50 protein-coding genes (2 of these 50 only partly in view) are annotated in these 56,593 nt (G+C 67.0%); 28 read left to right on the top strand and 22 right to left on the bottom strand.

Features of this window, described 5'->3' with window-relative positions; genetic code table 11:
- Together HWX31_RS19465 and HWX31_RS19460 are read right to left on the bottom strand one after the other, a co-directional pair.
- Window positions 1-432: the 5' portion of a DUF1326 domain-containing protein gene (locus tag HWX31_RS19465; protein ID WP_174963241.1), read on the bottom strand. The gene continues 213 nt to the left of window position 1, outside the view; 432 of the gene's 645 nt are visible here — the first part of the coding sequence; it begins with the start codon at window positions 430-432; its stop codon lies beyond the left edge, outside the window.
- Window positions 433-583: 151 nt separating this feature from the next.
- Window positions 584-1,075: a 2,4'-dihydroxyacetophenone dioxygenase family protein gene (locus HWX31_RS19460; RefSeq protein WP_059613880.1), complete on the bottom strand. Its 492-nt coding sequence runs from the start codon at window positions 1,073-1,075 to the stop codon at window positions 584-586.
- A 221-nt stretch (window positions 1,076-1,296) separates the two neighbouring features.
- Between HWX31_RS19460 and HWX31_RS19455 the strand changes: the two genes are divergently transcribed.
- The 5 genes from HWX31_RS19455 (at window position 1,297) to HWX31_RS19435 (ending at window position 10,670) form a co-directional block, all read left to right on the top strand.
- Window positions 1,297-4,092, top strand: a complete 2,796-nt coding sequence (locus HWX31_RS19455; protein ID WP_174963232.1) for a type VI secretion system Vgr family protein — start codon at window positions 1,297-1,299, stop codon at window positions 4,090-4,092.
- A gap of 48 nt (window positions 4,093-4,140) precedes the next feature.
- Window positions 4,141-9,036: an RHS repeat-associated core domain-containing protein gene (locus HWX31_RS19450; protein ID WP_175933949.1), complete on the top strand. Its 4,896-nt coding sequence runs from the start codon at window positions 4,141-4,143 to the stop codon at window positions 9,034-9,036.
- Complete coding sequence (locus HWX31_RS19445) at window positions 9,033-9,338, top strand: hypothetical protein (protein WP_174960435.1); 306 nt, start codon at window positions 9,033-9,035, stop codon at window positions 9,336-9,338. Before HWX31_RS19450 ends, HWX31_RS19445 begins: the two co-directional genes overlap by 4 nt.
- 303 nt (window positions 9,339-9,641) lie before the next feature.
- Window positions 9,642-10,325 (top strand): hypothetical protein, encoded by a 684-nt coding sequence (locus HWX31_RS19440; RefSeq protein ID WP_174960433.1) that lies wholly within the window; start codon window positions 9,642-9,644, stop codon window positions 10,323-10,325.
- Between the two features lie 81 nt (window positions 10,326-10,406).
- Window positions 10,407-10,670, top strand: a complete 264-nt coding sequence (locus tag HWX31_RS19435; RefSeq protein WP_174960431.1) for a PAAR domain-containing protein — start codon at window positions 10,407-10,409, stop codon at window positions 10,668-10,670.
- 62 nt (window positions 10,671-10,732) lie between these two features.
- On the opposite strand, the gene HWX31_RS19430 is transcribed toward HWX31_RS19435, so the two are convergent.
- Entirely contained in the window at window positions 10,733-11,674 is a 942-nt protein-coding gene (locus HWX31_RS19430) for a LysR family transcriptional regulator (protein WP_244143783.1), read from the bottom strand.
- A 104-nt stretch (window positions 11,675-11,778) separates the two neighbouring features.
- On the opposite strand from HWX31_RS19430, the gene aptA reads away from it, so the two are divergent.
- Both aptA and HWX31_RS19420 read left to right on the top strand, forming a co-directional pair.
- Entirely contained in the window at window positions 11,779-13,137 is a 1,359-nt protein-coding gene (aptA, locus tag HWX31_RS19425) for an omega-aminotransferase AptA (protein WP_059658769.1), read from the top strand.
- 53 nt (window positions 13,138-13,190) lie between these two features.
- A complete protein-coding gene (locus tag HWX31_RS19420; protein ID WP_059614083.1) occupies window positions 13,191-14,708 on the top strand; it encodes a CoA-acylating methylmalonate-semialdehyde dehydrogenase in 1,518 nt (505 codons plus the stop codon).
- A 95-nt stretch (window positions 14,709-14,803) separates the two neighbouring features.
- Here the strand turns inward: HWX31_RS19420 and HWX31_RS19415 are convergent, their stop codons facing one another.
- Entirely contained in the window at window positions 14,804-15,178 is a 375-nt protein-coding gene (locus HWX31_RS19415) for a COG4315 family predicted lipoprotein (RefSeq protein ID WP_174960427.1), read from the bottom strand.
- A gap of 270 nt (window positions 15,179-15,448) precedes the next feature.
- Between HWX31_RS19415 and HWX31_RS19410 the strand changes: the two genes are divergently transcribed.
- Both HWX31_RS19410 and HWX31_RS19405 read left to right on the top strand, forming a co-directional pair.
- Window positions 15,449-15,862: a helix-turn-helix domain-containing protein gene (locus tag HWX31_RS19410; protein WP_174960425.1), complete on the top strand. Its 414-nt coding sequence runs from the start codon at window positions 15,449-15,451 to the stop codon at window positions 15,860-15,862.
- A 68-nt stretch (window positions 15,863-15,930) separates the two neighbouring features.
- Entirely contained in the window at window positions 15,931-16,302 is a 372-nt protein-coding gene (locus tag HWX31_RS19405) for a DUF4180 domain-containing protein (RefSeq protein WP_174960423.1), read from the top strand.
- Window positions 16,303-16,339: 37 nt separating this feature from the next.
- On the opposite strand, the gene HWX31_RS19400 is transcribed toward HWX31_RS19405, so the two are convergent.
- The 3 genes from HWX31_RS19400 to HWX31_RS19390 all read right to left on the bottom strand — a co-directional run bounded on the left by HWX31_RS19400 (window position 16,340) and on the right by HWX31_RS19390 (window position 19,309).
- Window positions 16,340-17,272: a DMT family transporter gene (locus HWX31_RS19400; RefSeq protein WP_174960421.1), complete on the bottom strand. Its 933-nt coding sequence runs from the start codon at window positions 17,270-17,272 to the stop codon at window positions 16,340-16,342.
- Window positions 17,273-17,327: 55 nt separating this feature from the next.
- Window positions 17,328-18,260, bottom strand: coding sequence for an AEC family transporter (locus HWX31_RS19395; RefSeq protein WP_174960419.1), 933 nt, complete (start codon window positions 18,258-18,260; stop codon window positions 17,328-17,330).
- Window positions 18,261-18,409: 149 nt separating this feature from the next.
- Entirely contained in the window at window positions 18,410-19,309 is a 900-nt protein-coding gene (locus HWX31_RS19390; protein ID WP_059613578.1) for a LysR family transcriptional regulator, read from the bottom strand.
- 267 nt (window positions 19,310-19,576) lie between these two features.
- Between HWX31_RS19390 and HWX31_RS19385 the strand changes: the two genes are divergently transcribed.
- The 3 genes from HWX31_RS19385 (at window position 19,577) to HWX31_RS19375 (ending at window position 22,933) form a co-directional block, all read left to right on the top strand.
- Window positions 19,577-20,206, top strand: coding sequence for a DUF2239 family protein (locus HWX31_RS19385; protein ID WP_174960417.1), 630 nt, complete (start codon window positions 19,577-19,579; stop codon window positions 20,204-20,206).
- A 4-nt stretch (window positions 20,207-20,210) separates the two neighbouring features.
- Window positions 20,211-21,542: a carotenoid oxygenase family protein gene (locus HWX31_RS19380; RefSeq protein WP_174960415.1), complete on the top strand. Its 1,332-nt coding sequence runs from the start codon at window positions 20,211-20,213 to the stop codon at window positions 21,540-21,542.
- A 146-nt stretch (window positions 21,543-21,688) separates the two neighbouring features.
- Entirely contained in the window at window positions 21,689-22,933 is a 1,245-nt protein-coding gene (locus HWX31_RS19375; RefSeq protein WP_174960413.1) for a serine hydrolase domain-containing protein, read from the top strand.
- Window positions 22,934-22,940: 7 nt separating this feature from the next.
- Here the strand turns inward: HWX31_RS19375 and HWX31_RS19370 are convergent, their stop codons facing one another.
- Together HWX31_RS19370 and HWX31_RS19365 are read right to left on the bottom strand one after the other, a co-directional pair.
- Window positions 22,941-23,798: a GntR family transcriptional regulator gene (locus tag HWX31_RS19370; protein ID WP_174960411.1), complete on the bottom strand. Its 858-nt coding sequence runs from the start codon at window positions 23,796-23,798 to the stop codon at window positions 22,941-22,943.
- Window positions 23,799-23,936: 138 nt separating this feature from the next.
- The gene (locus HWX31_RS19365) at window positions 23,937-24,875 is read right to left on the bottom strand and encodes an AraC family transcriptional regulator (protein WP_174960409.1); all 939 of its coding nucleotides are present in this window, start codon (window positions 24,873-24,875) and stop codon (window positions 23,937-23,939) included.
- Window positions 24,876-24,962: 87 nt separating this feature from the next.
- On the opposite strand from HWX31_RS19365, the gene HWX31_RS19360 reads away from it, so the two are divergent.
- Window positions 24,963-26,444 carry a cytochrome P450 gene (locus HWX31_RS19360; protein ID WP_174960407.1) on the top strand — a complete coding sequence of 494 codons (1,482 nt, stop codon included), beginning with the start codon at window positions 24,963-24,965 and terminating at the stop codon, window positions 26,442-26,444.
- On the opposite strand, the gene HWX31_RS19355 is transcribed toward HWX31_RS19360, so the two are convergent.
- The gene (locus tag HWX31_RS19355; protein ID WP_059728795.1) at window positions 26,410-27,210 is read right to left on the bottom strand and encodes a helix-turn-helix transcriptional regulator; all 801 of its coding nucleotides are present in this window, start codon (window positions 27,208-27,210) and stop codon (window positions 26,410-26,412) included. The genes HWX31_RS19360 and HWX31_RS19355 overlap by 35 nt on opposite strands.
- A gap of 123 nt (window positions 27,211-27,333) precedes the next feature.
- Here HWX31_RS19355 and HWX31_RS19350 point away from each other — a divergent pair, with 123 nt between their 5' ends.
- Both HWX31_RS19350 and HWX31_RS19345 read left to right on the top strand, forming a co-directional pair.
- The gene (locus HWX31_RS19350; RefSeq protein ID WP_174960405.1) at window positions 27,334-28,740 is read left to right on the top strand and encodes an APC family permease; all 1,407 of its coding nucleotides are present in this window, start codon (window positions 27,334-27,336) and stop codon (window positions 28,738-28,740) included.
- A 35-nt stretch (window positions 28,741-28,775) separates the two neighbouring features.
- Window positions 28,776-29,885: a DmpA family aminopeptidase gene (locus HWX31_RS19345; protein WP_174960403.1), complete on the top strand. Its 1,110-nt coding sequence runs from the start codon at window positions 28,776-28,778 to the stop codon at window positions 29,883-29,885.
- A gap of 148 nt (window positions 29,886-30,033) precedes the next feature.
- Here HWX31_RS19345 and HWX31_RS19340 read toward each other — a convergent pair whose 3' ends face one another.
- Together HWX31_RS19340 and HWX31_RS19335 are read right to left on the bottom strand one after the other, a co-directional pair.
- Window positions 30,034-30,246 carry a hypothetical protein gene (locus tag HWX31_RS19340; protein WP_059638049.1) on the bottom strand — a complete coding sequence of 71 codons (213 nt, stop codon included), beginning with the start codon at window positions 30,244-30,246 and terminating at the stop codon, window positions 30,034-30,036.
- Window positions 30,247-30,376: 130 nt separating this feature from the next.
- On the bottom strand, window positions 30,377-32,560 hold the full coding sequence (locus tag HWX31_RS19335; RefSeq protein ID WP_174960401.1) for an FUSC family protein: 2,184 nt from the start codon (window positions 32,558-32,560) through the stop codon (window positions 30,377-30,379).
- A 200-nt stretch (window positions 32,561-32,760) separates the two neighbouring features.
- Between HWX31_RS19335 and HWX31_RS19330 the strand changes: the two genes are divergently transcribed.
- On the top strand, window positions 32,761-33,708 hold the full coding sequence (locus tag HWX31_RS19330; protein ID WP_174960399.1) for a LysR family transcriptional regulator: 948 nt from the start codon (window positions 32,761-32,763) through the stop codon (window positions 33,706-33,708).
- Between the two features lie 127 nt (window positions 33,709-33,835).
- Here the strand turns inward: HWX31_RS19330 and HWX31_RS19325 are convergent, their stop codons facing one another.
- Together HWX31_RS19325 and HWX31_RS19320 are read right to left on the bottom strand one after the other, a co-directional pair.
- Window positions 33,836-34,141, bottom strand: a complete 306-nt coding sequence (locus HWX31_RS19325; protein WP_059613462.1) for a DUF4148 domain-containing protein — start codon at window positions 34,139-34,141, stop codon at window positions 33,836-33,838.
- 227 nt (window positions 34,142-34,368) lie between these two features.
- Complete coding sequence (locus tag HWX31_RS19320; protein WP_174960396.1) at window positions 34,369-35,511, bottom strand: porin; 1,143 nt, start codon at window positions 35,509-35,511, stop codon at window positions 34,369-34,371.
- A gap of 313 nt (window positions 35,512-35,824) precedes the next feature.
- On the opposite strand from HWX31_RS19320, the gene HWX31_RS19315 reads away from it, so the two are divergent.
- From HWX31_RS19315 to HWX31_RS19300, 4 genes are all read left to right on the top strand, one after another.
- The gene (locus HWX31_RS19315) at window positions 35,825-36,286 is read left to right on the top strand and encodes a VOC family protein (RefSeq protein WP_174960394.1); all 462 of its coding nucleotides are present in this window, start codon (window positions 35,825-35,827) and stop codon (window positions 36,284-36,286) included.
- A gap of 91 nt (window positions 36,287-36,377) precedes the next feature.
- Complete coding sequence (codA, locus tag HWX31_RS19310) at window positions 36,378-37,619, top strand: cytosine deaminase (protein ID WP_174960392.1); 1,242 nt, start codon at window positions 36,378-36,380, stop codon at window positions 37,617-37,619.
- Window positions 37,620-37,781: 162 nt separating this feature from the next.
- Window positions 37,782-39,146: a chloride channel protein gene (locus HWX31_RS19305; protein WP_174960449.1), complete on the top strand. Its 1,365-nt coding sequence runs from the start codon at window positions 37,782-37,784 to the stop codon at window positions 39,144-39,146.
- Window positions 39,147-39,337: 191 nt separating this feature from the next.
- Window positions 39,338-40,660, top strand: coding sequence for a TIGR00366 family protein (locus tag HWX31_RS19300; RefSeq protein ID WP_174960390.1), 1,323 nt, complete (start codon window positions 39,338-39,340; stop codon window positions 40,658-40,660).
- An 8-nt stretch (window positions 40,661-40,668) separates the two neighbouring features.
- On the opposite strand, the gene HWX31_RS19295 is transcribed toward HWX31_RS19300, so the two are convergent.
- The 4 genes from HWX31_RS19295 to HWX31_RS19280 form a co-directional block, all read right to left on the bottom strand.
- On the bottom strand, window positions 40,669-42,087 hold the full coding sequence (locus HWX31_RS19295) for a cytochrome-c peroxidase (RefSeq protein ID WP_174960388.1): 1,419 nt from the start codon (window positions 42,085-42,087) through the stop codon (window positions 40,669-40,671).
- Between the two features lie 103 nt (window positions 42,088-42,190).
- Window positions 42,191-43,870 (bottom strand): phospholipase C, encoded by a 1,680-nt coding sequence (locus HWX31_RS19290; RefSeq protein WP_174960386.1) that lies wholly within the window; start codon window positions 43,868-43,870, stop codon window positions 42,191-42,193.
- A 237-nt stretch (window positions 43,871-44,107) separates the two neighbouring features.
- Complete coding sequence (locus tag HWX31_RS19285) at window positions 44,108-44,782, bottom strand: lytic polysaccharide monooxygenase (protein WP_059771142.1); 675 nt, start codon at window positions 44,780-44,782, stop codon at window positions 44,108-44,110.
- 383 nt (window positions 44,783-45,165) lie between these two features.
- Window positions 45,166-45,639, bottom strand: a complete 474-nt coding sequence (locus HWX31_RS19280; RefSeq protein WP_010096283.1) for an Lrp/AsnC family transcriptional regulator — start codon at window positions 45,637-45,639, stop codon at window positions 45,166-45,168.
- A gap of 314 nt (window positions 45,640-45,953) precedes the next feature.
- Here HWX31_RS19280 and HWX31_RS19275 point away from each other — a divergent pair, with 314 nt between their 5' ends.
- Both HWX31_RS19275 and HWX31_RS19270 read left to right on the top strand, forming a co-directional pair.
- Entirely contained in the window at window positions 45,954-47,339 is a 1,386-nt protein-coding gene (locus HWX31_RS19275; protein WP_174960384.1) for an amino acid permease, read from the top strand.
- Window positions 47,340-47,432: 93 nt separating this feature from the next.
- Window positions 47,433-48,635: an amino acid aminotransferase gene (locus tag HWX31_RS19270; protein WP_059613491.1), complete on the top strand. Its 1,203-nt coding sequence runs from the start codon at window positions 47,433-47,435 to the stop codon at window positions 48,633-48,635.
- Window positions 48,636-48,764: 129 nt separating this feature from the next.
- Here the strand turns inward: HWX31_RS19270 and HWX31_RS19265 are convergent, their stop codons facing one another.
- On the bottom strand, window positions 48,765-50,027 hold the full coding sequence (locus HWX31_RS19265) for a serine hydrolase domain-containing protein (RefSeq protein ID WP_174960382.1): 1,263 nt from the start codon (window positions 50,025-50,027) through the stop codon (window positions 48,765-48,767).
- Window positions 50,028-50,268: 241 nt separating this feature from the next.
- Here HWX31_RS19265 and HWX31_RS19260 point away from each other — a divergent pair, with 241 nt between their 5' ends.
- The 4 genes from HWX31_RS19260 to HWX31_RS19245 all read left to right on the top strand — a co-directional run bounded on the left by HWX31_RS19260 (window position 50,269) and on the right by HWX31_RS19245 (window position 51,992).
- A complete protein-coding gene (locus HWX31_RS19260) occupies window positions 50,269-50,667 on the top strand; it encodes a DUF488 domain-containing protein (RefSeq protein ID WP_059649928.1) in 399 nt (132 codons plus the stop codon).
- A gap of 239 nt (window positions 50,668-50,906) precedes the next feature.
- Window positions 50,907-51,182: a DUF1488 family protein gene (locus tag HWX31_RS19255; RefSeq protein WP_088507737.1), complete on the top strand. Its 276-nt coding sequence runs from the start codon at window positions 50,907-50,909 to the stop codon at window positions 51,180-51,182.
- A gap of 27 nt (window positions 51,183-51,209) precedes the next feature.
- Window positions 51,210-51,449, top strand: coding sequence for a UDP-glucose 4-epimerase (locus HWX31_RS19250; protein WP_174960380.1), 240 nt, complete (start codon window positions 51,210-51,212; stop codon window positions 51,447-51,449).
- A 192-nt stretch (window positions 51,450-51,641) separates the two neighbouring features.
- Window positions 51,642-51,992, top strand: a complete 351-nt coding sequence (locus tag HWX31_RS19245) for a metal ABC transporter ATPase (RefSeq protein WP_174960378.1) — start codon at window positions 51,642-51,644, stop codon at window positions 51,990-51,992.
- Between the two features lie 88 nt (window positions 51,993-52,080).
- Here the strand turns inward: HWX31_RS19245 and HWX31_RS19240 are convergent, their stop codons facing one another.
- The 3 genes from HWX31_RS19240 to lhpI form a co-directional block, all read right to left on the bottom strand.
- A complete protein-coding gene (locus tag HWX31_RS19240; protein ID WP_059535706.1) occupies window positions 52,081-52,860 on the bottom strand; it encodes a helix-turn-helix domain-containing protein in 780 nt (259 codons plus the stop codon).
- Window positions 52,861-52,877: 17 nt separating this feature from the next.
- Complete coding sequence (locus HWX31_RS19235; RefSeq protein ID WP_059933162.1) at window positions 52,878-53,285, bottom strand: response regulator; 408 nt, start codon at window positions 53,283-53,285, stop codon at window positions 52,878-52,880.
- Between the two features lie 154 nt (window positions 53,286-53,439).
- Window positions 53,440-54,375 carry a bifunctional Delta(1)-pyrroline-2-carboxylate/Delta(1)-piperideine-2-carboxylate reductase gene (gene lhpI / locus HWX31_RS19230; RefSeq protein ID WP_174960376.1) on the bottom strand — a complete coding sequence of 312 codons (936 nt, stop codon included), beginning with the start codon at window positions 54,373-54,375 and terminating at the stop codon, window positions 53,440-53,442.
- A 242-nt stretch (window positions 54,376-54,617) separates the two neighbouring features.
- On the opposite strand from lhpI, the gene HWX31_RS19225 reads away from it, so the two are divergent.
- Complete coding sequence (locus tag HWX31_RS19225; protein ID WP_174960374.1) at window positions 54,618-55,355, top strand: FadR/GntR family transcriptional regulator; 738 nt, start codon at window positions 54,618-54,620, stop codon at window positions 55,353-55,355.
- Window positions 55,356-55,484: 129 nt separating this feature from the next.
- Window positions 55,485-56,593, top strand: the 5' portion of a protein-coding gene (locus tag HWX31_RS19220) for a branched-chain amino acid ABC transporter substrate-binding protein (protein ID WP_174960372.1). It continues 13 nt past the right edge of the window; the window shows 1,109 of its 1,122 coding nt (coding positions 1-1,109); its start codon is at window positions 55,485-55,487; the stop codon falls past the right edge of the window.

The raw sequence follows: 56,593 nt of genomic DNA, 5'->3' as shown, positions 1-56,593 counted from the left end.
GACGTCGAAAACGCCTTCGACATGAATCCGGCCGCGTCGGGCGTCAACGTCCACGTCGACGTCGATCTTCGCGAAGATCGGTTCGAACGCGTGCTCGAGCGTCGACGCGAATACCGAGAACATCGTGGCGAACGGTTCGGTATCCTGCCCAGTCATGATTTTCAGAACGGCGTCGCGCTGCGCCGGGCTGGCCCGTTCGTCGACGATCGGCTGGCACTTGCCCTTGCCTTCGTGGATCGGGCCCGGCCACTGGAACACCACTGCGAGGTTGATGCCGTCGAGCCGCACGTCGCCGTAATGACCGCTGCCGATCGAAATCGCGCCCATCGCTTCGCAAAAGCCGTTGGTCGGCGGCGCGCTGAACTGGCAAGGGCAACCGTATGAGCAATTGCAGTTCATCAGTTCGGTGCCTTGAATTTCCCAGGGCGTCATGGCAGTGCTCCTTGCGCGCCGCGTCGAGTCGCGTGGTTCGAATCTAGTGCACGCGTTGGGGGAAGTCAAAGCAAGCGCTTGCCGCCGTTCGTAGCCGCGCGAACGGCGGTGGCGGTGGTTGTGCGGGCAAGGTTCCGATGCTGCGTCGGACTCAGCGCGTGACGAACGGCGCGGCGGCGTCCGGCGCCGTGCGCGCATGCTTGCGCTGGCGCAACAGCGCGACGCGGCAATTCTCCCGCGCGGTTTCGCGGCCGTCGTCGTCGAGCAGCACGAGATCGCCGCGCATCACGTTGAACGTGATCACGTCTTCGCCGTCGCTGCCAAGCGTTTCCGGCGTATGGACCGAGCCGGCCGGTTCGAGCACCGTCGAGCCGGCCTGCGCGACCCAGTCGTATTCGACGTAGCGCCACGCGCCGTGCAATGTATAGACGAATACCTGCCCGTCGTGACGATGGCGCGGCAGCGTCCGGCCGGCAGGCATCTTCAGCAGCGCGGTCAGCGTGTCCTCGGCCGCGTTGATGTGCAGGTACTTGATCGCGAGGCCCGGCAGGTCCGGACTCATCGGCAGCCACGGCAGCGCGTCGCCGGGCAGGCACGAGATCGGCGGCAGGTCGGTCGGGAGCGGAATGGACGACGGTGTCATGGCGGGAGCGGGGCGGGTGAGGTCAGGGAAGGGGGCATTATCGCAGAGGGAGGATTCGCCTTTACGGCTTTGGGTGATCGAACGCTGCGATCGAGTCGTCGCGTCGTGACGGCCGCTCCGTGACGAACATTGTTGCAAATCATTTCCATTCGCTGGACGTATGCGTGGCTAACCGTTATTCCTTCAGCTTCCGAGAAAAAGCGTGATTCTGAGAGAACACGATGGCCCGAGAACGAGGTGCACAAGGCGCGCTGGCGCGGTGGATAACCGGTCGTCAGTCGTATTTCCTGGAAGTGCCGGGCGCCCCGCGGGCGCAAGATCTGTCGATCATGTCGTTCGCACTCGACGAACGGCTTGGCGAGCCCTACCGGATCGAAGTGACGCTGACGAGCCCGATTGCGCTCGCGCGCACCGACTACCTCAATCGCCCCGGCACCTTCACGATCGAACCGCCGGGAACGGGCGGGGCCGCTGAAGCGGCGCGCAAATTCGCCGGCTGCATCACCGTGTTCGGGCAGGTACGCAAGACGCGTGATTTCGTGTCGTACCGGATCGTCGTCGAGCCGTTCGTCGCGCGTCTGCGCCTTGCTCAGGCAACGCGAATCTATCAGCAGCAATCCGTGCCGGAGATCATCGAATCAATCCTGAGACGACACGAATTCCGTTCCCATCAGTTTTCGTTCAAGCTGCGGCGCGCCTATCCACGTCTCGCATTCCGGATGCAATACCGGATGTCCGACTGGGATTACCTTCACCTGCTGATGGAGCAGGCGGGCTTGTACTGCTTCTTCCGCGCCGGACAGCATGGCGACGAACTGCATTTCGGCGACGACGTCGATGCCTATACGTACCGGCCGAACGTCACCATTCCATACCGCGAAGCAAGCGGCCTCGAAACCGGCCATGAAGCCGTGCTGGCGCTCGAATCGCATAGCGAAACGATCCCGCAGACGATCAAGGTTGCCGACTACAACCCGGAGAAGGCCTACGATCGGTTCAAGGCTGAAGCCAATGTCGCGCGCGACGATCCGACGACATGGGGCCAGTGCTACATATACGGCTCGCACCATCTGGACGGTGACGAAGCCAGGCGCGAAGCGCAGTTGCGCCATGAGGCCGCCGTCGCGTGGCAGGTCGTGTATTCCGGCAAGAGCTCCGTAGTGGACTTTGCGCCCGGACTCGTCGTGAAACTCGACGAGAAGCAGGCCGACGCGCCGCACGGGATCGTGATCGTATCGGTCCGGCATGAGGGCGGCCGTGATACGTCGTATGTCAACACTTTCGACGCAATTCCGTCAGGACGGCCATTCCGTCTAAAACTCGACGAGCGTCGCTACCCGACGATCGCCGGCACGTTGTCGGCGCGAATCACGACTTCGGGCGCTTCGCCGTACGCAAATCTGACAAGCGCCGGCCTGTACACGGTGCGCTTCGATTTCGACTTTGACGACTGGCCGGCAGGCGGCGAATGCGTGCCGCTGCGGCTCGCCAAGCCGTTCTCGGGTGGGAATCAGACTGGGTTTCATTTTCCGTTGCTGGCCGATACGGAGGTGGCTGTTGCGTTCGTCGGAGGGAATCCGAATCGGCCATATATCGCACATGCGCATCACCACAGCCAGGCCGTCGACCTTGTGACGAGTCGGGATGGCTTCAATTCGCGCAACGTGATACGCACGCAGGCGAACAACAAGCTTCGTTTCGAAGATTTCAAGGGGCGCGAGGGGATCAAGCTGTCGACTGACTACGGCGGGAAGACGCAGGTCAATCTCGGTCATCTGGTCGACAGCCGTAAAGCGACGCGCGGCGAGGGATTCGAAGTCCGCACCGACGAGCGTGGCGTGCTGCGCGCAGGCAAGGGGCTGCTCCTGTCAGCCGACGCTCAGTCGAGCGCGGGTGGTCATGCGTTCGACATGACGGTTGCGCGGGAGCAACTCGATGCTGCCCGATCGCGAATGAAGAACCTGGCCGACGCGGTCGCGACAGCCAAAGCGACCGTTGCCGCATGTGAAGCTCAACAGGCCTTGCTGGAAGCAAGGATCAAGGATCTGCAGGCGGCAGTGCTGCTCGTCTCCGCGCCGCACGGGGTGGCGATTACGAGCGGCGAGCACATGCAACTGGCAACCGGCGGACATCTGTTCACGACGACCGGCGGCAATGCGGATGCGGCAGTCGGCGGAAATTACACGGTCGCGGCCGGCAATGCGGTGTCAATGTACGCGAATGCGCAAGGCATGAAGCTATACGCGGGGGCGGGCAAGGTGGACGTTCAGGCGCAAGGGGATGCGCTGGAACTGACGGCCTTGAAGGGCGTGACGATTGCGAGCACGTCGGACGCGGTGACGCTGAATGCGAACAAATCGCTGACGCTGATGTGCGGGGGCGCGTACATCAAGCTGTCGGGCGGTCAGGTCGAGATCGGCAGCGCGGGTCACATCCGGCTGAAGGGGCCGTTGCGCATCGAGCCGTCCGGTACCCAGCGGCAGGCGTTGCCGCTGATGCCGAAGCAGGAGCAGACGGGCATGCAACTCTGGCACGCGTACCCGAACGGCGAGCCGGTGAGGCACGCGCCATACCGCGTGACGTTCCCGGACGGCTCGTGGCGCGAAGGCCGGCTGGACGCCAGCGGGCGCGGCACGCTGACGACCGTGCCGCGCGGCGGCGGTGCGGTCGAGTATCTCGAGGAAGACCACGATCTGCAGGACAGGGCGCGCAAGTGGAGCGATCCGAATGGCGCGGCGCAACTGGACACGGTTGCAGGCAACGCCGGGGATGCCGTTCCCAGTCTCGTCGGGCCGGCGATGGCCGCGCCGATTGCGCGGGTTGTGGAGTCGGCAACCGCGATCAAGGCGACGGCGTCGAGCGTTGCAGCAAGTGTTGCCAAGGGCGATGTCGCGGCACTCGGTCAGGCTGGACTCAACGTGCTCGAACAGCGGGCCGTCGGCTCAATGGCCGGCCATGCGACGACTTCTACGCCCGTGCTCGCCCAGAGCCTGACCAAGACCCTCGCGTCGAACTGACCCGGGCGTCGCACCCGCATCCGATTCCTCCAGACAAAGAACAAACCCATGGCCAGCCCCGAAGCCCTTCGCACCCCGCAGCGCCAGATTCCGAAGGCTATTCAGCAGAACGCCGAAGCCCGGCGCGTGATCGTCAGCCCGGTTCCCGCGCCCGCGACCTCGCCGAAGGTGGCCGCCGCCCGCGCCGAATCGGTCAAGCACCATAGCCTCGAGATCTTCATCCAGTGCCTGTATATGCTGCCGGTCGTCGGCAACGCGATGTCGCTCTACGACGTAGGCGTCGACATCTATCGGATCTGCAGCGAGCCGGGCGGCGCGAAGAAGGTCCTCAGCTGGAGCATCCTCGCGATCGACGCGATCGGCGTCGTGCCCGCGGCGGGCAATGCGACCCGCCCCGCCCGCGCGGTCGTCAAGGAGGTGTTGCTCGCGTTCGCGAAGGGCGCGGGCACGGCGGCGCTGGTCGAGCTGTTCTGGGCCACGGCCGGCGGCGACGTGATCGCGTTCATGGCCGATCTGGATGCGCACCTGAAGCGATGGAAGAACGACATCGTCAAGGGCGTGCGCGACGCGTCGCAGACGGTGCGGCGCTTCGTGATCAATCCGGTCTCGGCTGCGGAGCAGATGGGCCGCATCCAAAAGAACAGCGGATTCCTGTCCTGGGTGCCGTCGACCGAGGAAGTCGCGCTGCACGGGATCGATCAGCTGCTCAAGCTGTCCGGTCAGCGCGACGCGATCGTCGCGTGGCTCGACGAGTTCGACCGCAACACGGGGCCGATGCTCGACGCGGCGTTCGGCGACGTGGCGCAGGCCGGCAGCCTGCTGTTCATGGCCGCGCAGATCACCGCGGAGATCAAGGCGCGGCGCGCGCGCAAGGTGCCGTCGCATGTCGCGCAGGCCACGCCGGGCACGATGCTGGCGCCGCACCAGAAACGCGGCGCGCATCGCGATTCGACGCAGAAGGGTGCGCAGCCGAGCTCGCTGCCGGCGAAGGACGGCTGCGGGTGCCCGCCCACCGCGAGCGCGAAGCCGGTCAACTACGCGATGGGCGACGAGAACCTCGAGCAGACGGACTTCGTGCTCGACGGGATCGTGCCGATCGTGTGGACACGGCGCTACCGGTCGAGCCTCGCGGCGTACGACGCGAGTCCGCTCGGCGCACGCTGGAGCAGCCCGTATCACTTGTCGCTCGAAGAACGGGACGGCCTCCTGACGTTCTTCGACCCCGACAATCGCGCAGTGCCGCTGCCGCCGGTCAGCATGGGCGAATCGGTCGAGGTGCCGACCGAGCAATTCACCGTCACGCGTCCGGATAATCGGCACATTCAACTGGCCTATCCCGACGGCAGTCGAGAGGATTACGAACGGCACGGCACGCGCTATCGCCTCGTCTCCCGCCAGGGCCGCGACGGTCTCGGCCTGACCTTCTCGTACAACGAAGCCGGCGAACTCGCCACGCTCAGCGACGGTGCGGAGAACGCAATCCGCCTCGAATACGTCGACGGACGCGTCGTGGCGATCTACCGCACGGGCGTGCCGGGCCTCGCCCGGGAAGCGCTCGCCCGCTACACCTACGACGCGGCGGGCGACCTGACCAGCCACGTCGACATGCTGGGATTCCGGCGCACGTATGCGTACCAGCAGCACCTGCTCACGCGCTACACGGACTTCAACGGCAACGCCGCGAATCTGGAATGGGACTGGCCGGGCCAGCGCGCAGGCGCGCCCGCGCCGGCCGACGCGCAGTGCGTGCGCACCTGGCTCGGCGACGACGGACCGCACATGCAGGACGAGACGCATTTCGAGTACCACCGCGAGCACTGGTACACGAAAGTCACCGATGCCGACGGCCACGCGACGATTCACCGCTACGACTATCACAACCGGATCGTGCTGGTCGAATACGCGGATGGTTCGACGGACGGATTCGAATGGGACGCACACCACCGTCTCGTCGGCACCCAAAACGCCCTGGGCCACACGCAGCGCTTCGACTACGACGCGCAGAGGCGCCTCACCGCCGAGACGGACGCGCTCGGCAACACGACGCGCACCGAATACAACGCGGACGGCTTGCCGATCCAGGTCACCGCGCCGGATGGCCGTGCCACGCAGACCGACTACGACTCGCTCGGCCGGCCGGTCACGGCGACGGACGCTACGGGCCGGACCACGCGCTACGCATGGGACGGCAACGGCCGCCTGCTGTCGCTGACCGACCCGAAAGGCGGCGTGAAGCGCTTCCGCCACGACAACGCGGGGCGGCTCGTCGAGTCGATCGACTGTTCCGGCCACGCGACGCGCTACGGCTATGACGAGCGCGGCCACCTGTCGCGCGTCACCGATGCCGAGGGCCACGCGACGCGCTACCGCTGCGACGCGCGGGGGCAAGTCATCGGCGTCACGCATCCGGACGGCGTCGAGGCGCACTTCACGTGGGACGGCGAAGGCAACCTGCGCACCTACCGGGACGGCGCGGGTCAGGTGACGGAATACGCGTTCAACGCCCGCCGGCAGCCGACCTGGCGCAAGGATGCGGCGGGCCGACAACTGACGTATGCGTACGACCGGCAGTGGCGGCTGACCGCGCTGACCAACGAGAACCAGGAGCAGACCCGGTTCCGCTACGACCCGCTGGGGCAGCTGATCGAACAGACGGATTTCGACGGCAGCACGACCCGCTACCGGTGGGACGAGGCGGGGCGGCTGGCCGGTTCGCAGGAAGGCGACGTCAACACGACCTACACGCGCGACCCGCTCGGGCGGCTCACGCGACGCGAGATCGAAGGACCGGATGGCCGAGGCGGGTTCTCCGAGCACTTCTATTACGACGCGCGAGGCCGGCTGACGACCGCGCAGGGCCATGGCAGCAAGGTCCGGCTCCATTACGACGATGCCGACAACCTGATCGCCGAGGAGCAGACCCACAGCCCGGACACGGGCGTCGCCTACACGGCGGTGACGCGGCACGAATACGATGCGCTCGGCAACCGGATCCGCACGCAGTTGCCGAATACGCGCACGATTGACTGGCTGCGCTACGGCTCGGGCCATGTACATGGGGTGCTGCTGGACGGCCAGCCGCTGGTCGATTTCGAGCGCGACAAGCTGCATCGCGAGATCACCCGCCGTCACCGCAGCTTCGAGCAGCGGCGCGAATACGACCCGTCCGGGCGGCTGCAGCGGATGATCGTGCGCCGCGATGCGCACGCGCTGCCGACGGACTGGATTGCCGCGCGGCAGTACCGGTACGACGCGGCGGGCCAGCTGACGCGCATCGAGGATCGCACGCGGGGGGCGACGGACTATACGTACGACCCGGTCGGACGGTTGCTGAAGGCGGTGACGCCGGACCTGAAGGAAGTCTTTGCGTTCGATCCGGCCGGTAATCCGATTGATCCGGAGCAGCTTCCGCCGCGCCCGACCGAGGAAACGCTGGACGAGATGACGGCGCGGCATGGCCGGGCTGCCGCGCGAGATGCGGAATGGCGGCACGCGCATCCGGGCCAGGAAGAACCGCGGGCCCACTTCGAGCGACGCCAACAGGAGGCGGCGGAATACTGGAGGCTGATTGAGTGGGAACGCGCGTTGCCGAAGTGCGTGGGCAACGTGCTGAAGGCGCTGAACCGCACGCGCTACGACCATGACGCGCACGGCAACCTGATCCGCAAAACCGAGCCGGGCGGCGTGACGTGGCTGTACGCATACGATGCGGCGAACCGGCTGAAGCGGGCCGATCGCTACGCGAAACCGCCGGCGGCGAACGAGATCGACCGGCTCGAGCGGACGCAGGACGGCACCGCGTTCATCCCGGGCACGGTGCGGCCGGTCTTGCAGGTGCGCTTCGAATACGACGCGTTCGGACGGCGCACGCTGAAGGAGGCGGGCCGGCCGGACGGCAGCATCGACCGGACGGTGTTCACGTGGGACGGCGACGTGCTGCTGATGGAGGAGCGCTTCCACCTGCCGCCGCGGCAGCCGGGCGAACGGGAGCCGTTGACCTTCCGCCCGGTGCAGATCGTGCGCGAGGATCCGGACGACCCGTACGCGCTGCCGGTGGCGCAGCGGATGCATATGCTAAGCGAGCGGCATCAGTGGCAAGGAGCGTCGCTCTATCTGCATGAACCCGGCACGTTCGTGCCGCTGGCGCGGCTGGACGAGACGCTGGTGGAAGCGGCGTTCATAGCGACGGGGACGGATGGCCGGTTCGTGCAGGTGCCGGCGAAGACGCGGCACGCGACGCTGTTTTATCAGAACGATCATCTGGGGACGCCGCAGGAACTGCTGGACGAGTCGGGAAAAGTCGTCTGGCTGGGTCGGTACCGGGCGTGGGGCGCGGAGAAAACGGTCTGGCAGCCTCAGCCGGAACGCCATGAAGCGGGGAACCCGATCCGGTTCCAGGGCCAGTACCATGATGACGAGACGGGGCTGCATTACAACCGGCATCGGTACTACGATCCGAGCTGTGGGCGGTTTATATCGAAAGACCCGATCGGGCTGGCTGGTGGGATCAACGTCTTCGAGTACGCACCTAACCCTATAACTTGGGTCGATGCGTTAGGGTTGACGGGCAAGCCTCTTCCTGGGCCCGCGAAGATCAATCGGATTGGCGGTAACTCGATCGATAACCTCCGCTTGAAAGAGCCAGAAAGGAAGCTCAATCCTCCTGGAATCTCTGTCTTGCATGGCTGTTGTCCCTGCGTTGCAGCTCAACAGATGAGGAATGCCTTTCCGAAGGCCACGGGCTTGCTGAAGGCAACTGAAACTGTCGCATCAGGTACGGCAGATGCCGTCCGAGGGATGGGGTTCGATGTTATTGACGATCCGACTAATAAATTTCCAAATCACGCTCGAATCATTCATCCTAGTGGTGCCGACGGCTTCAGCGATGAAAACCTCGAGCGATTGTCCAAAGCACTTGGGGACACCACGGGATGCCCACGATGATGAAGTTCCATTTAAATGATTACAGTGGAAATTTGGCTGGCGAGGTCACGGTGACTTCTTCAGAGGGGGGGCTCATGCTCGGCAACTTTGCCCCTGGCTCAAATTTTCGCTCGTATGAACAACTCTTCATGGAATTTGAGCAAGCCGCAAACAATCAGCTTCTTGTAGAGATAGATAGGCTAGAGCACGAAATCACTGAACTTGGCTTTTATTTAGTTGGCCCACTTCCGCAAGAGAGCCGACTTGAAATTGAAGACTTGCAGATCATGGGAGGCGATGTGAGTTTTCGAATGAGATGTTAAGCGTCAAGGGTCATAGTTGCGGCCTTTCCTGTTATCGGGGTAGGCATGAATCCGGTGTGATGGCGATCTGGCAAGAGATGTGATTGAAGGAGAGGTAGACATGGTCGCCGAGATTAAGGTCATAGGTTAGTTGGGTCGTATCCGAAAATCTTGGGGCGATGTGTAAATGAATGTGGCGAAAATGGAAAATTTGGTCGGCCCGTTTGGTCAAAATAAATCTTATTCTCCGCGCCAGACAATTTGTGAGTGTGGGTGTGAATGTTGTTGAGAAAATTTTGCGAATCGGGCAAGGATGGGGGGGGCTTGGATGCGGCATTTGTTGTGCTGAGTGCGGACGTGTCTTTGTTGGAAAGGATGCGGTTGAGTTGGCTGTTGATTGATTATTTTGTTTGCGGGATTTTTGTGAAACTAAGAAAGGCTTCGTTGATTGCTGGTCTGGCCGTGCTATTTGTATTTAATGTTGCGCAATCGGAAGAGCTGAGTTGGTTGGCTGATAAGGCACTGTGTACTGCGAGTATGCCGAATAAGTTCTATAAGCCTGATGGCAGCTCGGATCTTTCGAAGCTGCAACAGCTTCGCAAGGTGGTCGGGGCCGGGAAGGCTATCGCAGACGGCGCAGAGGTGATATTTGGTGTGAAGCCGGGGGTGACGCTGTGGGGCTTCTCGGTGGAGTCGGTCGTGTTGCTGAAAAACGCTTATCCAGCTGGATCCAGCTTGGCGATTGACGTCAAGGGAAATATTGAAGACGTCAAGGCAAAACTTGATCGGGCGCTGACGGGATACGAGCGTGCGGGGCCTTTCGTGAGTCGATTCAATGATGCGTCGCAAGGGGATTCGATTGCGTATGTGCGCTCGGTCAAGTACAACCCTGGCTATGTCGACCAAGGCTTGGACGAGAAAATCGGAACGTTCAGGGTATTCCTCAGCGCGTCAAAAAGCAGTTCTGATCTTCGTACGTCCGTGTATTGTGCTGTAGAGCAGGAATGAGAGCATTTGAAGTAGCCTCAGACGAATGCGTTGACAAATCTCGCTCGAATAAATACAGAAGTGAATTTTCCCGGAAAACCCATGACCTCAATTGCATGCCTCGGCGACCCAACCACCCACGGCGGCTCCATCATCACGGGCTCCGATACGATGGACGTGATGGGGCGCAAAGCTGCCCGTCGCGGCGATCTGGTGTCGTGTCCGATCGAAGGGCACGGCGTGAACCCGATCATTGAAGGATCGGACATGATTCTCGACAACGGCGTTCCTGTCGCCCTGCACGGTCATCGGTGCGCGTGCGGTTGCCAGTTGATCGCATGCGGAACCGACGCAACTATTGAATAAGCACGGGCGCCGCTTGGCGCCGATTTGCCTGCCGGTCGGAAACGCGTACCCGCCACCAGCCGTCAGACGCCCCGCGCATGCGCCGCCTCGAGACAATTCTGAAACAACAACGCCGCCCGAGAAGGCCGCGGCGAGCGCCTGAGCAGGCTCACGAACCGGCACGTGTAATAAAACCGATGCGGCGCGATCGCCTGCATCAGCCCCTTGTTCTCGAAGCTCTCCGCATAATGATCCGGCAAAAACCCGAGATATCGCCCTGACAGGATCAGCGTAGCAATCGACTCCTGGTCCGACGCGGTCGCGCTGCGCGTGAGCTTCGCGCGATGACTCAGCTCCATGTTCGGCGAATGGAACCCCAGCCCCGCGAACGCATGATGGCGGATCGTCGTCCACGTCAGCTTCCCGTGCGGCGCATCGAACAGCGGATGCTGGCGGCCGCAGTAGAGCAGCATCCGCTCGTCGAACAGCTCCGAATAGACGAGGCTGCCGGAACTGCGGTGCGCCGGAATGATCCCGACCTGGTAGCTGCCGTCGATGATCCCGCGCTCGACCTCGTTGATCGACGCGACGTGCAGGTTCAGCGCGACATCCGGCGCCTCGTCGGCGAACTGCCGGATCGCGTCGCCGAGGCGCGCGTTCGGGTTGGTCGCCGTCTTGTCGAACACCGCGATATGCAGCTCGCCGCCCATCCGGTCGTGAATCCCGTCGATCCGGCTGCGAAACGCCTCCATCGACGCCAGCAGGCGCAGCGTCTCCTCATACACGGTCTGCCCCTCCGGCGTCAGCGTGAAGCCGGCGCGGCCGCGCCGGCACAGCACGAGGCCGAGGCGGGTCTCGAGATCCTTCACGTGGCGGCTGATCGTCGAGATGCCGATGTTCAGCTCCAGCTCGGCGGCGGCCATCCCGCCGCACTGCACGACGCCCTTGAAGACCCGCAAGAGGCGCAGGTCCATGTCGCTGAGCTGCCCGAGCAACGCGCGGCTCTTCGGTTTCTTTGCTTGCATAGTTGCGCAAGTGAACATTGATATTGCGATATTCAAAAGACTAATTGGCGTCCCGACAATGCGCAACATCTACCAAGAAGGAGGGGCGCGCCGCGCCGACCGACATGACCGACGCCATTACCGCCACGCAACCGGAAGACACGTCGCTGCGCACCGATGCCGCGTGGCTCGACGCACACTGGATGCCGTTCACGGCCAATCGCCAGTTCAAGTCCGACCCGCGCATGATCGTGTCGGGCAAGGGCGCGTATTACACGGACGCCGAAGGCCGCAAGATTTTCGACGGCCTGTCGGGCCTCTGGTGCACGGGCCTGGGCCACGGCCGCACCGAGATCACCGAGGCGGTGAGCCGCCAGGTCGCGCAGCTCGATTACGCGCCGGCGTTCCAGTTCGGCCATCCGAAATCGTTCGAGCTGGCGAACCGGATCAAGGACCTGACGCCGGCGGGCCTCGACTACGTGTTCTTCACGGGCTCGGGCTCGGAAGCGGCCGACACGTCGCTGAAGCTGGCCCGCGCGTACTGGCGTGCGAAGGGCAAGGGCACGAAGACGCGCCTGATCGGCCGCGAGAAGGGCTATCACGGCGTGAACTTCGGGGGGATCTCGGTCGGCGGCATCGGGCCGAACCGCAAGCTGTTCGGCCAGGGCATCGACGCGGACTTCCTGCCGCACACGCAGCTGCCGGAAAACAAGTTCTCGCGCGGGATGCCGGAGCACGGCGCGGATCTCGCCGACCGCCTGCTCGACCTGATCGCGCTGCACGACGCGTCGAACATCGCGGCGGTGATCGTCGAGCCGTTCTCGGGCTCGGCGGGCGTGGTGGTGCCGCCGAAGGGCTACCTGCAGCGCCTGCGCGACATCTGCACCGCGCACGACATCCTGCTGATCTTCGACGAAGTCATCACGGGCTTCGGCCGCGCCGGCGCAATGACGGGTGCGGAAGCGTTCGGCGTGACGCCGGACATCATGAACATCGCGAAGCAGGTGACGAACGGCGCACAGCCGCTCGGCGCCGTGATCGCGAAGAAGGACATCTACGACACGTTCATGGCCGCGGGCGGCCCCGAGTACATGCTCGAGTTCCCGCACGGCTACACGTACTCGGCGCACCCGGTCGCGTGCGCGGCAGGCGTCGCGGCGCTCGACCTGCTCGTGAAGGAAGACGCGGTCGCCCGCGTGCGTGAGCTCGCGCCGCATTTCGAGGCGGCGGTGCACGGGCTGAAGGGCCAGCGCCATATCGCGGACATCCGCAACTACGGGCTCGCCGCGGGCCTGACGATCGCGGCGCTGCCCGGCGAGCCGGCGCGCCGTCCGTACGAGATCGCGATGCGCTGCTGGGCAAAGGGCTTCTACGTGCGCTACGGCGGCGACACGATCCAGCTCGCGCCGCCGTTCATCGCCGAGAAGCGCGAGATCGACAACCTGATCAACGCGCTGTCCGACGCACTGAACGAAGTGGCGTGAGCCGCGCCGCGGCACGCGCCACGACTGACCGAATTCACGAACGAGTCTGAACGATGAAACACGATAGCAACGTCACCTCCACCCTCGGCCACCTGATCGACGGCAAGCGCGTCGACGGCGGCAGCCGCGTCCAGCCGGTGTTCGATCCGGCGACGGGCGCATCGGACAAGAGCGTCGCGCTCGCCGACAAGCTGACCGTCGAGGCGGCGATCGCGTCCGCGCAAGCCGCGTTCCCGGCCTGGCGCAACACGCCGCCGCTGAAGCGCGCGCGCGTGATGAGCCGCTTCAAGACGCTGCTCGAGGAACACGCGGACGAGTTGTGCGCGTTGATCACGGCCGAGCACGGCAAGGTGCTCGCCGACGCGCTGGGCGAGCTGCAGCGCGGGATCGAGAACGTGGAATACGCGAGCTATGCGCCCGAGCTGCTGAAGGGCGAGCACAGCAAGAACGTCGGCCCGGCGATCGATTCGTGGAGCGAGTTCCAGGCGCTCGGCGTCGTCGCGGGCATCACGCCGTTCAACTTCCCGGTGATGGTGCCGCTGTGGATGTGGCCGATGGCGGTCGCGTGCGGCAACACGTTCGTGCTGAAGCCGTCGGAGCGCACGCCGTCGTCGACGCTGCGGATGGCCGAGCTGGCGCTCGAAGCCGGCCTGCCGCCGGGCGTGCTGAACGTCGTGAACGGCGACAAGGAAGCGGTCGACACGATCCTGACGGACGCGCGCGTGAAGGCCGTGAGCTTCGTCGGCTCGACACCGATCGCCGAAACCATCTACACGACCGGCTGCGCGCACGGCAAGCGCGTGCAGGCGCTTGGCGGCGCGAAGAACTTCGCGGTCGTGATGCCGGACGCGGACATCGGCAACGCGGTCAACGCGCTGATGGGCGCGGCGTACGGCTCGTGCGGCGAGCGCTGCATGGCGATTCCGCTGGTCGTCGCGATCGGCGATGAAACGGGCGACAAGGTGGTCGAGGGCCTGAAGGCCGAGATCGCGAAGATGAAGGTCGGCCCGGGCACCGGCGCAGGCATCGACATGGGCCCGCTCGTCACGCAGCAGCACTTCGAGAAGGTGACGGGCTTCGTCGAGGCCGGCGTCGCAGCCGGCGCGAAGCTGGTGGTCGACGGCCGCGGCGTGAAGGTCGACGGCCACGACGGCGGCTACTACCTCGGCCCGTGCCTGTTCGACGACGTGAAGCCCGGCATGCCGATCTACCAGCACGAGATCTTCGGGCCGGTGCTGGGCGTCGTGCGCGTGAAGTCGCTCGACGACGCGATGGCGCTGATCGACGCGCACGAATACGGCAACGGCACCTGCCTGTTCACGCGCGACGGCGAAGCGGCGCGCTTCTTCAGCGACAACATCCAGATCGGCATGGTCGGCATCAACGTGCCGCTGCCGGTGCCGGTCGCGTATCACTCGTTCGGCGGCTGGAAGCGCTCGCTGTTCGGCGACCTGCACGCGTACGGTCCGGACGCGGTGCGGTTCTACACGAAGCGCAAGACGATCACGCAGCGCTGGCCGTCGGCCGGCGTGCGCGAAGGGACGGTGTTCAGCTTCCCGTCGAGCCGCTGACGCACGTGACGCCTGCCGGTGCGGCGGGCGGTGCAGGGCAGCGGTGAAGGCCCGGCCGGAGTCGTTCCGGCCGGGCTTTTTTGCGTCGCGCGGGCCTACGGCGTGACGACGTGCCACATCTTGTTGTAGTTGTCGCCGTTGCGCTCGCCCTGTTTCATGTCCTTCGAGAAGAAATACAGCGGCTTGCCCTTGTAGGCCCACTGCGGGCTGCCGTCGTCGCGCTTGACGATCGTATACGGGCCGACGGGCACGTCGTTCGTGCTCGCCTTGTACGGCGGCCAGAGCGATTCGCACTGGCCCGTGCACGCACTGGCACTGGCGTTGGGCTTGTCCTTGTCGAAGCTGTAGAGGGTCATCCCGTTCGCGGCGACGAGCGCGCCGTTTTCGACGCTGGTGATGGCGCCCTGCGCCAATGCCGACGACGATACGGCGGCGAGCAGGACGGAACTGGCGAGAAGCGCGGCTTTCATGATTGCCTCCTTGTTGTCCGGTGGGCGGTCGCGATCGCTCGCGCGTGGCGGCTGGACGGTCCGGGATCGCGATGCGGCAAGCCTCGACGCAGCAGCCCGCGGCGGGCGGCGTGATCGGCAGCGGATCGGACGGCGGACCGCAGGGGCGCTTAATTCACGATAGGCGGTTTTTGGCAGGGACGTGAGCTTGTGCGTCGGCAAATATTCCCAATTGATCCATAAAAATACTAGAATGTGGATCAATAGGGAATATTTCGAGGGCCAACCGGCGTGCAAGACCTCTTTTATACGGTCGATGAAGCGGCGCAAAAACTCCGTCTTCATCCGAAGACCATTCTTCGCTTCATACGGGACGGGAAGCTGAACGCGAGCCGCGTCGGGAAGGCCTATCGGATCCGGCATGCGGACCTCGCGGCCGTCACCGGTGACGCAGCCGAGCCGGAGCCCGTTCGCGTCACCACGGTCGTCGACGTGCCCGACGCCCGCTCCGAGCTGCATCAGTACGTGGCAAGGAGCCTGCAGGCCGTGCTGAATACCCCGACGGCGCGCGACAGTGCCGTGCATCTCGAAACGATCTTCGATCCGGAGCGAAGCCGGATCAGGGTCGTCGTCATCGCGTCGCTCGGCGATACCGCCGCGCTGCTTCAGACGCTGGACACCTTGCTGCAGTCGTTTCGCGGTTGAGCGGCGGGTCGTCGGAAACCATGCGGGCGCGAGGCCCGATTCTGTCAACGGAACACGGAGTAACGGCGATGTCCTCGAACGTGCACAAGCTCGGCGATCAATGCGTGCTGGTATGCGCGGACCACGGCACGGTCCTCGCGAGCGAAGCGGATGCGATCACGCTGATCGGGGACGCATGGTCGCACGAAGCGGGTTGGGTCGCGGTGCCGGTCGCGACCATGCACGACGACCTGTTTCGGCTCGAAACCCGCCTGCTGGGCAACATCGCGCAGAAGTTCACGAACTACGGCATCGGCCTTGCGATCGTCGGCGACATCGACGCTTGGCTGGCGCGCAGCCAGGCGCTGCGCGCGTTCGTCCGCGAAAGCAATCGCGGGCGCACGGTCCTGTTCGTCCCGCATGTGTCCGCGCTGGAACAGAAGTTCGCGGTCGGGGCATGACGCGTTCGCCGCACGGGCAATGACCTCGCGCGGCGCATCAGCGGCCGACGCGGTTCGTCAGCATGACGCCCGCGATCACGAGCACGCCGCCGGCGAGCATCGAGCGGGTCAATGATTCGCCGAGCAGGACCACGGACAGCAGGACCCCGAACACCGGCACGAGATTGGTGAATACCGCGGTGCGGGCCGGCCCCAGTGCGCGGATGCCCTGCGAGTACCAGACGAATGCGACGACGGTGCCGACCGCGCCGAGATATGCGATCGCGCCGGCAGCCTGCCAGGTGAGCGGGGCGGTCGCGCCCGCGTGCGTGTCCAGCAGGCTCGCGCCGATCAGCAGCGCAAGCCCCCAGAGCGTCGCGTAGGTGGTCGACACGAGCGGCGACAGCCCGTCGAGCGCGTAGCGGCCGATGACGGTGTAGGCAGCCCAGCTGGCCACCGCGCACAGCATGTAGCGTTCCCCGGCGCCGAACGTGCTGTGCAGGTCGGTGAGGACCCGCACGAGCTGCCCCTGGCTGATCACGACCAGCGCGCCGAACAGCGCCAGCGCGATGCCAGCCCAGCGGGACGGCGCGAGCCGCTCGCGGAACACGGCCGACAGCAGGATCGCCGTCGCGATCGGATTCAGCGCGACGAACAGCGCGGTGCGGCCCGCCGGCATGCGCGCCAGCGCGGCAAAGAAGCACAGGTTGTAGAGAAAGATGCCCGTCACGCCGAGCGCGAAGGTCGCCAGCAGCTGCCGGCCGCTCAACCTCGGCAGGCGGCCTTCGACTTTCCAGGTCAGGCCGGCCAGCAACAGGGCTGCGATCGCGAATCGTCCGGTCGCGGCCGTCGTCGCGGGCAGCGACGCGGCGAGCACGCGGCCCGCGATGAAGGTGCCGCCCCAGAACAGCGCGACCAGGGTGAGCTTGACGTAGATCCCGGTAGGCGACAGCGCTTTGGCTGCGGCGACCGGCGTGGCGGAAGCGTTCATGTTGTCGGCAAGGTGGGACGGAAAGTTGTGCGGGCAACGAATCGCGCCGACGGAATCAGCGCAGCGCCGACGTCGCAACGAGCGTCGTCAGCACGGCCGGCATCGCGATCGTCGCGAACAGCGTCTGGAATGCGGTGATGCCGGCCATCAGCGGCGCGTCGCCGCCGAGCTGGCGCGCCATCAGGTACGACGCCGACGACGTCGGCAGCGCCTGGAACAGCAGCGCCACCGTGAGGGCCGCGTCGCCGAGCCCGAGCGCGCGCCCCGCGACGAGCGTGAGCAGCGGCATCGCGACGAACTTGAACGCCGACGCGACGCAGACCGGCTGCATCCACGCGCGCGCGGCGTCGAACGTCAATGCCGCACCCACGCACAGCAGCCCGAGCGGCATCGACGCGGCGCCGAGTGCGCGCACGGCCGGTTCGATCGCGGGCGGGAACGTCGCGCCGCTTGCCTGCATCGCGATGCCGATTGCGCAGGCAACCACCAGCGGATTCGACACGATCTGGCGCACGAGCGCGACGATTCCCGGTCGCGTCGATCCGTAGCGCGCGAACACCAGCACGCACATCAGGTTGACGGTCGGGACGATCGCGGCGACGCACACGGCGGCCAGCGCAATGCCCTGGGCGCCGAACAGGCCCGCGGCCAGCGATGCGCCCACATAGTTGTTGAAGCGCACCGCACCCTGGAATACCGACGTAAAGCCGGCGCCGTCCACCCGCACGAACGGGCGGATCAGCAGCAGCGCCGCCGCCACGGCCACCGTCGAGCCGACCAGCGCGAGCGCGAGCGGCATCACGGCGAGCGATTGCAGCCGGGCGCTCGCGAGCCCGTGCGCGAACAGCGCGGGCAACAGCACGTAATAGCAGAGGCGCTCGGCCGACGGCCAGAACGCGTCGCCCACGAAGCCGGTGCGCTTGAGCCAGTGGCCGAGCGCGACCAGCAGCGCGACCGGCGCGAGTGCGAGCAGGACGGCCCCGATCATCGCTGCGCTCGCGCACGAATCATGCGTGCCGGCGCGGCGGCCGGGCAATGGGGCAATACGGGTATCCGTCCGGCGTGCGGCATGGCGGCGAGCGTTCGAGCGAGTAGCGACGCCGCCAAGTTAACACGCGCAGGCAACAGGAATAATTGTTAATTATCGTGCGTCCAATGAGAAATTCTCATGGATGACGCAGTGACTTCCGCGGCCAGCGCGCGGGCGAAGCGCTCCGCCGGGCGCGACTGATGTTCGAGCAGCACGACGGCGCGCGCCATTTGCGGCTCGCCGAACGGCAACCGCGTCACCGCCGGCAGGCGCGCGAGCGTCGAATCGGAGAGCGCGACGATCGCGGCGCCCAGGCCTCGCGCGACCATGCGGACGATCGTCTCCGTGCTGTCCAGGACCATTTCCTCGCGCACCCGCACGCCGAGCCGGCGCAGCTCCGCGGCAATCATGCGGCCCGCCCAGGCCTGCGCATCGAAGCGGATGAACGGCAGCGATTCGAGGAGCGCGCCCGCGTCCCGTTCCGTGCAGTGCGGCGGGACGAGCAGCCAGAAGCGATCCTCGTAGAGCGGCGTCCAGGTCAGTTCGGCCGGATGAGGTTTGACGGGGTGCGTGGTGATCGCCGCATCGAGCTCGCCGGCGGCGACGCGCTGCGCGAGTTCCGCCGACATCCCGGCGGATACATGCACGCGCAGCGACGGATGCGCGTGACGCAGCGCGAGCAGCGCGTCGGGCAGCGGGCCGGCCAGCGCGGTCTGGATCGCGCCGATCCGCAGCCGGCCGACCAGCTTCTTTTCGTCGCTGAGCGCGTCGGGAATCCGGTCGACCATCGCGAGGATCTGCTCGGCTTGCGCGACCAGGATGCGGCCCGCCTCGGTCAGCGCGGGCTGCCTGCGCGAGCGGTCGAACAACTGGACGTTGAATTCGCTTTCGAGCGTCTTGATCTGCAGGCTCACCGCCGATTGCGTGAGCCCGATGGCTTCGCCGGCCCGGGCGAAGGTCCGATGGCGGGCGATCGCCACCAGCGTTCTGAATGCGCGTAAGGACATGGACATGCTGACGTGGGCAGCCGGATCGATCGACGCCGACGGACGCGCCAAACGGATCGGGCTGCGATCGATCCGCCTGCCGGCCGCACGCCCGACGAAAAAAGGGGCGGCAGCGTGCCGGCTCGGACTCATCATGCCCGCGCGCCATCAATCGGGCAACCGACGCGCCGCCGCAGCCTCAAATTTATACCCGGATAATATTGACGGATGATTTATACCCGGGTATAAAGTCGGTCTTTCAACTTCACAATGGATAGGAAGGGCAGCATGCATCCCGGTTCGTATACCGCTTTCGAAGGTTATCGGCGGCTCGCCACAGGGCCGCTTGCCATGGTCGCAATTACGGTCAGACGGGCGATCGATGCGGGTTCCGCCGCCACGGTGCTGATCTTCGACGACACGACCGGCCGCTCGATCGACATCGATATGCGCGGCTCGGACGATGAAATCCGTGCGCGCTTCGAACCGCCGCGAGAAGACGTGTCCGCGCCCGCCGATGAGCAGGCCCGCGCGGACGAGCCGCGCGGCCGCGGCCGCCCGAAGCTCGGCGTGGTGGCGCGGGAGGTCACGCTGCTGCCGCGCCATTGGGACTGGCTGGGCGCGCAACCCGGCGGCGCGTCGGTCGCGTTGCGCAAGCTCGTCGACGAAGCGCGGCGCGCACGGGCGGCCGAAGACCGCAGCCGCGTGGCGAAGGATCGGGCCTATCACTTCATGTCGGCGATCGGCGGCGATCTGCCCGGCTTCGAGGAGGCGGCGCGCGCGCTTTACGCGAGCGACCACGCCCGGCTGGACGAGCTGCTCGCGGCCTGGCCCGACGACGTGCGCGATCACGCGCTCGCACTCGTGCTCGGCAAGATCCCGCCGAGCGCGGCCGACGATCATCTGCTGGAATCGTGACGGCATGACCACCTTCGATCTGAATAGCGGCGCGGTGGCGCCGGTCGCCGACGAAGTCGATCTTCATGACCTCCGCGTCACCGGACGCATCCCGTGCGACCTCGACGGGACCCTGCTGCGCAATGGCCCGAATCCGCTGAGCGGCCGTTTCACCGGCAACGACGTGCTGTCGTGGTGGCCGGAATCCGCGATGCTGCATGCAGTTTCATTCGAGGCCGGCCGCGCGACCGGCTACTGCAACCGGTGGGCCCGCACGCGGCGCTGGGCGGACGTGTTCGCGCCGGAGCGGGCCGCGTCGCTGCCGGACACCAATCCGAGCGTGAACGTGCTGCGGCACGCGGGGGAACTGCTGGCGCTGGCCGAAGGCGGCATGCCGCTGGCGATCGACGGCGACCTCGGCGCGTTCAACGTTCCGGCGCGGCATGCGGGGCTGGCAGGCGGCATGACCGGGCATCCGAAAGTCGATCCGCGCACCGGCGAACTGATGTCGTTCCGCGCGCACTGGCAGGCGCCGTGGCTGCGCTACGGCGTCCATGACGCGCAGGGCCGCCAGACCGTCGACGTCGAAATCGACGTGCCGGCGCCGTCGATGATGCACGACATGGCGATCACCGCGACCCACAGCATCCTGCTCGACCTCAACGTCGGCTACGACTTCTCGATGCTGTCGCGCGGGCACCGCATGCCGCTGCGCTGGCACGACGAGCGCAGCGCGCGTCTCGGCGTGATCCCGCGTCACGGCGGCGCGGTGCGCTGGTTCGACATCGCGCCGTGCTTCATCCAGCACGTCGTGAATGCGTATGACACGGACGATGCGACGATCGTGCTCGATGCGGTGCGATACCCGTGGTTCCTGCGGGTCGGCCGGCATCCCGGCGCGTTCGAGGACAACCCGGTGGGCGTGCTGTGGCGCTACGTGATCGACCTCGACGGAGGAACGGTCGCCGAGACGCAGATCGGGGAAGCGGGCATCGAAATGCCGCGCATCAATGAAGACCGGACGGGCGACGCATACCGATTCTTCTATGCGGCCGAACAGCCGACCAATGCCGAACTTCGCGGTATCGTCCGCTACGACCTCGAGCAACGCGCGGTCGCGCGTTACGACGTGCCCGAAGGCGACCAGAACAGCGAGCCGGTGTTCGTGTCCCGTGCCGGATCGTCCGCCGAAGACGACGGCTGGGTGCTCGCGTGGGTGTATCGTCGCGCGACCGATACCAGCGACCTCGTCATTCTCGATGCGCGCTGCATCGAGCGCGGGCCGGTGGCGACCGTTCATCTGCCGAGGCGCGTGCCGGCGGGGTTTCACGGCGGGTGGGTGCCGCGAGGACGCTGAGCGGCGGGAGGGAATGCAAGCGATCGCGCCATAAAATGCTATCATGCTATTTTTAGAATGTTTGAGTGGCGGCCGGCGTGATCCGCATGATCGAAGCGGAATGCTTTCCGGCAGGTCGAAACCTGAGTGGACAGGGAGGCGTGAGCATGACGAGGGCGGAACATCTTGGATTGTCGTCGCAGCGGCTGATGGCGTTCGACGATCGGCTGAACGAACGATACGTGGCGTCCGGGCGCCTGCCCGGGGCGGTGACGCTGATTCATCGCCGCGGCGAGTGCGCGCACGTGAACGTCGTCGGGTCGATGGACGTGGAACGCGCGAAGCCGATGCGCGAGGACGCGATCTTCCGCATCTATTCGATGACGAAGCCGATCACCAGCGTCGCGTTCATGACGCTGGTCGAGCAGGGGCTGGTCGCGCTGGACGATCCGGTTTCCAGCGTCATTCCTGCGTGGAAGAACCTGGGTGTCGCCGTCGCCGGGGCGCGCAGCCTCGGCGGATTCCAGACCCGTCCGGTCGGGCGTGAAATGCTGATGGTGGATCTGCTGCGCCACACGGCCGGGCTGTCCTATTTCTTCCAGGCCCGCACGAATGTGGACGCCGCGTATCGTGAACTCGCGCTCGGCGAGCCGACCAACCCGGGCGGCCTCGACGGCATGATCGACTGCCTGAGCCAATTGCCGCTCGACTATTCCCCGGGCGACGAGTGGAACTATTCCGTCGCGACGCACGTGCTGGGCTATCTGGTCGAAAAAATCTCGGGGCAGCCGTTCGCCGACTATCTGAAGCATGCGCTGTTCGACCCGATCGGCATGCCCGACACGGGCTTCTTCGTCCCGGACGACAAAGTCGACCGTTTCTGCGCATGCTATCGCCCGAGCCCGTCGGGCGGCCTGATCCTGCAGGACGATCCCGCGACGAGCCAGTTCCGGCAGATGCCGGCGCTGGCGTCCGGCGGCAGTGGGCTCGTGTCGACCGCCGGCGATTACCTGCGTTTTTGCCGCATGCTGCTCGATCGCGGTTCGATCGACGGTCGCCAGATCCTGAGCCCGAAGACCGTCGAGTTGATGACGATCAATCACCTGCCGGGCGGCAGGATGCTCGATCAGATGTCGCGATCCACGTTCAGCGAGGCGGTCTATCCGGGGCTCGGATTCGGTCTTGGCTTTGCCGTGACGCAGGATCTGGCCAGCACGATGCAGCCGGGCAGCGTCGGCGACTATTTCTGGGGTGGTGGCGCCAGCACCGCGTTCTGGATCGATCCCGTCGAGGACCTGATCGTGGTGTTCATGACGCAGCTCCTGCCGTCGACCACCTACAAGATCCGCAGGGATCTGCGACATTGGGTCTATGGCGCGATGTGCGACGGCGCACGCGTGTCGCGAGCGTAAAGCGGCGCTAGGCGGCCGGCTTTCGCCCGGTTTTCCGGCGGGCCGGCTGCGGCTTCGGATGCGCATCGTCGTGGGCCGTCGGGATCAGGTCGGCGCTGCGGTTCTCGCCCGAAATGTCGTGCGTCACATCGAGCACGAACATGTCGGCTCGATAGAGAAACAGCCCTGCATGGACGATGCGCCCGTCATTGTCGGTCCACCAGCGCCGGGCGCGCATCAATACGTCGGCCATGCTGCAAGCGGCGCTTCCGGATGCCAGCAGGGCGGCCGTTTCCTGGTCCGCATAGGCTGCGGTAATTTCCTGGCGGACCTTCACGAGCGGGATGCGGTTGTACTTCCGGACCAGGTAGCCGATCTTGTGCCGTTCGTCGCTGCCTTTCGGAAAACGGTCGTAAGTCTCGCGCGCGACGTAGACGTCCATCACGCCGCAGGGTTCGCCGCCGTGCAGATGCATCGTGCGGATCCGCATGTAGGCCCCGCATTCGGGCTGGCCGGTCTTGAGCGCCGCCGGCAATCCGTCGACGGGCTCGCGCAGCAGCACCTTGACGGTCTGGCCCGGCGCGAGGCTCAACGGATCGTTGATCGCATGGCGCAAGCCCGGGTTGTCTTGCGGCGACGCGAAGTCGGCCGTGACGAAGGTGCCGCGACCCCGGGCGCTGCTGACGAGGCCCTCGGCGCTCAGTTCGGCGAGCGCCTGGCGGACCGTGATGGTGCCCACGTCGTAGAACGCGCACAGCGCCGGAATCGGTGGCAACTGGTCGCCGAGCTTCCAGTCGCCTTGCCTGATCCGTCCGCGCAGCAGGCTGGCAATCCGGGTGTAGAGGGCAACCCCCTTGCGCTCGACGTTCAGCGATGGATTCTTCAATCGCAGGCTCCTGAAATGACGCGAGGGCGGAACGGGCGGCCCACTCGGTTAAATGCCTAACATTCTACTCTTGGAATGTATGCGCCAGCGCGGTTTGACCGGCCGGCAACTTCGGGCCGCCTGGGGCGGCAGCGGAAGTCACACCCACAGCCGATACAGCCAGAACGACTCATCATCGGCGAAGCGCTGCGCGAACTCGCTTGGCGAGAACCCGGTGATGCGCTTGGACGCGCGGCTCAAATGCGCCTGATCGGCGAATCCTTCGTCGAGCGCGAGCGTTGCCCAGTCGTAGGGCCGACCCGCTTCGTAGCGCGCCCGCGCCGCGAAGAACAGGCTTTCGGTCCTGACGAGCGCCTGCCACTCGCGCAGCGATCGTCCGCTGTAGGACTTGATGCGGCGCTCGACCTGACGCGGACTTTGCGTGCGCCGCCATTCGCGCGCCTGCCACGCGAGGCGTCCGACCCAGTGCCGGCCTGCGTCGCGCAGCGACGACAGGCCTGATCGCTCGCCCTGAAGCGCGCGCCAGCGCGGCGCGAGATGCCGCTCCAGCGCGGCCAGCGTGGCCGCATCGTTATCGGCGCCGGACAGTGCATCGCACAGCGGCCGCCAGTCGCTGCCGAGCAGGGCGCGCGCATCGAGAAAGCGGTCGTGGATCGCGGGCAGCGCGATGCCGAACAGCGCTTGCGCGGCATCGGCGGTGAAACACGCGATGCCGCCGCGTCCGGTCGTCGCCGCCCAGCTCGTCAGCGGCCGCGACTGGCTGCCGGACAGCATCACGGTGGCGCCGAACGGCTGCCAGCACGGGCCGTCCGCCGTGCGTTCGACGAGCCCCACGCCGAGATCCCGAAACCAGGACAGGCACACGAACGGCGAAGCCGCGAAGTGGGTCAGGATTTGCGCGTCGCTCAGCGCGAAGCCGCGCGTGTCGCGGCAGACGATCGCGACGACCGCGCCGTGCAACGCCGGTGGCGCGGGATACAGCCGGCTGTGCGGCGGCCCGCCGCCGTTCAGCGCGCGGGGGGCGCGTGTGAAAGGATCGGGGCACGGCGGCAAGGTCGGCAGCGGATCGGAGGACATGACGGGGCAGTATAGGGAGGCGCGACACGCGTGTCGATGTCGTTTGCGTTCAAGACCGGCGACCCGGGCGCGCGGACAATGCGCCGCATGAACACGCCATCACCTACCCAATGCCCGTTCCACGCGGACGCGCCGTCGCCCGCGCCTGTCCTTCACCCGCCCGGCGTATGGCCGCCGGGGCCGCGCGCCGGCCTGACGGGGTGGGGGCTGCTGCGCGCGATGTCGCGCGACCTGCTCGGCACGCTGGCCGGATGGCGGCAGACGTACGGCGACGTCGTGCACCTGCGCATGTGGCCCGAGCATGCGGTCGTGGTCACCGATCCGCGGCTCGTGCGCGAACTGCTGGTCACGCACCACGACGCGCTGGTGAGATGGGAGCGCGGCACGCGCGTTTTCGGGCAGGTCCACGGACACAGCGTGCTGATCGCCGAGGGTGACGCATGGCGCGACAAGCGGCACGCGTTGCAGCCGAGCTTCATGCCGAAGGCGGTCCAGGGCTTCGTCCCGACGATCGCGGCGACGGCCGGCCATGCGCTTGCGCAGTGGCCCGCGCACGATCCGCGCTGGCCGATCGAAAGCGCGCTGACGTCGCTGGCGATGGACGTGATCGTGCGAACGATGTTCTCCGATGCCATCGGCGACGACACGCGTGATGCCGAGGCGGCCGTGCGCACGGTGAGCGCGGCGGCCAACGCCGAGTTCTACCAGCCGTGGAGCGCGCCGGACTGGATGCCGTGGAAGCGGCGCAAGGCGCGAGCGTCGGCGGTGCTGAACGGCTTGATCGATCGCCAGTTGCACGCGCGTCTCGACGTGCCGGACAGCGCGTGGCCCGACGACCTGCTGTCCCGGTTGTTGCGCCTGCACCGGGCGGACGCGCGCACCTGGCCGTTGCGGGCGGTGCACGACGAATGCATGACGGCGTTCCTGGCCGGACACGAAACGACGGCGGCGACGCTGACGTGGTGGGCCTGGTGCATGGCGTCGAATCCGGCGGCCCAGGCCGCCGCGCGGGAAGAAGTGGAGCGCGTGCTGGGCGGCCGCGCGCCGACGGCGCAGACGCGGCCGTTGCTGCGCTATCTGACGCAGACGCTCGAAGAGACGCTGCGCCTGTATCCGGCGGCGCCGATCCTGATCAGCCGTCGCGCGTTGCGGCCGATCGCGTTGGGCGGATGGCAGTTGCCGGCGCGCACGCTGTTCATGCTGCCGCTGCAGCTCATGCATGACGATCCGAGATGGTTCCCCGAGCCGCACGCATTCCGGCCGGAGCGCTTCGACGAGGCTGCGCCGGCCGTGCCGCGCGGTGCGTACATGCCTTTCGGCACGGGGCCGCGGGTGTGTCTCGGGCAGCATCTGGCGACGACCGAGATGACGGTCATTGCCGCGATGCTGCTGCAACGCTTCGAGTTGACGGTTCCGGCGGGGATGGCTGCGCCGCGGCCGGTGCTGAACGTGACGCTGCGGCCGGACCGGCCGCTGCATCTCGGGATCGCGGCGATCTCGTCCGATCCTGCGAAGGTCCCCGCCGATCGGTCCGTCACGGCGAGTTCTGCTCCCCCAACGCCTGAATGAACCGAGAAAACAGCTCCGGCTGCGAAGAAATCCCGAGTTTCGCGTACAGATGCCGCCGATGCACCTTCACGGTTTCCGGCGAAATCGCGAGCCGTTCGGCGATCGCCTTCGACGAATTGCCGCGCAGCACCATCCGCGCGATCGCCATTTCGCGCTCGGTCAGCCGATCCGCGCCGAAGCGCGCGAGCGCGTGCTCGACACGCGCGCCGAGATCGCCGTCGGGCGTCGCGCGCGCGGCGTCGCCGACCAGCTTCCAGTGCTGGCGGATCGTCGCGAGCACCCACGGCATCGCGGCCGTCAGCTTGCCGAGCGGCTCGACGTCGAAGCGGCTTGCCCCGCCAAGCGACAACGACAGCAGCAGGTCCGGCTGCGGCCTCAGCAGAATCTGGATCTCGTCCTCCCCGACCGCATCGCGGAAATAACTCAGGAAATACTCGCTCTGCCGGAACAGGTCGGGCGCCACTTCCTCGAGCCGATAACACCCGTCGCCGAGCCCGTCGTGCGCGGCCTGCAGAAACGGATCGAGCAGATATAACCCGTTGAGGTAAAGCGGCACCGGCGACGGCTTGTCGGTCCCGCCGGTGTCGTATTCGTCGAGCACGACCGGCACGCCGTCGCGGCCGATCGCGGTCGCGAGCGCGTTGTCGAACGGCGCCATCTCGTTGAGCAGCAGCACCAGGAAACGCCAGAAGCGCGGCTGGCCGAGATGGTCGATCGCACGGCCGAGCGCCTGGTGCATCGCGATTTCCGAAAAGAGACGATCCATACCACCACCGGAAGGGCGTAACACGAAGGGGGAATAGCAGTCCTGAAATTGGCTTCCTAGACTGCCACGCATCTGGTGGCCCCGAGTATGGGCGTTCAAAAAAACGCAGCACAGGAGAGCAAGATGGCGATGATGTCGGAATCGACGGGCACGATGCAAGCGTCGCCCGCAACCAGCGATGCACCGCGCGCGCTCGCGCAGACGCTCAGCGTGCGCGACGCGGTGATGATCACCGTGTCGGGCGTGACGCCCGCGAGCTCGATCTTCGTGATCGCGCCGTTCGCGATCCAGCAGGCGGGCAGCGGCGCGGTGCTGTCGTTCCTGCTCGGCGGCGTGCTCGCGTTCGCCTTCGCGCTCTGCTATGCGGAACTGAGCGCCGCGCATCGCAGCGCCGGCGGCGAATACGTGATGGCCAAGCGCGTGTTCGGCACGCTGCCCGGCTACCTGACCTTCATCGCGGTGCTGTCCGTCAGCGTGTTCATTCCGGCCGTGCTCGCGAGCGGCGCCGCGCCGTACCTGAACAACGCGCTCGGCACGCACTTCGGCAACCAGTCGGTCGCGCTGACGATCGTGCTGCTCGGCTACGTGCTCGGCATGCTCAACATCAAGACCAACGCGTGGATCACGGGCGCGTTCCTGGTCGTCGAAATCGGCGTGCTGATGCTGATCGCGGGGCTTGGCTTCGGCGCGCCGCATCGCGGCGCCGACGCGCTGATCCATCCGGTCGTCGCGAGCGGCGGCGCATTGCTGCCCGCCACGGCGGCCGCGATCGTGCCGGCGATCGGCACCGCGATCTTCTGCTACAACGGCTTCGGCTCGGCGGTGTTCCTCGCCGAAGACCTGCGCGGCGGCAACCGCAACGTCGCGAAGGCGGTCCTCTATTCGCTGGTCGTGATCCTCGTCGTCGAACTCGTGCCGCTGGCCGCGATCGTGCTGGGCGCGCCGTCGCTCGCGGAACTGTCGAAGAGCGCCGATCCGATCGGCTACGTCGTGAGCGCGCTCAGCAGCCCGGCCGTGTCGCGCGTCGTCAGCGGCGGCATCTTCCTGTCGGTGTTCAACGCGATCATCGCGATCGTGATCACGATGGGGCGCCTGCTGTACAGCAGCGGCCGTCACGCGCTCTGGTCGCGCAGCTGCAACCGCGCGTTTTCGGCGATCCATCCGCGCCTCGAGTCGCCGTGGCTCGCGACGCTCGCGCTCGCGGTGCCGTCGGCGGGCCTCGTGTTCGTGTCGAGCCTCGACGAGCTGACCGCGTTCACGGTCGACCTGCTGCTGCTCGTCTATCTCGTCGTCGGCCTCGCGGCGCTCGCGAGCCGCTTCGTGCGCCGCGACGTCGAGCATCATTACCGGATGCCGTTCTGGCCCGTGACGCCGCTCGTCGCGGTGGCGGGCGCCGCGTACACGCTCTATACGACACTGGCGACGTCGGCGAAGCCGGCCGACCTGATCATCATCGCGGGGCTGTTCGCCGCCGCGCTCGCGATGTATGCGATGTGGGCGCGCCACAGCGACGCGTTCCGCGCACTCTGACCGACGATCGAACCAAATATGGGAGGAAGGGCAACATGCGCACGAGGGATCTCGGCATCCGCATCGGACTCGGCACGCCGGGCCGCTTCAACGCGATTACCGACGTCGCCGGCGTCCGGGTCGGGCACTGCACGCTGAACGCCGATGCAGGCGACGCGTCGGTCCGCACCGGCGTCACGATCATCGAGCCGCGCACCGGCGCCGCGCACTACGCGCCGTGCTTTGCGGGCGTGCACGTGCTGAACGGCAACGGCGATGCGACGGGCCTCGAATGGATTCGCGAAGCCGGCATGCTGACGACGCCGATCGCCATCACCAACACGCACAGCGTCGGCGTGGTGCGCGACGCGCTCGTCGCGCACGAACGCACCGCGGCGCGCGACCGCGTGTACTGGTGCATGCCGGTCGTGATGGAGACCTACGACGGCCTGCTGAACGACATCTGGGGGCAGCACGTAACGGCGGCGCACGTGCAGCAGGCGCTCGCGGCCGCGCGCTCGGGGCCGGTCGCGGAAGGCGGCGTCGGCGGCGGCACGGGGATGATCTGCCACGAGTTCAAGGGCGGCATCGGCACCGCGTCGCGGGTGCTCGACGCGGCCGCGGGCGGCTGGACCGTCGGTGCGCTGGTGCAGGCGAACTACGGCTGCCGCGAGATGCTGCGCGTGGCCGGCTATCCGGTCGGCGAGGCGCTGCGGCACGTGCATTCGCCGTTCCGCGCGCCGGCCGCGCGCGGCGAGGCGGGGATGGGCTCGATCGTCGTCACGCTCGCGACCGACGCACCGTTGCTGCCGCACCAGTGCACGCGTGTCGCGCAGCGCGCGAGCGTCGGGCTCGCGCGCGCCGGCGGCGGCACCGAGGATTCGAGCGGCGACATCTTTCTCGCATTCGCGACCGGCAATCACGGGCTGCCGGCCGCGAACTACGGACGCAAGGGCATGCCGACGACCACCGTGCGGATGGTCAACAACGATCATATTTCCGCGCTGTTCGTCGCGGCGGCGGAGGCGGTCGAGGAGGCAATCGTGAATGCGCTCGTCGCGGGTGGCGACGTCGAAGCGAGAGGCGCGCGCGTCGAAGGGCTGGGCGGGGCGCGCTTGCTGGATGCGTTGCGCGAAGTCGGCTGGCGGCCGCGAAGGGAGACGTAAACGCGATGCGCGCCGGTTCAGGCGAAGCGGCGCGGACAGGTGATGCAGGTGATGCAGATGATGCGAAGCTGCGATCCGGCGTTCGGGCGCATGCCCGCGCGCCGGCCAAGGGCGCTGCGGGCATGGCCGTCGCGACGCGGCGTCATGCTCAGCTGCCGAAGTAGACGTTACAGAAGCTGACCGGACCCACGCAGGCGTTCGGATCTTCCTTCTTCGATTTCGCATGGTCGACGCGGCCGGCAGCCTGCACGGCTTCGGTGCGGTTCGCCTGTTGCTGGGCCTGTTCGGCCGGCGCCGGCTGAGCGTGCGCGACGGCGGCGGTGAGCGACAGGGCAACGAGGGCGAGGTGCAGCGACTTCATTTCGATTTCTCCTGGGTGGTTACCAGCGTTGCTGGCTTGATCAAACTATAGGCGCGCACTGCCTAAAGATTAATCACCCGGCCAGGAGAGCTTATTTGCATTCCGAACAAGGATGGCGTGCCGCACGCGATCAACGGCGATGCCGGTTGAACGGCGCATCCTTGTCGAGCAGTGCGCTGCGCACGAAGTGCAGGCAGCCGACGATGCGCTGCATCCGGCGCCGCTCGTCGGGCACCGCATGCCACGCGACCAGCGCGTGCTGCGCCGCGCGGATCGCGAGGTTCACCGATTTCAGCGTGCGCGCGTGACGGGGCGGCGTCGGGTCGTCGAAGAACGGCGGCAGCATGTCGAGCACCGCGTCGATCGACGCGGTCCAGCGCAGCGCCTGCGGCGGTTTCGTCGCGGAGAACGCCTGCACTTCGTCGCGCAGGTCGATCACCGCGTGGCCGACTTCGAGCGTCGCGAGCATCCAGCGCAGCGCGTCGCGATGCTGGCGCGTGCGTCTGACGAGCAGCGTGCGCAGCTGCGCCATCAGGTCGTGCGTGCTCGACTGGAAGCGCTGCGCGAGGCCGGCGCTCGCGCCTTCGCAGGCGAGCGTCACCTGACGGCGCAGGTCGTGTGCGATGCGGCCCGTCAGCCACGGCATGTGCGTGGGGAACACGACCGCGAACACGATCGAGCACGCGAGCATCGCGACGACGAGCGCGATGCCGTTGTTGATCAGCACCTCGGGCGTGTACGCGATCGCGTTGTCGGGGCCCGCGAGCAGGCAGAAGAACACCGCGAAGCCGATCCCGTAGCCGGACAGGCCCGGCCGCATCGCGAGGAACGCGCCGAAGCCGAGCACCGGCGCAAGCGCCGCGCACAGCAGCGGAAAGCCGTCGATGTTCGGATACACGTAGCACAGGAACAGGTAGCCGACGAGCGTCGCGAGCGCCGCGCCCACGCCCATCTGCGCGACGAACTTCGGCGCGCGCGGCGACGTCGAGCTGAGCGCGCACGCGATCGCGGCGCCGATGACCGCAAGCGCGCCGCTCGGCCATTCCGACGCGATCCAGAAACAGCTCATCGCGCCGACCGCGACCACCGTGCGCAGGAACGTGAAGCCGACGAAGAACGTGTTGGTCTTCACCGCATAGTGGGTGACCGAGCGCTCGAACGCGTGATCGTCGTCGTCGAGCGACGCGTAGGTGTCCGCGTAGCCGAGGAATTCGCCGACGAAGCGATACATCAGCTCGACCGCCGTATCGAAGTCGAGCAGGCCGCCCGCCGCGTGATCCTCGAGCTCGCGGCGCGAAGCACGCGCGGCCTTGGGCAGTGCGGCGTGGAAGCGGCGCAGCTCGAGCAACGCGCCGGTCGCGCGCGCCGGCCCGCGTGTCAGCTCGCCATCGAGCGCGACGAACCGCCGCGCGAGCGCGTCGAGGTGCGGCGCGAGCGCCGCGAGCACCGCGTCCGCACGGCTCTCGCGCAGGCGCTTGGTCAGCTGGTGCAGCGCATGGAGCCGCGTGCATGCATTCATGAACTCGCTGTTGAGCCGCGCGAGCCGGCGGCTGCGTGCGCGGATGTGCGGGTCCTCGAACGACGCGAACGCGCGGTTCGCCTCGAAGCCGACGATCTCGTCGACGAAATCGGCGAACCGGCGTTCGAACCCGCCGCGCTCGATGTCGCCCGCGAGCGCGGCGGATGCGAACGCGACGAACTTCGCGTGACGCGCGTTCAGCGAGCGCATCAGCGCGTTCGCCGAGCTGAGCGGCAGGATCAGCGCACTCACGACGCCGGAGCAGACGATGCCGAGCGCGACTTCCGCGGCGCGCGTCAGCGCGGACTGAAACAGCGTCTGCGGCGTCATCACCGAGGGCAGCCCGATCAGCGCGGCCGTGTAGCCGGCGAGCACGAAGCCGTACCAGCGGAAGTGGCGGTTGCGCACCGCGAGCGCGATGCATCCGCCGACCCACAGCGTGATGCCGGCCATGTACAGCTCGGGCTGCTGCGCGAACAGGCCGCCGAGCGCCAGCGCGGCGACGAGGCCGGCCGCCGTGCCGAGCACCCGGTAGAAGCTTTTCGCGAACACCATTCCGGACAGCGGCTGCATCAGCACGAACACGGTCGTCATCGCGGTGCGCGGCTGCGACATCTCGAGCCGCATCGCGATGCCCATCGCGAGCAGCGCCGCGCATACGGTCTTGGCGAGATGCAGCCAGATCAGCCCGTCGCTCGCGGCCCAGTCGCGCGCGGCCTTGCCGAGCGGATCGAGCCAGCGTCCCGCTCGTTGGTATCCGGCAGCAGGGGGCTCGATCGCAGGTTGTGGCTTCATGGCAAGAGAGGGCGCGCACCGGCCGGGCGGCGTGCCGCGGCCCGGTCGAACACGCCCGTTCGACTGGTGAGGCGCCGATTGTAGGAGCGCGGCGCGCGCGCATTAACGCAGCGCCGGGGAAACGATAGTTGCACCGGGCGTAACAATGCATCGCATTCCGTGGAGGAAAATAGCGGCTCCGACACAGGTGGCTCACAGGAATGGATACGCTTCAAAACATGCGGGTGTTTACGCGCGTCGTCGAGACGGGCAGCTTCACCGCCGCCGCACATTCGCTGAATTCGACGACGGGCGCGATGTCGCGGGCCGTGTCGGAGCTCGAGGCGCGGCTGCGCACCCGCCTGATGAACCGCTCGACGCGCCGTCTCGCGCTGACGTCCGCCGGCGAAAGCTATCTGCGGCGCTGCCGGCAGATCCTCGCCGACGTCGATCGCGCGGAAGAGGAGGCGAGCTGCGCGCACGAGCGGCCGGCCGGCGTGCTGCGCATGCACAGCTTCGCAAGCGTCGGCCATCACTATGTGATGCCTGCACTGACGCGCTATCACGCGCAGTATCCGGACGTATCGATCGAGCTGTCGCTGTCGCAGCGGATGCCCGACCTGTTCGACGGCACCAGCGACATGGCGGTCGTGACCGCATCGTCGCTGCCCGATTCGGAGCTCGTGTCGCATCTGCTCGGCTCGACGTTCAGCATCCTGTGCGCGTCGCCGGACTACGTGCGCCAGCATGGCGCGCCGACGCGTCCGCAGGATCTCGGCGGGCATCAGTGCCTGACGCTGTGCACGCCCGCGTTTCCGACGCACGAATGGCTGCTCGAAGGGCAGGGCGGCGTCGAGCAGATCCACGTGACGGGGCCGGTGCAGACCAACACGGCCGAATCGCTCGCGCTCGCGATCCGCGACGGCATCGGCATCGGCATGCTGCCGGTGTATTCGTCGATCGACGCGCTGCGCGACGGCACGCTCGTGCGCGTGCTGCCGGACCATATCCTGCAGAAGATGAACGTCTACGCGCTGTATCCGTCGCGCCGGTTCGTCGACGCGAAAGTGCGAACCTGGGTCGAACTGCTGCGCGCCCAGGTGCCGGACATGATTACGCACGACGTCGAGATGCTGGCGGCGCTCGGCCGGGAGCAGCGGGCCGCTTGATGTGCGGCGTAGCGCTGCATGCGCGCGCAACCGGCGCGCGCTTTCGCGATTTCCGTCGCGAACGTTCAGTTCCAGCATTCCGCCCCGCATGCGCACTGCGGCGCATGCGGGGCGGCGTGCGTGATGCTTACAGCGCCGGCTTCGCGACCGCGCCCGATTCCGCACCCGCCGCGCCGGCCGGGCCGTATGCGGCTGCGCCGGCCTTGCGTTCGGCGAGGCGCTTGGCCGCAAGACGCTCCTGCGCGGCCATGATGTCGTCCGGATAGTTGCCGGCATCGCCGAGCGACGGGTTGTAGCCGACGGATTCGAGGTCGTACAGTTCCTGCAGCACTTGCGCGCGCGTTACGGGCGACTTCGCCGACTGGGCGAACGACAGGGCGGGCGCGGCGAGCAGGACGGCTGCGGCGGCTGCGGTGACGACGAGCGATTTCACGATTTCCTCCAGAATGTTCGATGCGGTCCGGCAATTAGCGAGTGGTCCGAACCGATGACTGAAGTCTACGCAGCAAGGGTGTGCACAAAAACCCCGATTCCAGGCAGTCTGCCTTCCAGAACGAGCAACATTGCGGGCCCGCGTCGCGCTTCGTTCTGCGTGCCGAAAAAGAAAAAACCCGCCTTCGCAGGCGGGTTTCGCGTGTCGCGAGCGTGTCGTGACGGCGCTCAGAAGCGCGTACGCATGCCGATCGTGCCGACGATCTGGTTCGGCGTGCTCGACGCGCCGCCCGACCCGTTGATGAACGCCTGGTAGCCGCGGCCGGACGCATGCTGGTACATCGCTTCCGCATAGACGTCGGTGCGGCGCGACAGCTTGTAGACGGCCTGCAGGTCGACCTGGTGCCACTTCGGGTCGGTGCCGTGCTTGCTGTCCGGGTTCGACACGCTGGCATCCGTGTACACGTACGCCGCGCCGAGGCTGAACGCCGGCGTCACCGCATAGCGCACGTTCACGTCGTAGTTGTTGAACGCGATCTGGCCGGTCGAGCCGAACGAGCCCGTGTTGTCGTATTGCGAGCGCGTGTACACGAAGCCGACGGTGGCCGGGCCGAACGCGTAGTTGATGCCGCCGCCATACGAACGCATGCGGTCGGAGCCGATCGACCAGCCGCCCTGGTTCAGGCCCTTCGCTTCGGCAACGTCGGTCGCGCCGGCGCTCGCGCTCGTCGAACCCTTCGTGCCGTTCATCTGCAGGTACGCGCCCGCGAGCTTCAGCGGCCCGTTGGTGTAGCTCGCCGCGACGCTGTACGCGCGGTTCGCGCCGAAGTTCGTCGCGTTCGAGAACGCGTACATCGCACCGACCTTGAAGCCCGCGTACGTGTCGCTCGTGTACTTGACCGCGTTGTTGATGCGCAGCGAGTGGTTCAGGTTGTCGTTGTCGAACGGGTGCGCGAAGCTCGCGTCGCCGAAGTCGCCGGAGGTGGCCGACAGCGGCGCGACGAAGTCGACCATCGTGTCGTACTGGCGGCCGAGCGTCAGCGTGCCGTAGCCGTTCTCGCTGAGGCCGATGTAGGCGTGGCGGCCGAACAGCTTGCCGTCCTGGCCGAGCGAGCCGTTGTTGACGTTGAAGCCGCTCTCGAGCACGAACAGCGCCTTCAGGCCGCCGCCGAGATCCTCGGTGCCGCGCAGGCCGAAGCGGCTGCCGTTGATGGTGCCGCTGCTCATGCGCCACATCGATGCGCCGCCGGCGTTGTTGGTGTAGACGATGCCGGCATCGATCAGGCCGTACAGCGTGACCGAGCTCTGTGCGTGCGCGAGCGGGGCGAACAGGGCGGCGGCTGCTGCGCCGGCGAGAAGGGTTTTTTTCACGTAAAGGCTCCTGCGTGTGGGACTGCGGACATAAAGTTCGGCGCAAGTATAGGGACGCAGGCGCCGGGATTTCGGTGGTCCGGCGCGACAGCTCCGTTGCAGATCCAGCAAGAGTGCTTCACAAAACTGCCATGTATCGTCGCGCATGCCGGCCGGCTGGCCGTGTGCGCGCGGCGGCACGAGTGCGGCCCGTTGCGTGCGCCGCCGGCCTGTCGCGCGCTTGCAACACGCAGGGCGCGGCCGGACGGCGGTTGATCGGCGCGGCGCTCGCGCGGAGAATGGGCGGCTCACGCCCTCGATCGGGAGACTGAAGATGACCACGCCCAGCCGCCGTCCCTCCGTCAGTTCCGCCGTGTTCTATCGCGATCCGCGGGCCGCGCTCGACTGGCTCGAGCGGGCGTTCGGCTTCGCGCGCAGCGTTGTCATCAGCACGCCGGACGGCAAGCTCGCGCATGCCGAGCTGACGTGTGCCGGCGGCACGCTGATGGTCGGCGGCGAATGGGCCGAGTTCGTCACGAGCCCGCTGGACGTCGGCGGCAGGAACACGCAGTGCGTGCATGTGCAGCTGGCCGACGGCATCGACGCGCATTGCGAACGCGCGAGGCAGGCCGGCGCGGTGATCCTGCAGGAGCCGGCCGACCAGTTCTGGGGCGACCGCACCTATCGCGCGCGCGATCCCGAGCAGCACGTATGGACGTTCGGGCAGCAGGTGCGCGCGGTATCGGCGGAGGAAGCCGCTGCCGCGACCGGGCTGAAGATCGAAGGCTGGTCGTGACCGGCGGCTGCCGGCGCGCATCCGGTCGTTCCTTTCCATTCACGCGTCCGTCGCGCGCGCCGCGCGGCCGCTTCTTTCTGCCAGGACCCCCATGAACCTGTTCAACGTACGCCTGCGCGGCCGCGACGGCCTGTTCACGATCGGCATCGACGCGGGCCGGATCGCCCGCATCGACGCCCAGCCGGCGGCGCTCACGCCCGCGAGCGGCGCCGACATCGACGCGGGCGGGCGGCTCGCGATTCCGCCGCTCGTCGAGCCGCACATCCATCTCGACGCGGTGCTCACCGCGGGCGAACCCGCGTGGAACATGAGCGGCACGCTGTTCGAAGGCATCGAGCGCTGGGCGGAGCGCAAGGCGACGATCACGCACGAGGACACGAAGGCACGCGCGCACACGGCGATCGGCATGCTGCGCGATCACGGCATCCAGCACGTGCGCACCCACGTCGACGTGACCGATCCGTCGCTCGCCGCGTTGAAGGCGATGCTCGAAGTGAAGGACGAGGCGCGCGGGCTGATCGACCTGCAGATCGTCGCGTTCCCGCAGGAAGGGATCGAGTCGTTCGACGGCGGCCGCGCGCTGATGGAGCAGGCGATCGAGATGGGCGCGGACGTCGTCGGCGGCATTCCGCACTTCGAGAACACGCGCGAGCAGGGCGTCAGCTCGATCCGCTTCCTGATGGACCTGGCCGAGCGCACCGGCTGCCTCGTCGACGTGCATTGCGACGAAACCGACGATCCGCATTCGCGCTTTCTCGAAGTGCTCGCCGAGGAGGCGCGCGTGCGCGGGATGGGCGCGCGGGTCACCGCGAGCCATACCACCGCGATGGGTTCGTACGACAACGCATACTGCTCGAAGCTGTTCCGGCTGCTCAAGCGCGCGGGGCTCAATTTCATCTCGTGCCCGACCGAGAGCATCCATCTGCAGGGGCGCTTCGACACGTTCCCGAAGCGGCGCGGGCTCACGCGCGTCGCGGAGCTCGACCGCGCGGGCATCAACGTGTGCTTCGGGCAGGACTCGATCAAGGACCCGTGGTATCCGCTCGGCAACGGCAACATCCTGCGCGTGCTCGATGCGGGGCTGCACATCTGCCACATGATGGGCTATCAGGATCTGCAGCGCTGCCTGGACTTCGTGACCGGCCACAGCGCGACGACGCTGCAGCTCGGCGAACGGTACGGGCTCGAAGTCGGCCGGCCGGCGAACCTCGTCGTGCTCGACGCGGACAGCGACTACGACGCGCTGCGCCGGCAGGCGAAGGCGGCGCTGTCGATCCGGGGCGGGAGGGTGATCATGCGGCGCGAGCCGGAGCGGATCGACTATCCGGGGTGAGCGGGGATGCCCGGCGACACGCGTAGACAAAGCAAGTATTCGAAAAATTCATGAGTCGATTCTAAAAATACGTTTGTCTCATGAGCGTGGCCAACCTAGGATGCGGGCTGACGACGGCATGCGCGACGCATGCCGTTTCCCCGATTCCAGCCAGCCGATCCGATGCGCGCCGACCTCCCGCCCATTCCCTCGTCCTCGTTGCCGCCGAGCGGCGCTTCGCTCATCCGCTTTACCCGCTTCAACCGGCTCGCCGCGGTCGCGCTGCTGACCGGCGTCGGCGCGGGCCTCGGCGGCATGCTGCTCGCGCTGCTGCTGCATGCGATCCAGCATCTCGCCTACGGCTACAGCACCGCGCGGGTGATCGGCGACGAGAGCTTCCTGGCGGGCGTGACCGCCGCCGCGCCGCTGCGGCGGCTCGTCGTGCTGGGCGGCTGCGGGCTCGTCGCGGGCGCCGGCTGGTGGGCGCTGTACCGCTACGGCCGCCCGCTCGTCAGCATCCGGCGGGCGGTGCGCGCCGACGATCCGCGGATGCCGGCCTTCAGCACGACCATCCATGCGTTGCTGCAGATCGTCACTGTCGCGCTCGGCTCGCCGCTCGGCCGAGAGGTCGCGCCGCGCGAGATCGGCGCGCTGCTCGCGGGCCGGCTCGCGCACCGGGCAGGGCTGACGCCGGCCGACTGCCGGCTGATGGTTGCGTGCGGCGCGGGCGCGGGGCTCGCCGCGGTCTACAACGTGCCGCTCGGCGGCGCGGTGTTCGTGCTCGAAGTACTGCTCGGCACGTTCGAGCTTCGCGCGCTCGTGCCGGCGGTCGTGACGTCCGCGATCGCGGCCGCGATTGCGTGGCTCGGCCTCGGCAACGAGCACCAGTACAGCGTGCCGCCGTTCGTGCTGAGCGCGTCGCTCGTCGCGTGGTCGATCGTGTGCGGGCCGGTGTTGGGCTTCGCCGCGTACGGTTTCGTGCGCCTCACGAGCCGGGCGCGCGCGGCCGCGCCGAGGGACTGGCGGCTGCCGCTCTTGGCGCTCGTCAACTTCGCGGCGATCGGCTGGCTCGCGATGCGGTTTCCGCAACTGCTCGGCAACGGCAAGGGGCCCGCGTCGTTGAGCTTCGACGGCGTGCTGACGGTCGGGATGGCCGCGACGCTGCTCGCGCTGAAGGTGCTGATCACCGCTAGCAGCCTGCGCGCGGGCGCGGAAGGCGGCCTGCTGACGCCGGGCCTCGCGAACGGCGCGCTGCTCGGCATCGTGCTGGGCGGACTCTGGAGCGCCGTCTGGCCGGGTATGTCGGTCGGCGGTTGCGCGCTGGTCGGCGCGACCGCGTTTCTCGCGGCGTCGATGCAGATGCCGATCACGGCGGTCGTGCTGCTGCTCGAGTTCACGCGCGCAAGCCACGACAGCCTCGTGCCGATGCTGCTCGCGGTGGCCGGGTCGCTCGTCGCGTACCGGTTCGCCGAACGGCTGGCCGAACGCCGTGCCGCCGCGCAATGCGGGGCGCCGCAGGAACCGGCGGTCGCGGTTCGGCAGTCCTGACGCTTCGGCAGACTGCATCGACGAATCACCCGAACTGAGTCCGGGAGACCGGACGCCGCCCTCCGTTTCCTCACGCATCCCGATACGGTTCGACGCGCGAACTTCGGTTCTGTGCAAGAATCCGCGCGGCTCGCGCCTCTCCAACAACCATACCCGCGCGGCCGTTCATATCAGGAAACGAGGAGCTCAAGTTGATTCAGCGCATTTCCCGCTTTTTCACGCAGGTGGTCCACCGCGTGCTGCCCGACCCGTTGATCTTCGCGATCCTGCTGACGATCGCGACCTTCGCGCTGGCATTCGGACTCACGCCGAATTCCCCCGCGCAACTGACGACGATGTGGGGTTCCGGCTTCTGGAACCTGCTCGCGTTCTCGATGCAGATGGTGATGATTCTCGTCACCGGGCACGCGCTCGCGAGCTCGCCGCCCGTCAAGCGCGCGCTGGTTGCGCTGGCCAGCGCCGCGCGCACGCCCGGACAGGGCGTGATGCTGGTCGCGTTCGTCGCCGCGCTCGCCTGTGCGATCAACTGGGGCTTCGGCCTCGTGCTCGGCGCGATGCTCGCGCGCGAGGTTGCGCGGCGCGTGGCCGGCAGCGACTACCGGCTGCTCGTCGCATCCGCGTACATGGGCTTCCTGAGCTGGCACGGCGGGCTGTCGGGCTCGATTCCGCTCGTCGCCGCGACGAAGGGCAACCCGATGGAGAAGACCATCGGCCTGATCCCGGTGTCGCAAACGCTCTTCACCGGCTACAACGCATTCGTGACGATCGGCCTGATCGTGATGCTGCCGTTTCTTGCGCGGCTGATGATGCCGAAGCCGGAGGACGTCGTCAGCGTCGATCCGGCGCTGCTCGCGGAGCCGCCGAGCGTCGAGCGAAAGCTCGGGCCGGATGCGACGCTCGCCGAGCGGCTGGAGGAAAGCCGCCTGCTGGCCGTGCTGGTCGCCGCGCTGTGCGCGGTGTTTCTCGTGCTGCGCTTCGTGCAGAAGGGCTTCGCGCTCGACATCGACACCGTGAACCTCGCGTTCCTCGCGGCCGGCATCCTGCTGCACCGCACGCCGATGGCCTATGCGCGCGCGGTCGCGGGCGCGGCGCGGGGTGCGTCGGGAATAATGATCCAGTTCCCGTTCTACGCGGGCATCCAGGCGCTGATGGACCATTCGGGGCTCGCGGGCGTGATCACGAAATGGTTCGTCGACGTCGCGAACGTCCACACGTTCCCGCTGCTCGCGTTCCTGAGCTCGGCGGTGATCAATTTCGCGGTGCCGTCGGGCGGCGGCCACTGGGTCGTGCAGGGGCCGTTCGTGATGCCGGCCGCGCAGGCGCTCGGCGCCGATCTCGGCAAGGCCGCGATGGCGATCGCGTACGGCGAGGCGTGGACCAACATGGCGCAGCCGTTCTGGGCGCTGCCCGCGCTTGCGATCGCGGGGCTCGGCGTGCGCGACATCATGGGCTACTGCGTGACCACGCTGCTGTTTTCCGGCGTGGTGTTCGTCGCGGGCATGTATCTGTTCTAAGCGGCAGCTCAGCGCGCCGGCTCGTCGGTCAGCGTGTGCAGGAACGCTTCGATATCCTGGATATCCTGCGCCGACATCGCGGGCGCATCGCCCGGCTTGCGGTCGAACGGCGCATCCGTCACGTCGATGTTGCCGCGATACGGCGCGGGCAGGTCGTCGTATGCGTCGATCCTGCCGTCCGGCCCGCGCGGATAGAACTTCTCCGGCGCGAGGTTGCGCTCGTTGTAGAACGCCATCACCTGGTCGAGCGAGTGGAACACGCCGTTGTGGAAGAACACGTGGCGGGTCGCCGCGTTGCGCAGCGTCGGCGTGAGGAACATCCCGCAGTACTGCGTCTGGTCCTTCAGGTCGTCGCGGAACGGCCCGCACAGCCCGAGGTCGTGGAACGCCGGATCGCGGTTCTGCGCGAGCAGGCGGTTGCGCGGCGCGCCGAGCGCCTCGTACTGAAAATCGGTGAACATCGGCGGCACGCCGTCGGCGCCCGGCTTCGACAGGTGGCAGCCCGCGCAATTCGCCTTCGCGGGATCGTTGAAGAGGCGCAGCCCGCGCCGTTCCGCCTGCGTGAGGCGCGCGCGGCCTTCCAGCCAGCGGTCGTACTTGCTGTCGTACGGGTGAAATGAAGGGTCCTCGACCTGATAGCGCGCGATCGCGAACATCGCTTCGGACACCGCGAGCTGCGCGCTGTCGAACACGCGCGGCCCGAACAACTGCATGAACTGCGCGCGGTGCGGCGACTGCGCGAGCTTGCGCGCGACGTCGTCGACGCTCGGGTTCGCCATCTCGACCGGATTCAGCAGCGGGCCGAACGCCTGCTGCTGCAGCGTATCCGCGCGGCCGTCCCAGAACATTCCGCCTTGCGGCACGAGCTGCGGCGCGGCCGCGGCGCCGGCCACCTTCTGCGCCTTCACGACGCCGGCCGCCGACGCGGCCTGCTGCGCGACGCTCGCCGCGTCGTCGTTCTCGCCGGCATCGGGGCCGATGCTGAAGTTGGGCTGCCGGTATAGGTACATCAGCGACGGCGGCGGCCGGTAGCCGTGCAGCGTCATCGCGATGCCGCCGGGCTGTACCTCGAGCGCGTTCGGCGGGCCGTACGCGTGATCGGGGCTGTGGCACGACGCGCACGACTGCTTGCCCGATGCCGACAGCGCCGGATCGAAGAACAGCGCGCGCCCGAGCTGCGCGACCGCGGAGAGCGGCGCGGCGGCGGGGCGCCGCAGCACGATCGGGTGCGGGTTCGCGCCGGTCCAGTCCGCGACGACGCCGGCGATCGCCGCCGGCGTGCGCGCCGGAAACGCGACGGCGAACACGGCATAGCCGATCGCGCCCGCACCGAGCATGAGCGCCGCGCGGCGCAGGAGACGGGACGGGCGGCGCGGCGGGGCGGTGTCGGGTGCGACGGGCGGCGGAAACGCGGGACGGGCGGTCATGCGGTCGGAGACGAAGTCGGGCGCGGCGAATGCAGCGGGTGCGGCGCGTTGAAATGGAAACGGCCGGCGCATCGCGCGCCGGCCGGACGGATGACGTCGACGCTCAGATCGACGGCGCCGAGCCGAGCGCGGTGCCGAGCGTCGGGTCGAGATACAGCGGCGTCGTGTTCGGCTTCGACGCGAAGTCGAACAGGCCGCGCAGGTCGCCCGCCGACGCGTCGAACGAGCCGCCGCCGATGCGCTGGCCGCCGAGCCAGTTGTCCTCGATGAAGCGGACCACCGACGCCTGGTCGACGATCGTGTGGTCGACGTAGTTCTGCTTCGCGTACGGCGAGATCACGACGAGCGGAATCCGCACGCCCGGGCCGCAGCGGCCGTTGACCGGCTGGCCGTTCACGCCGGCGCCTTGCGTGCCCGTGCCGCACTTGCCGCTGCCGTTCAACTGGTCGACCGCGTCGAACGACGCATGGGTCGGGCTCGCATAGACGTGGTCGTACCAGCCGTCCGAGTCGTCATAGGTGACGATCACCGCGGTGTTCTGCCAGTCGGGCTGCTGCTGAAGGAAGTTGACGACCTTCGTCACGAATGCCTGCTCGTCGAGCGGATCGGAATAGCCCGCATGCGCGTCCTGCGCCGCCGGCGCCTTCAGGAAGCTGACCGACGGGAAGTTGCCGGCCTTCACGGCGGCGAAGAAGTCGTCCGAGTCGTACTGGTGGTTCGCCGGCTCGGCCGTCTTGCCGTCGGTCTGGACGCTCGATCCGATCGCCGCGAGCGAGCTCGGCCGCGTGTGCTGCGGGTTCGCGGTCGACGCGTAGTACTGGAACCAGTTGTGGTGCGGGATGTAGTCGGCCGTCGCGGCGTTCACGGCGGTCGCGACGGTGCTGCGGGCGCAGCCCGTCGTGCCGTTGCCGTTCACCGTCGACAGGTTGAAGCCGCCCATGAAGCCGCCCCACGTGATGTTCGCGCCGTTCAGCAGGTCGCCGATGTTCTTGCCGGCCATCATCGCCTGGTCGGTCGTGCTCGAGCACACGTCGAAGCCGGGATCGACGTCGTTGATCATCGTGAAGCCGCCCTGGCCGTCGTTGATGTAGTACGACGTCGCGGCGAGCGTCGACGGCTGCTTCGACGTCTTGACGATCTGCATGCCGTTGGTCTGGCCGGAGATCACGTTCAGCGCGCCCGGCGTCGACGGGCCGTACGACGTCGTGTACGCGTTGTCGCTCATCGCGAAGCGCTGCGCGTAGTTCCACAGCGCGGTCACGGTGTTGCCATCGAAGTAGCCCATCACCTGGCCCTTCGTGCCGAACGCGCCGGCGCCGCCGGACGAGCCCTTGCCCGTGTATTTCGGGAACAGGTCGGCGAGGCCGTTGTCCTCGGCCAGCTGCTCGGCCGTGTACGCGTGGTTCTGGTCGGCGGTCGCGGCCTGCGTGCGGTCGAGGCGGAACGGGTTCGCGGCGTCGGCGCCGTTCGCGGTGTTCGTGAAGTTCGGGTTCGCGCTCAGCAGCGTGCCGGTCAGGCCGTTGACGGCCGGCGTGTTGGCGGCCGCGGTGAACGCCGGCTCGCCCTGCGGGTTCGTTGCGTTCGGATAGGTGCCGAAATAGTGGTCGAACGACACGTTTTCGCCGTAGATCACGACGAGGTGCTTGATCGGCGTGGCGGTCTGCAGCGCGTCCTGGGACGACACCGAAGCCGTGGACGGTGTCGAATCGTCGCTGCCGCCGCAGGCGAACAGCGCGAGGGCGGCGCCTGCGCAGGCGGTGACGAGCAAGGCTTGACGAAACATCTTCGGGAACTCCATGCGGGCGGGTCAGGGAACGCGGCGCGGCATGCCGGGTGACGGCTACGGCAGCGGGCGGCGACGGGCACGCGCATTGAAGCAGTTCAGTATGAAGTTATGGAGGCTGGGCGCTTTCGGCGGCGTTACGCGCGAATATCGGCTGTCTTACTGCGTTACTGCGCGGCGAGGCGGGGCGTAGAAGCGGGGCGCGCCGGCCCGGCCGGCGCGCCGCCGCAGTGGGCGTCAGAACGGGCTGCGCGTCGTGCTGCCGTCGGTGAAGATCGCATCGACCACCTGATAGAAGCCCATCGAAGTGTCGGCTACTTCCCACACGGCGAGGATCACGTGATAGCCGGTGCGGACCGGCAGCCGGCATTGATGGATCGTCGGCTGCGACGGAACGAGGTTCGCGCTCGGGCTCCAGTACGGCTGGCCGGGATTCTGGATCGTGCAGAACGGCGTGGGCTCGAATTGCGCGCGGGTCAGCTTCTGCGACGGATCCCAGTCGGCGCGCGTAATGAAGTAGTTCCAGCGGCGCGTCTTGTGCACGGCGCTGAATTCCCATTTGAAGTTCTGCAGCGCGCCGGAGCGCAGCGGAACCTTCTGCCAGCGGTCCGGCGACTGTTCGTTCAGGAGCGGCACCGCGCCGTTCGTGCTGGCGCCGGCGATTTCACCGTCCGCGGGCGGCGCGACGTTCTGCGCGTCGGCCGGCGCGAACGAGTCCGACAGGCCGCCTTGCGTGGCCGGGAAGAACTTGCCGTTTTCCATCGCGTTCGCATGCCACGCGTCGATCGGGCAATTCGGGTTCTGGCCTTGCGTGCACAGCACGATGCGCGACGCCGGCTCGGTCAGGCGGCCGTGCGCGTGCGCGCCGGCCATCACGGTCAGCAGCGCCGCACCGGCCAGCGCGCGCATCATGACGGAAGAAACGGATCTTCGGATGGTCTGTTTCATGGGCCCTCACTGCGTTGAAGTCGGAATGGTTGTGCGCGCAACGGCTAGGACGCGATGCCGCCGAATCGCGCGATGACAATCGGCTTTCGCCGACTCGAACCATAGTCGTAAAAAACGGAAAATGAAATTGAAAACGGATTAATCGCCAATTAAATTGGCGCCGTTTCCGATTTTGCAGATGTTGCGTTGAATGTGCCTGTTTTTAAAAGACTATTTTTTGAATGACGCACATGTTCGCGTGAAGGGGAAAGTCATGAATCCGGTGAAAAATCCGGTAATTGACGGCGCGATCATTTCGCATTCCGGATGCGCGAAATTCCGGTCGAGGCGGGAAAGCCGCCGCCGGCTCAGCCTTCGACCGGCATCGCGCTCGTGCACTTGATCTCGTCGAGGCAGACGCTCGAATGCACGCCGCTCACGCCGGGGATGCGCATCAGCGTTTCGAGCAGGAACGTGGACAGGCCCTTCAGGTCGTGCGCGACGACCTTCAGCACGTAGTCGATGTCGCCCGTCACGGAGAAGCACTCCTGGATCTGCGCGAGCTCGGACACGAGCTTCTGGAACTTGGACAGGTCGCGAATGTGCCCGCGCTCCATCGTCACGTGCACGAACGCAGTGACACCGAAGCCGAGCGTGTCGGGGCAGAGCCGCGTCTCGTAGCGGCGGATCGCGCCGATCTCCTCGAGTCGCCGGTGGCGGCGCAGCGTCTGCGCGGGCGACAGGCCCACCGCCTTCGCCAGCTCGAGATTCGATGCGCGGCCATGCTCCTGCAGGATCGCCAGCAAGTTCCGATCGATGCGGTCGAGTACCGGTTCAGGCATTTTTGTTTCCTCATCTGTCTCCCGGATGCAATCTTATCTCATAATGTAGGGTTTGCATGAACGGGTTACGAAACCCGATTTCGTCGTCGCGACGCTAAACTGACCCCGGATTTTCGTGCGCGATCGCGGCAACGCGGTTGCGGGCGGCAGTCGGCGGCCGGTTGGGCGGGCTCGCCGACGACGGTCGGACGTCGCCGCGCGAAAATTGCAGTCCCCAACCTGGCGGCCCCACGAAGGGCCGCCGGTACAGCAAAACAGCGCGCGGCACACCGACGCGCACCGCTTCCGCCGGAAGCGGACAAAGTGGAGAAGACATGGTTTCAGAACACGAGAAGGACGGCCTGAAGCGCGGGCTGAAGAATCGCCACATCCAGCTCATTGCGCTGGGCGGCGCGCTCGGCACGGGGCTGTTTCTCGGCATCGCGCAGACGATCAAGATGGCGGGCCCGTCCGTGCTGCTCGGCTACGCGCTGTCGGGCGTCGTCGCGTTTTTCATCATGCGGCAGCTCGGCGAGATGGTCGTCGACGAGCCGGTTGCCGGCTCGTTCAGCTATTTCGCCGACAAGTACTTCGGCCACTTCGCCGGCTTCCTGTCCGGCTGGAACTACTGGGTGCTGTACATCCTCGTCGGCATGGCCGAGCTGTCGGCCGTCGGGATCTACGTGCAGTACTGGTGGCCGGGCGTGCCGACCTGGGTCTCCGCGCTCGTGTTCTTCGTCTTCATCAACCTGATCAACCTGACGAGCGTCAAGTCGTACGGCGAGACGGAATTCTGGTTCTCGATCATCAAGGTTGCCGCGATCGTCGGCATGATCGGCTTCGGCGGCTGGCTGCTCGCGAGCGGCCATGCGGGCCCCGAGGCGAGCGTCGCGAACCTGTGGCAGCACGGCGGCTTTTTCCCGAACGGCGTGTCGGGCCTCGTGATGTCGATGGCGGCGATCATGTTCTCGTTCGGCGGGCTGGAGCTCGTCGGCATCACCGCGGCCGAGGCGGACGATCCGCAGCACAGCATCCCGCGCGCGACCAACCAGGTGATCTACCGCATCCTGATCTTCTACATCGGCGCGCTCGGCGTGCTGCTGTCGCTGTATCCGTGGGAGAAGGTCGTCACCGGCGGCAGCCCGTTCGTGCTGATCTTCCACGCGCTCAGCAGCGACCTGGTCGCGAACGTGCTGAACGTCGTCGTGCTGACGGCGGCGCTGTCGGTCTACAACAGCGGCGTGTACTGCAACAGCCGGATGCTGTTCGGCCTCGCGCAGCAGGGCAATGCGCCGAAGGCGCTGTGCTCGGTGAACAAGCGCGGCATTCCGCTCGCGGCGCTCGGCGCATCGGCGCTCGCGACCGGCATCTGCGTGGTGGTCAACTACTTCATGCCCGGCAAGGCATTCGAGATGCTGATGGGCCTCGTCGTGTCGGCGCTGATCATCAACTGGGCGATGATCAGCCTGATCCACCTGAAGTTCCGCCAGGCCAAGCGCGCAGCGGGGCTGCAGACGCGCTTCCGCAGTCTGGGCTATCCTTTCACGAATTACGTGTGCCTCGTGTTCATGGCCGGCATTCTCGTCGTGATGTACCTGACGCCGGGCCTGCGCCTGTCCGTGTACCTGATCCCGGTGTGGCTCGCGGTGCTCGCAGTCGGGTATCGCTTCCGTCAGAAGAATGCGGGCTACGCGCTGCGCGAAGGCGCGTCCGCACAATGACGCAGGCAAGGCCGGCCATTTCTGGCCGGCCGCACCTTGCCGGCCACACCTTGCCGGCCGCTAGATTTCTCATCCAACCAGACCGATAAAGCCATGTTCGAACACATCGACGCGTACCCCGGCGATCCGATCCTGACGCTCAACGAGAACTTCCAGAAGGACCCGCGCGACCAGAAGGTCAACCTGAGCATCGGCATCTACTTTGACGCCGAAGGCCGGATTCCGGTGATGGAGGCCGTGCGCGAGGCCGAGACTGCGCAGCAGCGCGAGATCGGCGCGAAGCCGTATCTGCCGATGGTCGGCATGGCGCCGTACCGTGACGCGGTGCAGGCGCTCGTGTTCGGCGCGGATCATCCGGCGCGCGCGGCGGGCCGCATCGCGACCGTGCAGACGCTCGGCGGCTCCGGCGCGCTGAAGGTCGGCGCCGATTTCCTGAAGCGCTATTTCCCGGATGCGCAGGTGTGGCTCAGCGATCCGAGCTGGGAAAACCACCGCTTCATCTTCGAGCGGGCCGGCTTCACGGTGAATACCTACCCGTACTACGACGCGGCCACGGGCGGCCTGAAGTTCGACGCGATGCTCGCGGCGATCGACGCGCTGCCGGCGCGCAGCGTCGTGCTGCTGCACGCGTGCTGCCACAACCCGACCGGCGTCGATCTCGACGAAGGCCAGTGGCAGAAGCTGATCGACGTGATCGAGACGCGCGAGCTGCTGCCGTTCGTCGACATGGCCTACCAGGGCTTCGGCGCGGGCCTCGACGCGGACGCGTTCGCGGTGCGCGAGCTGGCCCGCCGCGGCCTGCCGGCGCTGGTCGCGAACTCGTTCTCGAAGAACTTCTCGCTGTACGGCGAGCGCGTCGGCGGCCTGAGCGTGGTCTGCGAGGACGCCGCCGCGGCCGAGCGCGTGCTCGGCCAGCTCGCGGGCGCGGTGCGGTCGAACTACAGCAACCCGCCGATCCACGGCGCGAAGATCGTGTCGACGGTGCTCACCACGCCCGCGCTGCGCAAGCAGTGGGAGGAAGAGCTGTCCGCGATGTGCCGCCGCATCGCGCGGATGCGCCAGTCGATCCACGACGGCCTGCGCGAACATGTCAGCGGCGAAGCGCTCACGCGCTACGTGAAGCAGCGCGGGATGTTCACGTATACGGGCCTGACCGAATCGCAGGTCGACGCGCTGCGCGAAGTGCACGGCGTGTACATCCTGCGTTCGGGGCGGATGTGCGTTGCGGGACTGAATGACTCGAACGTCGGCATCGTCGCCGATGCGATCGGGAAGGTGCTTAAGAGCGGCGTCTGAGGACGTTGGCGCTTGCAGGCGAGAAACCGGCTGTTCCCGTTGAGGGGGCAGCCGGTTTTTTTTGTGATTCTCTGAGTGAGTCGCTCGCCGACACGGAACGTGTCTGCCGAGTTTTGCGAAAGCGGTCCGTCATTCAGTTGCGAGAGCAAGGTTTCCATACTGCGCGACGAGCGCGTACCACAAGGCAAAAATTTCGCGCATGCCTGGATCATGGTCGCTGGTCCATATCGCCGTCTGCACGAGTACGAGCTTCGAGCTCGGGTCGATGATGATTCTTTGACCGTCCATACCCTGCAGTGCAAACATGCGACGCTCGCCCGGCAATATCCAGACTTGATACCCGTAACCGAAAATCGGGTTGGCTTTGCCCGGAGCCAGAAAACCATCGCGAGACGCAACGCTCGTAGCCTGCAACACCCAATCTCGCGGCACGATTTGCTGGCCGTTCCACCGGCCGTCATATGCGAGCATCAGTCCGAGCCTAGCCCAGTCGCGCAGCGTGGCGCTCACGCAGCAAAAGGTAATGTTCTGTCCGGTCGCATCGCGAGCCCACGACGCATCCGACTCCATACCCATTTTCTTCCAGATGCGCTCGCTCGCGTATTGCGCGACGGACATATGTGTCGCGCGGCTCAATACGAGTCCGAGCACCTCCGTTTCGACGCTCGCGTAGCTGAAATGCGTGCCGGGCGCACGTTCACGTTTATCGAAGTGCTTGACGGCATCGATGGCGCCTGGCCCGTGCGGATTGAAAAGGTCGAGGCCCAGCTTGTCCCGATCGTCGCCGGGATTGCTGTCTTCGAAGAAATGGACGCCGGAAGCCATGTGCAGCAGATCCCGAATCGAAGTCCGTCCGTACGGATTGTCTGCCAGCTCCGGCACATAGACATCCGCGAGATCGTCGATCGAGCGAATCGCGCCTTCGGAGATTGCAATGCCGATCAGCATGCCGACGATCGTCTTTGCCATCGATTGCGACATGAACCGGTCTGAATCCTTTCGGGCGTAGCGATAGTGCTCGTAAAGGATCGTGTCGCCCTGCGCAATCAGCAGGCCGGTCACCGGATTGCGATCGAGATAGTCGTTGAGATTGCGATACTGCCCGCCGTACGGGTAGTTCAGCGTCAGTTCGCGTTCGGATGTCTTTAGTATCGACGGCGTGCCGGCCTTGGCAATTGGATCGGCCGCACGAACCTCGTCGAAATGGCTGTAGTAGCCGACGAACTGCTTTTGTGTTCTCGCGTGGCCGGGCACCGGCAACGGGTAGTGATCCAAGGCGCCGTACGCGTCAGCCGCATATCCGGTGTCGGAAAACACAGGATTCGGTTGCGCGACGGCACAAGCCAAGCTAAGAACGCCACCGACAGCGACTTCTTTGACACTGCGCAGCATAGCCGAACTCCTCGTCATCGGGGTGGAGCTATCTTCAGATCATTGCTCAACGGTCGGCGGGCCTTGGCGTTGACGGATCAAGTGTTTCGATTCATTACACGACTTGCGCTCCGTGTCCGGTGATGAGGGCGCAATAGGACTTTCTACTGCGCACGATCCCGCATCGCACATCTGTCACCCCCACGCACGCAGCGTTACGATGTGCGCGTCAAAATCATCGAACCAAAGGAGCAATGCACGCATGAGCATCCGGATCGTACAGCTGGGGTCGCCGCGCGCGGCCGGCGAGGGCCTGCGGATCGGCACGGTGCGGCGTCCGCCGCGCGGCGTGCCGAAGGCCGAGTTCGCGTCGCGCGACTATTACGACGTGTGGCTGCCGACGCTGTCGCCGACGCCCGAGCTCGTCGCGCAGGCGCAGGCCGCCGGGACCGACGCCGACTGGCGGGCCTTCGCCCGCAAGTTCCGCGCGGAGATGAATCACGGCGACGCGCCGAAAGTGCTGGACCTGCTCGCGGCGCTGTCGGCGACCACGCAGTTCTCGATCGGCTGCTACTGCGAGAACGAAAGCCGCTGTCACCGCAGCATCCTGCGCGAACTGCTCGCCGAGCGCGGCGCGGCGATCGAGCCGGACGCATCCTGAGCGGCGACCGGCTGTCGCCGCGATTCAGCCCACCGCCATACCAGGCGCATCAGCCGCCGCCCATGGCGGCAGCTCGGCCCGCCCGACCGGGCCCGTCCCGCCTCCTTTGACCACGCCGCGCCCACGGCGTCGAGCAGTGCCTCGGGGGACTCGCTTGACGTGGGTCAAGCGTGCGGCGGCGCGCGCCTCTATGCTCACGTCATGGACATGTCGCAGCAATGATGGACAAGCCAATGCCGATGCAGATCGATTTCCCGCCGGATCCACCGGAATATTGCGCACGCGATCTGGTCGTCGCGTTCTCGGCGATCGTGGATGACAGCTGTGTGCAATGTGCGATCACAGCCGAGGCGCTCGAGGATCACTTCGGCGCGGCGTCGCTGCTCGAACGCGACCTGATCCGCGCGTTCGACGCGCACCGCCCGGAGATCGAGGGCGTCGCGCGCCGGATGCTCGAGGAGATCGGCGGGCGGCCGGTGCTGTTGCACAGCGGTCATTTCCGATTCGGCGGCTGACGCGGCGTAAAGGTCTCGGGAGGAGACATGACATTGTCGGGCAATATCCGCGAGGACGACTGGTCGGTCGAGGTCGAGACGCGGCCGGACGGCGGCGGCGGGTTCCGCTGCCGCGTGCAGGTCGAGCACGGCGTCGGTGCCGGCCGGTTTCACCATGCGTTCGAGCACAGCGAGTCGTATCCGACCGAGCGCGAGGCGGTGCTTGCCGGCCTGCGGGCCGGCATGACGTGGATCGAACTGAAGCGGTCGCAGACATTCAACGTATAAGAGAAAGGGGAGCCGCACGCGGGGGCGTGCGGGCAACGCGCGGCGGGGCCGCGCACGCTGCCGGTCAGACTGCGTCCGGCAAGGACGGACAACGCAGGCAGTCACTACAGATGAATCTTCGCCGTCTCGCGGCCACGCGGGCGGCGCATATCAGGCGATCGGCACGAGGGCGGCGCCGTCGGGAGAAACAACATGGGCGTGGGCATGCAGATCGCCTACTTCGGATTCGCCGGTTCGGCCGCACTGGAGGCGGAAGCCGGCGAGCAACTGGTGCACCTCGAACGGTTCCGCACGCTGATCAGCGGCTGCCATCTGGCGATCGAGTCGCGCGCGTCGGGCACCGGCCAGCGCGCATACGACGTGCGGCTCGACCTGATCACCCGCAACAACGAGCTGAGGCCGATTCCGCATTGCGTCGGCGAAGACCCGCACGAAGCGGTGCGCCGCGCGTTCGCGGCAGCCGAGCGGACGCTGATGGCGTGGGTCGGGCAGGGGACGGGAGCGCCGGGCACGGCCGGGCAGGGTTCGCATGCGTCGCGTTGAGCGCGAAGGGCGGCACGACGGGCGCGACGAGCGCGCGCCGGTTCGTGTCGACGGGTGCGTGCGGCGAGTCGCGCGGCCTGCCGGCCGCTCAGACGCGCGCGAGCCCTTCCGCGTCGATGATGCGCACGCGCTTGCCGTGCGTCTCGACGAGCGATTCGCGATGGAACCGGGAGAACATCCGGCTGACGGTCTCGAGCTTCATCCCGAGGTAGCAGCCGATTTCCTCGCGCGTCATCCGCAGGTTGAACTCGGAAGCCGAATAGCCGCGCGCCTGGAAGCGCGACGACAGGTTCAGCAGGAATTGCGCGACACGCTGCTCGGCGGACATCGTGCCGAGCAGCAGCATCTGGCTCGATTCACGGACGATTTCGCTGCTCAGCATCTGGTACAGGAAATGCTGCATCGGCTTCATTTCGCGACAGGCCGCCTCGAGCTGGCCGAACGGGATGATGCACACGACGCTGTCCTCGAGCGCGATCGCGTCGCAGCAATGCTGGCCGCTGCTGATGCCGTCCATGCCGAACGTCTCGCCGGCGATCTGGAAGCCCGTCACCTGTTCGCGGCCGTCGCGATGCACCATGACCGTCTTGAACGACCCCGCGCGCACCGCGTAGATGCTTTGGAACGGATCGTCGGTGCGGAACAGCGCGTCGCCCTGGCGGACATGGCGGGTCGTGCAGATGATCGAGTCGAGCCGGCCGTATTCGGCCGCGGTCAGCTGCGGCGGCAGGCACAGGGAACGCATCGCGCAGACGGAGCAGCGCGCGGCGGGGTGTTTCGGGGCGTCGGCCCGGGCAATCGCGTGAAGCGGCGTCGCAAGCCGCCGCGCGACGGGCACGGCAGCAGCGCTAACGGATGCTGATGACATGATGCACTCCGGCACTTTCAGGTGCGGTGCGCGCGACGCGAGCGCACCAGGGATTCGATGACGTGGCATGCGGCGTCGAACTCGGCGGTCTTGTCGAAGAAGTAATCCGCTCCGGCCGTCGCGCATGCCTCCCTGAACGCCGGCGCCGAATGGTTCGTCAGCACGATCGTAACGACGCGCGGCGCGGCCTTCGACAGCATGCCGATCAGGTCGAGACCGTTGCCGTCCGCGAGCCGCAGGTCGACGATCACGACATCCGCCTGGCACCGGCGGATGTGCGTCCACGCACCCTGGCCGTCCTCCGCTTCACCCACGACGTCGACCCCACGGATCGCGCCGACGAGCAGCGCGATCCTGCGCCGTACCGCGACGGCGTGATCGACGAGGAACACCCGGAGCGCAACGGATGACAGGCTGGCATTCATGAAAGCCAGTATCCGGTTGCGACGCCAAAAAGGAAATCGGCCGAATTGGAAGTTTGCGTAGGCCGCTTCACCGCGTTGTAGGGTTTTTCCTACATGCGACGCGGCGATGGGGCCGAAACGCGGTGGGGCTGAAACTCGTGACGCACCGGCCGGGTCAGCCGGCCCGGCGTGCGTCGAGCGCGTCGCGCGCCGCGCGGCAGGCGGCGAGATCCCACGCCGCGCAGCCGACGCTCTTGAACAGCAGCGGCCCGCCGCGCACGAACGCGCCGCCGAGCACGTCGGCGAGCGAAGCAACGTTGCGCCAGTCCACCTGCGCGAGGATCAGGTCGCCCGCCTCGTGGCGCGCGCCGGCCGGATCGTCGACGACGAGCCGGCTGTTGCGCACGGTGCCCGCGTCGATTTCGGCCGCGTCGGCGGTGAACGCGCCGACGCCGACCACCAGCCGGCCTTCGCGCGCGGCTTCGCGGTAGACCGGCGTGCGGCTCGTCGTGAGCGTGACGACGACGTCGACGGTGTCCGGAATGTCGTCGCCGTCGAGCGGCGCGAGCCGCGGCGCATGGGCGCGCTGGGCGTCGCAGAACGCGGCGGCGCTTGCGGCGCTAGTGCCACGCACGAAGAGGCGTGCGCGGGGAAAGATCGTCGCGAGCGCTTCCGCGTGATTGGCCGCCTGCCTGCCGGTGCCGATCAGCAGGATCTCGCGCGGCGAGTCGCCGTGCAGCGCCTGGATGCCGAGCGCGGTCACCGCGGCGGTGCGCCGTCCGGTGACCGTCGGGCCGTCGAGCACGAAACGCATTTCGCCCGTCGTCGCGTCGCACGCGATCACCTGTCCGAGGATCGTCGGCAGCCCGCGCGCGGCGTTGCCCGGGCAGACGTTGACGAGCTTGTGGATCGCGATGTCGTGCGCACTCGACGGCATCGACAGCATCACGCCGCCCGCCTGCAGCGGCACGACGAGACGCTCGGGGCTGACGATTCCGCCCGCCGCGTACTCGACGACGGTTTGCCGGAGGGCGGCGAGCAGCGCCGGATAGTCGAGCAATGCGGCCGTCGCGGCCGCGCCAAAAACGGGAGTCTGGGAGAGGGTGGTCATCGTGTGCGTCGGTTGAGCGTGGACGGCGGGCGGGCAGCGCGCCCGGTGCTGGGTTGCCGGATACCGCGAGACGGACAGTCTGGATCGAATCTATACCAATTTCAGGCAGCATGACAAGCCGGAAAATAAAACGTGCGGGTGCTTTTGGTTCTAATATCTGTCCAGAAGCGGGCGCGGCAGCGCGCCGCTCCGGTATAGTGCGAACCCGTCCACGACCCCGAACATCCGGCAGGAGCCTCACGATGTCGTCCGCGCGCCTCGAAATCCTCGAAAACGGCTTCCGGCCGCTGCAAATCTACGAGCAGGTTGCCGAAAAGATCCGCGACGAAATCCGCGCGGGGCGCTATGCGCCCGACACCCGGCTGCCGTCGGAGCGCGAGCTCGCGGCGCTGTTCCAGGTCGGCCGCCCGGCCGTGCGCGAGGCGCTCGGCGCGCTGCAGAACGAAGGGCTCGTGTTCACGAAGCGCAACTCGGGCACCTACGTCGTGTCGGCCCCGCTCGACGTGCTGGCACGGCGCGGCGACCAGCACGCCGCGGCCGAGGCCGACTTCAGCCCGACCTCGACGCTCGACGTGCGATTGATCCTCGAACCGGCGATCGCGCGCCTCGCGGCCGCGCATCGCAAGCCGGACCCGGCCGCCGAGCGCTATCTCGCGCAGATGGAAACGATCACCGACATCAACGATCCTCAGCAGCGCGCGCTGTGGAACGAGAGCGATCGGCTGTTCCATCGGCAGCTCGCGCTGATGACGGGCGACGCGCTGATCGTGAAGATCGCCGGCGAAGTCGCGAAGACGATGGACCAGCCTCTGTGGAAGCGCCTGAAGGACGACGGGATCTACGACGCGGGCCGGATCCGGCTCTACGTGTCCGAGCACCGGCTGATCTACGAGGCGATCGTCGCCGGCGACGCCGACGCGGCCGCGTTCTACGTCGAGCAGCACATCCTGCGCGTGCGGCGCGACATCGCGCCGAAATGAGCGGGCGTCCTTGTTCTGTTGCCCTGGTCTGATTATTGACCAGAAGACGGAGCCGCTTTTTTAAACTGCTTGAATAATGACCAGTTGTGTCCTACATTGGTTCGACTAAAACCAATCAGGAGACACACCATGCGTCAACTCGTCATTGCGCTCGCCGTGGCCGCCGCCACCGGCGCGCTGGCTTCCGCCCATGCGCAGGAAGTCGTGATGATCGGCCATTCGGCGCCGCTCACGGGCCCGCAGGCCGCGAACGGCAAGGACAACGAAAACGGCGCCCGCCTCGCCGTCGACGAGATCAACAAGCAGGGCCTGAAGGTCGGCGGCAAGACGGTCACGTTCAAGCTCGCGTCCGACGACGACCAGGCCGACCCGAAAGCCGGCGTGCAGGTCGCGCAGAATCTGGTCGACAAGGGCGTCGTCGCGGTGCTCGGGCCGTACAACTCGGGCGTCGCGATCCCGGCGTCGCGCGTGTACAGCAACGCGGGCGTGCCGATGCTGCCGGTCGCGTCGAATCCGGCGCTCACGAAACAGGGCTTCAAGAACATCTTCCGGATCGGCGCGAGCGACGAGCAGCTCGGCGGCACGATGGCCGTGTTCGCCGCGAAGACGCTCCACGCGAAGACCGCCGCGATCATCGACGACCGCACCGCGTACGGCCAGGGCGTCGCCGAGCAGTTCTCGAACGTCGCGAAGGCGAACGGGATCAAGATCGTCGACCAGGAATTCACGAATTCGTCCGCGACCGACTTCCTCGGCATCCTGACGAAGATCAAGTCGACCAACCCGGACGTGATCTTCTTCGGCGGCTACGCGGCGCAGGGCGCGCCGATGGCCAAGCAGATGAAGCAGCGCGGCCTGCGCGCGAAGCTGCTCGGCGGCGACGGGATCTGCTCGGCCGACATGGGCAAGGTGGCGGGCGAGGCTGCGTCGATCGTGTACTGCGCGCAAGGCGGCGTCGCGCTCGAGAAGACGCCCGCCGGGCGCGAGTTCCTGAAGAAGTACCACGACACGTACCACACCGAACCGCAGGTGTACGGCGTCAACTACTACGACGGCGTGAAGCTGCTCGCCGACGCGATGGTCAAGGCCGGCACGACGTCCGACAAGGCGAAGCTCGTCGCGCAGCTCGCGAAGTCGGATTACAAGGGCGTCGCCGGCACCTATTCGTTCGATGCGAACGGCGACCTGAAGGGCGCGCCGACGAGCGTCTACGTGATCCGCAACGGCTTGCCGGCGCC

Source organism: Burkholderia ubonensis, assembly GCF_902833085.1.
GTDB classification, from domain to species: domain Bacteria; phylum Pseudomonadota; class Gammaproteobacteria; order Burkholderiales; family Burkholderiaceae; genus Burkholderia; species Burkholderia ubonensis.
This window is presented reverse-complemented; position numbering and strand designations above follow the sequence as displayed.

Excerpts from the sequence above, each read along its gene's own strand:
- HWX31_RS19355 (WP_059728795.1), bottom strand. The coding sequence starts at position 27,210 with ATGGATCGTCTCTTTTCGGAAATCGCGATGCACCAGGCGCTCGGCCGT.
- HWX31_RS19305 (WP_174960449.1), top strand. The coding sequence starts at position 37,782 with ATGCGCGCCGACCTCCCGCCCATTCCCTCGTCCTCGTTGCCGCCGAGC.
- HWX31_RS19265 (WP_174960382.1), bottom strand. The coding sequence starts at position 50,027 with ATGCTGCGCAGTGTCAAAGAAGTCGCTGTCGGTGGCGTTCTTAGCTTG.
- HWX31_RS19400 (WP_174960421.1), bottom strand. The coding sequence starts at position 17,272 with ATGAACGCTTCCGCCACGCCGGTCGCCGCAGCCAAAGCGCTGTCGCCT.
- HWX31_RS19450 (WP_175933949.1), top strand. The coding sequence starts at position 4,141 with ATGGCCAGCCCCGAAGCCCTTCGCACCCCGCAGCGCCAGATTCCGAAG.
- HWX31_RS19385 (WP_174960417.1), top strand. The coding sequence starts at position 19,577 with ATGCATCCCGGTTCGTATACCGCTTTCGAAGGTTATCGGCGGCTCGCC.
- HWX31_RS19225 (WP_174960374.1), top strand. The coding sequence starts at position 54,618 with ATGTCGTCCGCGCGCCTCGAAATCCTCGAAAACGGCTTCCGGCCGCTG.
- HWX31_RS19360 (WP_174960407.1), top strand. The coding sequence starts at position 24,963 with ATGAACACGCCATCACCTACCCAATGCCCGTTCCACGCGGACGCGCCG.
- HWX31_RS19260 (WP_059649928.1), top strand. The coding sequence starts at position 50,269 with ATGAGCATCCGGATCGTACAGCTGGGGTCGCCGCGCGCGGCCGGCGAG.
- HWX31_RS19250 (WP_174960380.1), top strand. The coding sequence starts at position 51,210 with ATGACATTGTCGGGCAATATCCGCGAGGACGACTGGTCGGTCGAGGTC.
- HWX31_RS19240 (WP_059535706.1), bottom strand. The coding sequence starts at position 52,860 with ATGTCATCAGCATCCGTTAGCGCTGCTGCCGTGCCCGTCGCGCGGCGG.
- HWX31_RS19285 (WP_059771142.1), bottom strand. The coding sequence starts at position 44,782 with ATGATGCGCGCGCTGGCCGGTGCGGCGCTGCTGACCGTGATGGCCGGC.
- HWX31_RS19380 (WP_174960415.1), top strand. The coding sequence starts at position 20,211 with ATGACCACCTTCGATCTGAATAGCGGCGCGGTGGCGCCGGTCGCCGAC.
- HWX31_RS19460 (WP_059613880.1), bottom strand. The coding sequence starts at position 1,075 with ATGACACCGTCGTCCATTCCGCTCCCGACCGACCTGCCGCCGATCTCG.
- HWX31_RS19430 (WP_244143783.1), bottom strand. The coding sequence starts at position 11,674 with ATGCAAGCAAAGAAACCGAAGAGCCGCGCGTTGCTCGGGCAGCTCAGC.
- HWX31_RS19245 (WP_174960378.1), top strand. The coding sequence starts at position 51,642 with ATGGGCGTGGGCATGCAGATCGCCTACTTCGGATTCGCCGGTTCGGCC.
- HWX31_RS19345 (WP_174960403.1), top strand. The coding sequence starts at position 28,776 with ATGCGCACGAGGGATCTCGGCATCCGCATCGGACTCGGCACGCCGGGC.
- HWX31_RS19340 (WP_059638049.1), bottom strand. The coding sequence starts at position 30,246 with ATGAAGTCGCTGCACCTCGCCCTCGTTGCCCTGTCGCTCACCGCCGCC.
- HWX31_RS19315 (WP_174960394.1), top strand. The coding sequence starts at position 35,825 with ATGACCACGCCCAGCCGCCGTCCCTCCGTCAGTTCCGCCGTGTTCTAT.
- HWX31_RS19455 (WP_174963232.1), top strand. The coding sequence starts at position 1,297 with ATGGCCCGAGAACGAGGTGCACAAGGCGCGCTGGCGCGGTGGATAACC.
- HWX31_RS19290 (WP_174960386.1), bottom strand. The coding sequence starts at position 43,870 with ATGTTTCGTCAAGCCTTGCTCGTCACCGCCTGCGCAGGCGCCGCCCTC.
- HWX31_RS19390 (WP_059613578.1), bottom strand. The coding sequence starts at position 19,309 with ATGTCCTTACGCGCATTCAGAACGCTGGTGGCGATCGCCCGCCATCGG.
- HWX31_RS19445 (WP_174960435.1), top strand. The coding sequence starts at position 9,033 with ATGATGAAGTTCCATTTAAATGATTACAGTGGAAATTTGGCTGGCGAG.
- aptA (WP_059658769.1), top strand. The coding sequence starts at position 11,779 with ATGACCGACGCCATTACCGCCACGCAACCGGAAGACACGTCGCTGCGC.
- codA (WP_174960392.1), top strand. The coding sequence starts at position 36,378 with ATGAACCTGTTCAACGTACGCCTGCGCGGCCGCGACGGCCTGTTCACG.
- HWX31_RS19395 (WP_174960419.1), bottom strand. The coding sequence starts at position 18,260 with ATGATCGGGGCCGTCCTGCTCGCACTCGCGCCGGTCGCGCTGCTGGTC.
- HWX31_RS19415 (WP_174960427.1), bottom strand. The coding sequence starts at position 15,178 with ATGAAAGCCGCGCTTCTCGCCAGTTCCGTCCTGCTCGCCGCCGTATCG.
- HWX31_RS19420 (WP_059614083.1), top strand. The coding sequence starts at position 13,191 with ATGAAACACGATAGCAACGTCACCTCCACCCTCGGCCACCTGATCGAC.
- HWX31_RS19350 (WP_174960405.1), top strand. The coding sequence starts at position 27,334 with ATGGCGATGATGTCGGAATCGACGGGCACGATGCAAGCGTCGCCCGCA.
- HWX31_RS19375 (WP_174960413.1), top strand. The coding sequence starts at position 21,689 with ATGACGAGGGCGGAACATCTTGGATTGTCGTCGCAGCGGCTGATGGCG.
- lhpI (WP_174960376.1), bottom strand. The coding sequence starts at position 54,375 with ATGACCACCCTCTCCCAGACTCCCGTTTTTGGCGCGGCCGCGACGGCC.
- HWX31_RS19365 (WP_174960409.1), bottom strand. The coding sequence starts at position 24,875 with ATGTCCTCCGATCCGCTGCCGACCTTGCCGCCGTGCCCCGATCCTTTC.
- HWX31_RS19405 (WP_174960423.1), top strand. The coding sequence starts at position 15,931 with ATGTCCTCGAACGTGCACAAGCTCGGCGATCAATGCGTGCTGGTATGC.
- HWX31_RS19330 (WP_174960399.1), top strand. The coding sequence starts at position 32,761 with ATGGATACGCTTCAAAACATGCGGGTGTTTACGCGCGTCGTCGAGACG.
- HWX31_RS19295 (WP_174960388.1), bottom strand. The coding sequence starts at position 42,087 with ATGACCGCCCGTCCCGCGTTTCCGCCGCCCGTCGCACCCGACACCGCC.
- HWX31_RS19270 (WP_059613491.1), top strand. The coding sequence starts at position 47,433 with ATGTTCGAACACATCGACGCGTACCCCGGCGATCCGATCCTGACGCTC.
- HWX31_RS19280 (WP_010096283.1), bottom strand. The coding sequence starts at position 45,639 with ATGCCTGAACCGGTACTCGACCGCATCGATCGGAACTTGCTGGCGATC.
- HWX31_RS19335 (WP_174960401.1), bottom strand. The coding sequence starts at position 32,560 with ATGAAGCCACAACCTGCGATCGAGCCCCCTGCTGCCGGATACCAACGA.
- HWX31_RS19435 (WP_174960431.1), top strand. The coding sequence starts at position 10,407 with ATGACCTCAATTGCATGCCTCGGCGACCCAACCACCCACGGCGGCTCC.
- HWX31_RS19255 (WP_088507737.1), top strand. The coding sequence starts at position 50,907 with ATGCAGATCGATTTCCCGCCGGATCCACCGGAATATTGCGCACGCGAT.
- HWX31_RS19275 (WP_174960384.1), top strand. The coding sequence starts at position 45,954 with ATGGTTTCAGAACACGAGAAGGACGGCCTGAAGCGCGGGCTGAAGAAT.
- HWX31_RS19235 (WP_059933162.1), bottom strand. The coding sequence starts at position 53,285 with ATGAATGCCAGCCTGTCATCCGTTGCGCTCCGGGTGTTCCTCGTCGAT.